The 57,671-nt window shown below is 59.6% G+C and carries 45 protein-coding genes and 1 riboswitch (2 of these 46 cut by a window edge); of the genes, 12 read left to right on the forward strand and 33 right to left on the reverse strand.

The genetic code is table 11. The annotated features are described in order from the left end of the window. The 5 genes from parE to GNF76_RS08930 all read right to left on the reverse strand — a co-directional run. Positions 1-1,460: the 5' portion of a DNA topoisomerase IV subunit B gene (gene parE, locus GNF76_RS08910; RefSeq protein WP_155582811.1), read on the reverse strand. Its footprint begins 445 nt before the window's first position; only the first 1,460 of its 1,905 coding nucleotides appear in the window; it begins with the start codon at positions 1,458-1,460; the stop codon falls past the left edge of the window. 44 nt (positions 1,461-1,504) lie between these two features. After that, positions 1,505-2,113 (reverse strand): YqiA/YcfP family alpha/beta fold hydrolase, encoded by a 609-nt coding sequence (locus tag GNF76_RS08915; protein WP_155582812.1) that lies wholly within the window; start codon positions 2,111-2,113, stop codon positions 1,505-1,507. A gap of 176 nt (positions 2,114-2,289) precedes the next feature. Continuing rightward, on the reverse strand, positions 2,290-3,105 hold the full coding sequence (cpdA, locus tag GNF76_RS08920) for a 3',5'-cyclic-AMP phosphodiesterase (RefSeq protein ID WP_155582977.1): 816 nt from the start codon (positions 3,103-3,105) through the stop codon (positions 2,290-2,292). 100 nt (positions 3,106-3,205) lie between these two features. Next, complete coding sequence (locus tag GNF76_RS08925; protein ID WP_155582813.1) at positions 3,206-3,655, reverse strand: DUF1249 domain-containing protein; 450 nt, start codon at positions 3,653-3,655, stop codon at positions 3,206-3,208. Continuing rightward, complete coding sequence (locus GNF76_RS08930; protein ID WP_155582814.1) at positions 3,646-4,263, reverse strand: NUDIX domain-containing protein; 618 nt, start codon at positions 4,261-4,263, stop codon at positions 3,646-3,648. Before GNF76_RS08930 ends, GNF76_RS08925 begins: the two co-directional genes overlap by 10 nt. Positions 4,264-4,488: 225 nt before the next feature. Between GNF76_RS08930 and GNF76_RS08935 the strand changes: the two genes are divergently transcribed. Further along, positions 4,489-5,235 carry an RsiV family protein gene (locus tag GNF76_RS08935; RefSeq protein WP_155582815.1) on the forward strand — a complete coding sequence of 249 codons (747 nt, stop codon included), beginning with the start codon at positions 4,489-4,491 and terminating at the stop codon, positions 5,233-5,235. Here the strand turns inward: GNF76_RS08935 and cytX are convergent. Together cytX and thiC are read right to left on the reverse strand one after the other, a co-directional pair. Continuing rightward, positions 5,204-6,493, reverse strand: coding sequence for a putative hydroxymethylpyrimidine transporter CytX (cytX, locus tag GNF76_RS08940; protein WP_155582816.1), 1,290 nt, complete (start codon positions 6,491-6,493; stop codon positions 5,204-5,206). The genes GNF76_RS08935 and cytX overlap by 32 nt on opposite strands. A gap of 165 nt (positions 6,494-6,658) precedes the next feature. After that, positions 6,659-8,563, reverse strand: a complete 1,905-nt coding sequence (gene thiC, locus GNF76_RS08945) for a phosphomethylpyrimidine synthase ThiC (protein ID WP_155582817.1) — start codon at positions 8,561-8,563, stop codon at positions 6,659-6,661. Between the two features lie 149 nt (positions 8,564-8,712). Next, a riboswitch (TPP riboswitch) is annotated at positions 8,713-8,818 on the reverse strand. 196 nt (positions 8,819-9,014) lie between these two features. On the opposite strand from thiC, the gene GNF76_RS08950 reads away from it, so the two are divergent. Next, on the forward strand, positions 9,015-10,454 hold the full coding sequence (locus tag GNF76_RS08950; RefSeq protein ID WP_155582818.1) for a TolC family outer membrane protein: 1,440 nt from the start codon (positions 9,015-9,017) through the stop codon (positions 10,452-10,454). Positions 10,455-10,577: 123 nt separating this feature from the next. Here GNF76_RS08950 and waaA read toward each other — a convergent pair whose 3' ends face one another. Together waaA and GNF76_RS08960 are read right to left on the reverse strand one after the other, a co-directional pair. Further along, on the reverse strand, positions 10,578-11,855 hold the full coding sequence (gene waaA, locus GNF76_RS08955) for a lipid IV(A) 3-deoxy-D-manno-octulosonic acid transferase (RefSeq protein WP_155582819.1): 1,278 nt from the start codon (positions 11,853-11,855) through the stop codon (positions 10,578-10,580). A gap of 23 nt (positions 11,856-11,878) precedes the next feature. Continuing rightward, positions 11,879-12,769 carry a LysR family transcriptional regulator gene (locus GNF76_RS08960; RefSeq protein ID WP_155582820.1) on the reverse strand — a complete coding sequence of 297 codons (891 nt, stop codon included), beginning with the start codon at positions 12,767-12,769 and terminating at the stop codon, positions 11,879-11,881. 102 nt (positions 12,770-12,871) lie between these two features. On the opposite strand from GNF76_RS08960, the gene GNF76_RS08965 reads away from it, so the two are divergent. From GNF76_RS08965 to GNF76_RS08980, 4 genes are all read left to right on the forward strand, one after another. Next, on the forward strand, positions 12,872-13,207 hold the full coding sequence (locus tag GNF76_RS08965; RefSeq protein WP_048727637.1) for a DMT family transporter: 336 nt from the start codon (positions 12,872-12,874) through the stop codon (positions 13,205-13,207). Positions 13,208-13,329: 122 nt separating this feature from the next. Continuing rightward, positions 13,330-14,505 carry an NAD(P)/FAD-dependent oxidoreductase gene (locus GNF76_RS08970; RefSeq protein ID WP_155582821.1) on the forward strand — a complete coding sequence of 392 codons (1,176 nt, stop codon included), beginning with the start codon at positions 13,330-13,332 and terminating at the stop codon, positions 14,503-14,505. Then, complete coding sequence (locus GNF76_RS08975) at positions 14,502-15,314, forward strand: aldo/keto reductase (protein WP_155582822.1); 813 nt, start codon at positions 14,502-14,504, stop codon at positions 15,312-15,314. The genes GNF76_RS08970 and GNF76_RS08975 overlap by 4 nt, the downstream gene beginning before the upstream one ends. Before the next feature lie 41 nt (positions 15,315-15,355). Then, entirely contained in the window at positions 15,356-16,321 is a 966-nt protein-coding gene (locus tag GNF76_RS08980; protein WP_155582823.1) for a metal ABC transporter ATPase, read from the forward strand. A 35-nt stretch (positions 16,322-16,356) separates the two neighbouring features. Here the strand turns inward: GNF76_RS08980 and GNF76_RS08985 are convergent, their stop codons facing one another. From GNF76_RS08985 to msbA, 5 genes are all read right to left on the reverse strand, one after another. Next, a complete protein-coding gene (locus tag GNF76_RS08985; RefSeq protein WP_155582824.1) occupies positions 16,357-17,289 on the reverse strand; it encodes an NAD-dependent epimerase/dehydratase family protein in 933 nt (310 codons plus the stop codon). Between the two features lie 14 nt (positions 17,290-17,303). Next, complete coding sequence (gene hldE / locus GNF76_RS08990) at positions 17,304-18,734, reverse strand: bifunctional D-glycero-beta-D-manno-heptose-7-phosphate kinase/D-glycero-beta-D-manno-heptose 1-phosphate adenylyltransferase HldE (RefSeq protein ID WP_155582825.1); 1,431 nt, start codon at positions 18,732-18,734, stop codon at positions 17,304-17,306. Between the two features lie 103 nt (positions 18,735-18,837). Continuing rightward, a complete protein-coding gene (gene cysC, locus GNF76_RS08995) occupies positions 18,838-19,446 on the reverse strand; it encodes an adenylyl-sulfate kinase (RefSeq protein WP_155582826.1) in 609 nt (202 codons plus the stop codon). Further along, positions 19,439-20,143, reverse strand: a complete 705-nt coding sequence (locus GNF76_RS09000; RefSeq protein ID WP_155582827.1) for a sulfotransferase family 2 domain-containing protein — start codon at positions 20,141-20,143, stop codon at positions 19,439-19,441. Before GNF76_RS09000 ends, cysC begins: the two co-directional genes overlap by 8 nt. 184 nt (positions 20,144-20,327) lie before the next feature. Beyond that, complete coding sequence (msbA, locus tag GNF76_RS09005) at positions 20,328-22,133, reverse strand: lipid A export permease/ATP-binding protein MsbA (RefSeq protein ID WP_155582828.1); 1,806 nt, start codon at positions 22,131-22,133, stop codon at positions 20,328-20,330. Positions 22,134-22,288: 155 nt separating this feature from the next. On the opposite strand from msbA, the gene GNF76_RS09010 reads away from it, so the two are divergent. Further along, positions 22,289-24,133 carry a bifunctional O-antigen ligase/aminoglycoside phosphotransferase family protein gene (locus GNF76_RS09010; protein ID WP_155582829.1) on the forward strand — a complete coding sequence of 615 codons (1,845 nt, stop codon included), beginning with the start codon at positions 22,289-22,291 and terminating at the stop codon, positions 24,131-24,133. A gap of 68 nt (positions 24,134-24,201) precedes the next feature. Here GNF76_RS09010 and GNF76_RS09015 read toward each other — a convergent pair whose 3' ends face one another. The 7 genes from GNF76_RS09015 to GNF76_RS09045 all read right to left on the reverse strand — a co-directional run bounded on the left by GNF76_RS09015 (position 24,202) and on the right by GNF76_RS09045 (position 32,035). Further along, entirely contained in the window at positions 24,202-25,086 is an 885-nt protein-coding gene (locus GNF76_RS09015) for a glycosyltransferase (RefSeq protein WP_155582830.1), read from the reverse strand. Continuing rightward, on the reverse strand, positions 25,083-26,237 hold the full coding sequence (locus GNF76_RS09020; protein ID WP_155582831.1) for a glycosyltransferase family 4 protein: 1,155 nt from the start codon (positions 26,235-26,237) through the stop codon (positions 25,083-25,085). The genes GNF76_RS09015 and GNF76_RS09020 overlap by 4 nt, the downstream gene beginning before the upstream one ends. A 114-nt stretch (positions 26,238-26,351) precedes the next feature. Then, positions 26,352-27,776, reverse strand: a complete 1,425-nt coding sequence (locus tag GNF76_RS09025) for a PIG-L deacetylase family protein (protein WP_155582832.1) — start codon at positions 27,774-27,776, stop codon at positions 26,352-26,354. After that, positions 27,773-28,669 (reverse strand): antimicrobial resistance protein Mig-14, encoded by an 897-nt coding sequence (locus tag GNF76_RS09030; RefSeq protein WP_155582833.1) that lies wholly within the window; start codon positions 28,667-28,669, stop codon positions 27,773-27,775. The genes GNF76_RS09025 and GNF76_RS09030 overlap by 4 nt, the downstream gene beginning before the upstream one ends. Continuing rightward, a complete protein-coding gene (locus GNF76_RS09035; protein WP_155582834.1) occupies positions 28,669-29,799 on the reverse strand; it encodes a glycosyltransferase in 1,131 nt (376 codons plus the stop codon). Before GNF76_RS09035 ends, GNF76_RS09030 begins: the two co-directional genes overlap by 1 nt. Beyond that, positions 29,783-31,540 (reverse strand): carbamoyltransferase C-terminal domain-containing protein, encoded by a 1,758-nt coding sequence (locus GNF76_RS09040; RefSeq protein ID WP_178123243.1) that lies wholly within the window; start codon positions 31,538-31,540, stop codon positions 29,783-29,785. The genes GNF76_RS09035 and GNF76_RS09040 overlap by 17 nt, the downstream gene beginning before the upstream one ends. A gap of 153 nt (positions 31,541-31,693) precedes the next feature. Then, positions 31,694-32,035: a YceK/YidQ family lipoprotein gene (locus GNF76_RS09045; RefSeq protein WP_379652613.1), complete on the reverse strand. Its 342-nt coding sequence runs from the start codon at positions 32,033-32,035 to the stop codon at positions 31,694-31,696. A 160-nt stretch (positions 32,036-32,195) separates the two neighbouring features. Between GNF76_RS09045 and GNF76_RS09050 the strand changes: the two genes are divergently transcribed. Then, positions 32,196-34,304, forward strand: coding sequence for a TonB-dependent receptor family protein (locus GNF76_RS09050; protein ID WP_178123244.1), 2,109 nt, complete (start codon positions 32,196-32,198; stop codon positions 34,302-34,304). Positions 34,305-34,358: 54 nt separating this feature from the next. Here the strand turns inward: GNF76_RS09050 and GNF76_RS09055 are convergent, their stop codons facing one another. The 9 genes from GNF76_RS09055 to glnE all read right to left on the reverse strand — a co-directional run bounded on the left by GNF76_RS09055 (position 34,359) and on the right by glnE (position 45,595). Then, on the reverse strand, positions 34,359-35,162 hold the full coding sequence (locus GNF76_RS09055; protein WP_155582835.1) for a hypothetical protein: 804 nt from the start codon (positions 35,160-35,162) through the stop codon (positions 34,359-34,361). Between the two features lie 441 nt (positions 35,163-35,603). After that, positions 35,604-37,055 carry a lipopolysaccharide kinase InaA family protein gene (locus tag GNF76_RS09060; RefSeq protein WP_155582836.1) on the reverse strand — a complete coding sequence of 484 codons (1,452 nt, stop codon included), beginning with the start codon at positions 37,053-37,055 and terminating at the stop codon, positions 35,604-35,606. Next, positions 37,055-37,807, reverse strand: a complete 753-nt coding sequence (locus GNF76_RS09065; RefSeq protein WP_155582837.1) for a lipopolysaccharide kinase InaA family protein — start codon at positions 37,805-37,807, stop codon at positions 37,055-37,057. The genes GNF76_RS09060 and GNF76_RS09065 overlap by 1 nt, the downstream gene beginning before the upstream one ends. Then, the gene (locus GNF76_RS09070; RefSeq protein WP_155582838.1) at positions 37,804-38,538 is read right to left on the reverse strand and encodes a lipopolysaccharide kinase InaA family protein; all 735 of its coding nucleotides are present in this window, start codon (positions 38,536-38,538) and stop codon (positions 37,804-37,806) included. The genes GNF76_RS09065 and GNF76_RS09070 overlap by 4 nt, the downstream gene beginning before the upstream one ends. After that, entirely contained in the window at positions 38,538-39,344 is an 807-nt protein-coding gene (gene rfaP, locus GNF76_RS09075) for a lipopolysaccharide core heptose(I) kinase RfaP (RefSeq protein WP_155582839.1), read from the reverse strand. The genes GNF76_RS09070 and rfaP overlap by 1 nt, the downstream gene beginning before the upstream one ends. After that, complete coding sequence (locus GNF76_RS09080) at positions 39,344-40,465, reverse strand: glycosyltransferase family 4 protein (protein WP_155582840.1); 1,122 nt, start codon at positions 40,463-40,465, stop codon at positions 39,344-39,346. The genes rfaP and GNF76_RS09080 overlap by 1 nt, the downstream gene beginning before the upstream one ends. Next, complete coding sequence (gene waaC, locus GNF76_RS09085) at positions 40,465-41,526, reverse strand: lipopolysaccharide heptosyltransferase I (protein WP_155582841.1); 1,062 nt, start codon at positions 41,524-41,526, stop codon at positions 40,465-40,467. Before waaC ends, GNF76_RS09080 begins: the two co-directional genes overlap by 1 nt. Position 41,527: 1 nt before the next feature. Continuing rightward, positions 41,528-42,562, reverse strand: a complete 1,035-nt coding sequence (gene waaF / locus GNF76_RS09090; RefSeq protein WP_155582842.1) for a lipopolysaccharide heptosyltransferase II — start codon at positions 42,560-42,562, stop codon at positions 41,528-41,530. A gap of 93 nt (positions 42,563-42,655) precedes the next feature. Continuing rightward, positions 42,656-45,595, reverse strand: coding sequence for a bifunctional [glutamate--ammonia ligase]-adenylyl-L-tyrosine phosphorylase/[glutamate--ammonia-ligase] adenylyltransferase (glnE, locus tag GNF76_RS09095; RefSeq protein WP_155582843.1), 2,940 nt, complete (start codon positions 45,593-45,595; stop codon positions 42,656-42,658). A 383-nt stretch (positions 45,596-45,978) separates the two neighbouring features. Between glnE and aceE the strand changes: the two genes are divergently transcribed. The 4 genes from aceE (at position 45,979) to msrA (ending at position 54,094) form a co-directional block, all read left to right on the forward strand. Next, positions 45,979-48,624: a pyruvate dehydrogenase (acetyl-transferring), homodimeric type gene (aceE, locus tag GNF76_RS09100; RefSeq protein WP_155582844.1), complete on the forward strand. Its 2,646-nt coding sequence runs from the start codon at positions 45,979-45,981 to the stop codon at positions 48,622-48,624. An 11-nt stretch (positions 48,625-48,635) separates the two neighbouring features. Further along, positions 48,636-50,279: a dihydrolipoyllysine-residue acetyltransferase gene (gene aceF / locus GNF76_RS09105; RefSeq protein ID WP_178123245.1), complete on the forward strand. Its 1,644-nt coding sequence runs from the start codon at positions 48,636-48,638 to the stop codon at positions 50,277-50,279. 397 nt (positions 50,280-50,676) lie between these two features. Further along, a complete protein-coding gene (locus GNF76_RS09110) occupies positions 50,677-53,370 on the forward strand; it encodes a putative bifunctional diguanylate cyclase/phosphodiesterase (protein WP_155582846.1) in 2,694 nt (897 codons plus the stop codon). 76 nt (positions 53,371-53,446) lie between these two features. Then, positions 53,447-54,094: a peptide-methionine (S)-S-oxide reductase MsrA gene (gene msrA / locus GNF76_RS09115; protein ID WP_155582847.1), complete on the forward strand. Its 648-nt coding sequence runs from the start codon at positions 53,447-53,449 to the stop codon at positions 54,092-54,094. A 183-nt stretch (positions 54,095-54,277) separates the two neighbouring features. Here the strand turns inward: msrA and GNF76_RS09120 are convergent, their stop codons facing one another. The 3 genes in view from GNF76_RS09120 to GNF76_RS09130 are tightly spaced (at most 33 nt apart) and all read right to left on the reverse strand, a layout consistent with a single transcriptional unit that may run on beyond the window. Then, positions 54,278-55,114, reverse strand: coding sequence for a 23S rRNA (adenine(2030)-N(6))-methyltransferase RlmJ (locus tag GNF76_RS09120; RefSeq protein ID WP_155582848.1), 837 nt, complete (start codon positions 55,112-55,114; stop codon positions 54,278-54,280). A 33-nt stretch (positions 55,115-55,147) separates the two neighbouring features. Next, the gene (locus tag GNF76_RS09125; RefSeq protein ID WP_155582849.1) at positions 55,148-55,897 is read right to left on the reverse strand and encodes a DUF4123 domain-containing protein; all 750 of its coding nucleotides are present in this window, start codon (positions 55,895-55,897) and stop codon (positions 55,148-55,150) included. Further along, positions 55,894-57,671: the 3' portion of a type VI secretion system Vgr family protein gene (locus GNF76_RS09130; RefSeq protein WP_155582850.1), read on the reverse strand. It continues 169 nt past the right edge of the window; only the last 1,778 of its 1,947 coding nucleotides appear in the window; the start codon falls outside the window, past its right edge; it ends in the stop codon at positions 55,894-55,896. Before GNF76_RS09130 ends, GNF76_RS09125 begins: the two co-directional genes overlap by 4 nt.

The following is a 57,671-nucleotide window of genomic DNA, read 5'->3' on the forward strand; positions in this document are numbered from 1 at the left end:
CCGTAGCGCAGTTGGCTCATGTCCGCCGCGCCTGGGTCGACACCGATGGCCACGGCGATGTTGTGTACTTCCTGGCTGGCCAGCACTTCGCTGCCGTCGACTTCCCAGGTGTTGAGGATCTTGCCGCGCAACGGCAGGATCGCCTGGAACTCCTTGTCCCGCGCTTGCTTGGCGGAACCACCGGCAGAATCACCTTCCACCAGGAACAGCTCGGAACGCATCGGGTCCTGCCCGGCGCAATCCGCCAGCTTGCCCGGCAGTGCCGGGCCCTGGGTGATGCGCTTGCGTTCAACTTTTTTGCTGGCTTTCAGACGACGGCCAGCGTTGTTGATCGCCAACTCAGCCAGGGCCAGGCCCAGTTCCGGATGCTCATTGAGCCACAGGCTGAAAGCGTCCTTGACCACACCCGAGACAAACGCTGCCGCCTCACGGGACGACAGGCGCTCCTTGGTCTGGCCGGAGAATTGTGGCTCCTGCATTTTCATCGACAGAACGAACGCGATCCGCTCCCAGACGTCTTCCGGCGCCAGCTTCACGCCACGCGGCAACAGGCTGCGGTATTCGCAGAATTCACGCATGGCATCCAGCAAGCCCTGGCGCAAACCGTTGACGTGAGTACCACCCTGGGCTGTCGGGATCAGGTTGACGTAGCTTTCCTGAACACTGTCGCCACCTTCGGGCAGCCACAGCAGGGCCCAGTCCACGGCCTCTTTATTACCGGCCAGGCTGCCACAGAACGGCTCGTTGGGCAGGCGTTCGAATTCGGCGACGGAGTCTTCCAGGTAGGAGCGCAGGCCGTCTTCGTAATGCCACTCGACTTTCTCGCCGGTGCCTTTGTCTTCAAAGCTGACCAGCAGCCCCGGGCACAATACAGCCTTGGCCTTGAGCACGTGCTTGAGGCGGCTGATGGAAAATTTCGGTGAGTCGAAATATTTCGGGTCGGGAGCGAAGTAAACGCTGGTCCCGGTGTTGCGCTTGCCAACGGTGCCGACCACTTCCAGGTCGGTGGCCTTGTAGCCGTCGGCGAAGGTCATCTGGTATTCGTTGCCGTCGCGCTTGACCTTGACCGTGACCTGCGTCGACAGGGCGTTGACCACGGAAATACCCACACCGTGCAAGCCACCGGAGAACTGGTAGTTCTTGTTGGAGAACTTGCCACCGGCGTGCAGCTTGGTGAGGATCAGCTCGACGCCCGACACACCCTCTTCCGGGTGGATGTCCACCGGCATGCCGCGACCATCGTCGCTGACTTCCAGGGAGTGGTCGGCGTGAAGGATGACTTGTACCGACTTGGCGTGCCCGGCCAAGGCTTCGTCGACGCTGTTGTCGATGACTTCCTGGGCAAGGTGGTTCGGCCGACTGGTGTCGGTGTACATGCCGGGGCGTTTGCGCACCGGGTCGAGGCCCGAGAGGACTTCGATGGCGTCGGCGTTATAAGAGCTAGCGCTGGGAGTGGCCATGGGGTCTCGTCGTGAGTCGTTCGATTAAAAAGTAACCTGCGGTTTCACAGTGCTGTGAAATCGAAGGATTGATACTGATCGGCGCCAATGCCGGCAAAACTCAACAGCGCCGGTAGCTGCCGGGCAAACCCCTGATAACCATGATCGCCACCGGCCTGGATGCGCAAGGCACAGGCCCGGTAATACTGCTGGGCGAGACGATAATCCAGTGTTTCATCCCCGGTCTGCAACCACACCTGATAACGCTGTGCGTCCTGGGGCGCCGGGATTTCCAGCTCGGCCAGGGCTGCGACGTGATCATGGGTCAGTTCCCAGGTTTCATCGGTGTAGAGGTTCTTCTGGGTGCCCAGGTAACCGTCGAACATCCGATGGGGGCTGACCGCAGGGTTGACCAGCAAGGCATTGAGGCCATGGCGCTCGGCAAGATGAGTTGCATAGTAGCCGCCGAGTGAGCTGCCGACCAGCAGTGGCCGGCCCATCTCGCTGATGGCCTGTTCCAGCTGGGCTATCGCCTGACGCGGGTGGTGATGCAGGGCCGGCACGCACAATTGATCAGCCAGACCGAGGCTGTCCATCACGGTGATCAGTTGGCGGGCCTTGTTGGAGGCCGGCGCGCTGTTGAAACCGTGGATATACAAGATCGAAGCGGACATTCCGGGTCCTCTGTGGGGCTGCCAAAGAGGCGCAGTTTACAGGGAACAACGGGCTCGGTCTCTCCACGCACCACCAATCACCTGTGGGAGCTGGCTTGCCTGCGATGGCGGTAGGCCAGAATACCCGGCAGCGACTGTCACGCCGCCATCGCAGGCAAGCCAGCTCCCACATTTAATCAGTAGCCATTGCTACCGTAATCCACCTGGAACACGAAGCCTTCGACCCGCTCCACACCGGTTTCCAACCGCCCGTCGGCATGCAGCCGCAGCCAGCGGTAGCCTGGTGCCTCCTCGCTGACCTTGAAATCCTCACTGCCTGGCGCAAATTGAATGCACGTAGAAGGCGACGCCAGCAAGCGCACGCCGTTGCGTTCACGGTCGATTTCCTGATGAACATGCCCCCAGAGCACTGCTTTCACTTGGGGAAAGCGATCCAGCACAGCAAACAGCGCCTCGGGATTGCGCAGGCCGATGGGCTCCATCCAGGCGCAACCGATAGACACCGGATGATGGTGGAAACACACCAGATGATGACGGGTTGGCGCTTCGCTCAAGGATTGCGCGAGCAATTGCAGTTGCCGGTCCTGCAAATACCCCGGCACCGAGCCTGGCACGGCGGAATCCAGCAAGGTGATGCGCCAGTTGCCCACATCCACCACCGGTTCGAGCAACGCGCTGTTGATCGCGGCGTGCGCCATGATCTGGGGTTCATCGTGATTGCCCGGAATCCAGCGCGCTGGCGCCGGGATTTGCCGGGTCATGTCACGAAACGCCTGGTAAGACGCCAGCGTACCGTCCTGGGACAGATCGCCGGTGGCCAGCAGCAAGTCGATTTTCGGCTGCCGGGCCAGTACCCGGTCGATGACCCGTTGCAGGCTGTCGCGGGTATTCATGCCCAGCAGCTGAGTGTCGGCCTCGGCAAACAGGTGGCTGTCGGACAGTTGCACCAGCAACGCCGCAGCGTCAGGGTTCAAAGTGGATACGCTCGGCAAGGCGTTCTCCCAGGGCGTGATCACAGGAATGGACATTAGGCGCAATTATGCTGGGGCAGGACACAAAGAGGAAATCCAAGGAAGCAGACGCAGTTCACATCTATCGAACGACTTCAAACTCGTGGCCCAGTGCCAGGCAATGACTCAACCATTCACCCAGGAACACATTGAGCTGTGCTTTCTCATCGGGCTGGTGCATGAACACATTGGGGTAAGGATAGATGCTGCGAAAGCGTCGCGCATGCTCGGCACTGACCACTTCGGCCATGCGCGCGTCGTGGTACACCTGAACCTCCAACTGCGGCACCGGCAGCCAGGGCAGGCTGTGCTCCTGACGCACCCGTAACGTTGTGGTGTACGGGCAGGCAAGCACGACCTCCAGGGTCAGCACGCCGAGCATCTGGTCCCCGCGGGTCACCGCAATGCGCCGCGCCTCAGGGGTATGGCGCATGTCCGGCAGCAGCCGCATCAGCCGTGCATAGTTGGCCTCGCAGGCTGCTTGCAGCCCGATCAGGTCAACCCGATATCGCTCCCGTGCCTTTACTGCCATAACCCCCTCACTTCCGCGCGATTAAGCGCAAGCCATTGCAGGGCGATAATGCTGGCTGCGTTGGAAATTTTCCCGTCACGTACCGCTTGCAGGGCATCTTCGAAGGCCCAGACGGTGACGCGAATGTCTTCTGCTTCCTCTTCCAGTCCATGGACGCCACCTGCCCCGCTGCTGTCGCAACGCCCCAGGAACAGATGAACAAATTCGGTACTGCCGCCCGGCGAAGGGAAATACTGGGTGATTGGCCACAACGCAGAGAAGGTCAGTCCAGCTTCCTCTTCAGCTTCGCGGTGTGCAACCTCCTCCGGTTGCTCATCCTTGTCGATCAGGCCGGCGACCATTTCGATCAGCCATGGGTTGTCGGTACGCCCCATGGCGCCGACACGGAACTGTTCGATCAACACCACTTCATCGCGCTGCGGATCGTAAGGCAGCACGCACACCGCATCATGGCGGACAAAGACTTCACGATTGAGCTCACGGCTCATGCCGCCGTCAAACTTTTCGTGGCGCAGCTTCAGCCGATCGAGCTTGTAGAAGCCCTTGTAGGCATTCTCGCGCTGAACCACTTCAATCTTGCTCGGCGTCGATTTCGCAATGTCCGTCATACTCAACCTCGTTTATTGCCTGGCGGTGTCGAGGCAGCCCTCGAGATCGCGCCATCCTAACGCGCTCCCGCCCCAGGATGCAGCCCCTTTCCAGTTGCCGGGATGGACGGCGGGCGTCAAACTCACTCTAATCAGCTTAGTGGCGAACTGACGGCCCTGTTGGTAGTCGAAGCTCCACATTTTCACCTTTCCTCCTGATTTCTCTAGAAGGCACGAAGGACGCACATGTCGCTTTTAAAAATCGCCTCCATGGCTTGTATTGCCCTGACCCTCGGCGCTTGCCAGAGCCTGTTCCAGCCCAGCTACCTCAAGCCTTTGGACACCACTTCCGACGCCTCGGAGCAAATCAAGCCTGGCTGCAGCAGCCCGGATTGCCCGCTGGTGAACATCGATACCGTGCATTTCCCCACCGAGCCACAACTCGACACCGTGGTGGAACAACGCCTGCTGCAGATGACCCGCACCTCGCCCAACGCCAGTGTGCCGGCCAGCCTGAACGCCTACCGGGAAAAGTTTTTGCGTGAGTCGCCCAACCGCAACAGCATGTACTTGCAAGCCAAGGTACGTGAGCAGCATGACGGACTGGTGATCATCGAAGTGTCCAGTTACCTGGATACCGGTACCGCCCACGGCGACCCGGGACGCGGCTTTATCAACTACTCACGCCTGCTGCACAAAGAGCTGACCCTGGCCGACATGCTGCTGCCAGGCCAGGAAGATGCCTTCTGGAGAACCGCGAAAGTGGCCCACAACAGCTGGCTGATCAGTTCGCAAATGGACCGTGACCCGGAATTCGTGAAGAACTGGCCCTTCCAGAAAACCCCGAATGTGGCGTTGACCAGCACCGGGGTAGTCCTCAAGTACAACGTCACCACCATTGCACCTTATGCGTTGGGGCTGATCGAAATAACCCTCCCCTACGCGCGGCTCAGCGGTGTAATCAAGCCTGAACTGGTGCCTGCGCACCACTGAAGGCCCGGCCCAGGATAAATTGCAGCAGCCCTGCCAGCACCAGTGCCGGCAGGGTCGCGCCGATATCCGGGTACAGATTGGCCAGCAGGTGATAGGTGCTGATGCCTCCGAGCCAGGCCAGTAACGCCGGCCAGCGCAAGCTCGCCACCACCGTCGAGCCACGGCGGCGCAGGATAAAGTGATCCACCAGCACCACACCGAACAGCGGCGCGAACACCGAACCGATCAACAGCAAGAAATTCTGATACTGCGCCAGCGGTGCCAGACAGGCGATCAGGGTGCAGATGAAACCGATAGCCAACGCCAGGTGCTCGACTTTCAAACGCAACAGAATCCCGCTGGACACCGCTGCCGAGTGAATATCGGCGAATGCGTTTTCTGATTCATCCAGCAAAATCAGCAGCAGCGGAATCCCCAGGCCGGCGCCGGCCAACGCCAGAAGTAGCGCATTCACTTCGCCGCTCGGCGCAAAGGCCAGAGTGTAGGCCACGCCCAGGCTCATCAGCCAGAAATTACCGATAAAGAAGCCCAGCGCTGTACCGCCGAAAACGCTTTTCGCACGCTTGCCGAAACGCGAGTAATCGGCAATCAGTGGCAGCCAGGACAACGGCATGGCGATGGCAATATCAAAGCCTGCGGCAAACGGCATCGAGCCGTCACCACTGCGAGCCCAGAGGGCGGCCAGGTCAGCTTTGGCGAACAGGTTCCAGGTTAGCCACAAGCAGGCGGCGAGCAGCAGCCAGATACCCCATTTGCGCAGGATTTGTCGCACAAAGGTCAGCGGACCGCTGACAGCTAATAAGGTGGCGAGGCCGCCGAAGAACACGGTCCAGAGCAGCGGGCTGGCCAACAGGCTGCCTTCGCTGAACGCCCGTGTACCCAGCAAGCTGGCGGCATCGCGCATCACGATGATTTCGAACGAGCCCCAGCCAATCAGTTGCAGCAGGTTCAGCAGCGCTGGCAGGCTTGCGCCTTTGGAGCCGAGGCTGAGTTTGAGGGCGGCCATGGAGGACAAGCCGGTGTCGCTGCCGATCACCCCGACGGCGGCGAGCAACAGTACGCCCACCAGAGTGCCAAGGAAAATCGCCAGTAACGAGCCGGACAAGCCCAGGCCCGGCGCCAATAACGCGCCGGTTTGCAGGACCATCAGGCCAATGCCGAGGGAGAACCACAGGGAGAAGAGATCGCGGGCGCCGAAGACGCGTTTGTCGGTGGGGACCGCAATGTCTGGAGAATAGGTGCTGGGTTGAATGCTCAAGGGTGTTATCTCAGAGGGGCATTTTTTGTTTGGTAGACCGCTATCGCGGGCAAGCCCGCTCCCACAGGAGGGTCTGCTGTGAACACAGAACCCACTAACAACTCGATCAACTGTGGGAGCGGGCTTGCCCGCGATGGCGGCAGTGCAAGCACCGCCGCCTTTGGATCAGACCTTCTTGTAAAGCTGACTACCTTCCTGCTTGAACCGCTCCGCCTGCTCCGCTAATCCCTTGGCAACGTCCACATCCACCGCCTCAATGCGCTGGTTGGCCGCATACTCACGGACTTCCTGGGTGATCTTCATCGAACAGAATTTCGGCCCGCACATCGAGCAGAAATGCGCGACCTTGGCCGAGTCCTTCGGCAAGGTTTCATCGTGATAGGAGCGCGCGGTATCCGGATCCAGGCCCAGGTTGAACTGGTCTTCCCAGCGGAACTCGAAACGCGCCTTGCTCAGCGCGTTGTCGCGAATCTGCGCCCCCGGATGCCCCTTCGCCAAATCCGCCGCATGGGCCGCGATCTTATAGGTGATAATTCCGGTTTTCACGTCATCCTTGTTCGGCAACCCCAGGTGTTCCTTGGGCGTGACGTAGCAGAGCATGGCGCAACCGAACCAGCCAATCATTGCCGCACCGATGCCGGAGGTGATGTGGTCGTAGCCTGGTGCGATGTCGGTGGTCAGCGGGCCGAGGGTGTAGAACGGCGCCTCGTCGCAGCACTCCAACTGCTTGTCCATGTTCTCCTTGATCAGTTGCATCGGCACGTGGCCGGGGCCTTCGATCATGGTTTGCACGTCGTGCTTCCAGGCAATCTTGGTCAGCTCGCCGAGGGTTTCCAGCTCGCCAAATTGTGCAGCGTCGTTGGCGTCGGCAATCGAGCCCGGACGCAGGCCATCCCCGAGGGAGAAGCTGACGTCGTAAGCCTTCATGATTTCGCAGATTTCGTCGAAATGGGTATAGGTGAAGTTCTCTTTGTGGTGCGCCAGGCACCACTTGGCCATGATCGAACCACCACGGGAAACGATGCCGGTGACGCGCTTGGCGGTCAGCGGTACATAGCGCAGCAGCACGCCGGCGTGGATGGTGAAGTAGTCGACGCCCTGCTCGGCCTGCTCGATCAGCGTGTCGCGGAACAGCTCCCAGGTCAGGTCTTCGGCGGCGCCGCCAACTTTTTCCAGGGCCTGATAAATCGGCACGGTACCGATCGGCACCGGCGAGTTGCGGATGATCCATTCACGGGTTTCGTGGATGTGCTTACCGGTGGACAAATCCATCACCGTGTCCGAACCCCAGCGAATGCCCCAGGTCAGTTTCGCCACTTCTTCTTCAATGGACGAACCCAGCGCACTGTTGCCGATATTGCCGTTGATCTTCACCAGGAAGTTACGGCCGATGATCATCGGTTCCAGTTCGGTGTGGTTGATGTTGGCCGGAATGATCGCGCGGCCACGGGCGATTTCTTCGCGCACAAATTCCGGGGTGATGATTTTCGGCACGCTGGCGCCAAAGCTGTGGCCGGCGTGTTGCTGATCCAGCAGGCCGGCGGCACGGGCCTCTTCCAACTTCATGTTTTCGCGGATGGCGACGTATTCCATCTCGGCGGTGATGATGCCTTTGCGGGCATAGTGCATCTGCGTGACGTTGGCCCCGGCCTTGGCGCGGCGCGGGTTTTTCACATGAGCGAAACGCAGGGCGGTCAGTTCGGCATCGCTCAGGCGCTGTTGGCCGAAGTGGGAGCTGAGGCCGGCCAGGCGCTCGGTGTCGCCACGGGATTCGATCCACGGTGAGCGCACATCGCCCAGGCCTTTGCGCACGTCGATGATGACGTTGGGGTCGGTGTACGGGCCGGAGGTGTCATACACCACCACGGGCGCGTTGATTTCGCCGCCGAAATCAGTGGGGGTCACGTCGAGGCTGACCTCGCGCATCGGTACGCGAATGTCCGGACGAGTGCCCTGGACGTAGATCTTTTGCGAGCGGGTAAACGGCTGCACGGAACCGGAGTCGACCTTGGCCGATTCACTCAAGTGCACGGTGTTTTTCAGTTTTGTACTTTTTAGTTCTGTGCTCATCACGGGCTCTCCAACTATCCAGGCGGCGGATTTTTTGTCGGAGCGAACCTGTAACGGATGGACGCACTGAAATCAGTGCTGTGCTTGGTGCACGAGGGCTGTTCGATTGTCGAACAACATCCCGGACGAAGCACAAGAGGACTCGCCGGGTGACGAGAAATCTTGTTCCCTACGCAGGCGCTAACCTGATCAGGTTCAACGGGATCCGGTATTTACCGATCTCAGCCTCATAGCAAGGCACCCCGACAAGAACGCGGCCAGTCTAGACCATGGAGCAGGCAAATTGCCAATAGCGGTGCATTCAGCGTGATGAATGGCGTAATTACCGGATTGTTGTGCCGTGATGGCGCCACTACACTCGGCTACTGCTCAAGGCCTTGACGCTCCGAATCGCTCGCCGTAGCCTTGGGCGCTAAATTATTGTCGTAATATTCACTCTAGGGATCGCCTCATGCTGCGCAAACTCTCACTGGCTCTTGCCGTGTCTTGTGCGACCAATGGAATGGTCTGGGCAGCTGAAGCGCCCCTGACGACCAAAACCGACCTGGTCAGCGTCTACCAGGAAGCCGTGGATAACAACGCCGACCTGGCTGCCGCCCGCGCCCAGTACGGCGCGCAGAAAGAAGTGGTGCCGCAGGCCCGCGCCGGCTTGCTGCCGAACCTGTCAGCCGGTGCCGACAGTAATAACGTGCGCACCCAAATCTACCAGCCCGCCGCCACCGCCAATCGGGATGCTCACTCCTGGCGGGCGACCTTGAGCCAGCCGCTGTTCCGCATTGATCGCTGGTTCCAGCTGCAGGCCGCCGAAGCGGTCAATGAGCAGGCTGCCCTGCAACTGTCGGCCACCGAACAGAACATGATCCTGCAAAGCGCCGAGAACTACTTCGCGGTGCTGCGGGCCCAGGACAACCTGGCATCGACCAAGGCTGAAGAAGCCGCGTTCAAGCGCCAGCTCGACCAGTCCAATGAGCGTTTCGATGTCGGCCTGTCGGACAAGACCGACGTGCTGCAATCCCAGGCCAGCTACGACACCGCCCGGGCCAATCGGATCCTGGCCCAGCGCCAAGTGGACGACGCCTTCGAAGCGCTGATCACCCTGACCAACCGCCAGTACAACGCGATCCAGGGCATCGTCCACACCCTGCCGGTGTTACCGCCGGCGCCGAACGACGCCAAGGCATGGGTCGAAACCGCAGGCCGGCAGAACTTGAACTTGCTGGCCAGCAACTATGCGGTGACTGCGGCCGAGGAAACCCTCAAGCAACGCAAGGCCGGCCACGCGCCGACCCTGGATGCGGTGGCGCAGTATGAAAAGGGTGACAACGACGCCCTCGGCTTCAGTAACCCGAATAGCCTGCCTATCGCTTACGGCGGTGATGTCTCGCAACGCACCGTCGGCCTGCGCCTGAACATCCCGATCTACAGCGGTGGCCTCACCAGCTCGCAAGTGCGTGAGTCCTATTCCCGCCTGGACCAGACCGAGCAGCAACGCGAAGGCCTGCGCCGCCAAGTGGTGGAAAACACCCGCAACCTGCACCGCGCGGTGAACACCGATGTGGAGCAGGTGCAAGCGCGCCGCCAGTCGATCATCTCCAACCAGAGCGCAGTGGAAGCCACGGAAATCGGTTACCAGGTGGGCACACGCAATATCGTCGACGTGCTCGATGCTCAGCGCCAGCTGTACACCTCGGTGCGCAACTACAACAACAGCCGCTATGACTACATCCTCGACAACCTGCGCTTGAAACAGGCAGCAGGGACATTGAACCCGGGGGATTTGCAGGATTTGGCGCGGTATCTGAAGGCTGATTACAACCCTGATAAAGACTTCCTGCCGCCCGACCTGGCCAAGGCGGCTGCAGAGCAGTTGAAAGCCAACCCCAACTATTAAGCACAACACAAAACAAAAATGTGGGAGCTGGCTTGCCTGCGATGACGGATTTACATTCAACATCACTGTTGACTGTTACACCGATATCGCAGGCAAGCCAGCTCCCACATTGGTTTTGTGTTGTCAGGGATTCAGCAGTTTGCCCAACCCATCCAGCAACCGCTGCAAAGCACCCTGATTGGCCCGCATCACCTTAAGCCCTGCCTCTGCCATCTTCTGCGCATCCTGCGGCAGCTCGAACAAACGTTGCACCGCCACTGCCAGGCCATCGGCATCGTCCACTTCCTGCAACGCGCCGACTTCACGCATCATCGCGGCGATTTCGAGGAAGTTGAACAAATGCGGACCCGCGAGGACTGGCTTGGCCAACGCCGCCGGTTCCAGCAGGTTATGTCCGCCAGTAGGTACCAGGCTGCCGCCGACAAAGGCGCTGTCGGCCAGGGCATACAGAAACAGCAATTCGCCCATGGTGTCGCCCAGCAATACCGAAGTGTCCGCCATAACCGGCTCGCCGCTGGAGCGTCGCACCGTGGCAAACCCTTGCTGCTGGCACAGTTCAAACACCGCGTTGAAGCGTTCAGGATGACGCGGAACCAGGATCAGCAATGCATCGGGATGGCTGGCGAGTAACTGACGATGGGCGGCCAGCACCACTTCATCTTCACCTTCGTGGGTACTGGCGGCGATCCATACCGGACGCTCACCGGCCTGCCATTGCTCGCGCAAAGCGGCTGCGCGCACCAACAACTGAGGATCAATCGTCAGATCGAACTTGATCGAACCGGTGACTTCGACGGTTTCCGGCCGCGCGCCCAGGCTGCGAAAACGCTCAGCCTCGGTTTCGGTCTGCACAGCGAACAGACTCATTTCTGCCAACATCGGCGCAGTCAGTTTGGCGAAACGTCCGTAACCCTTCGCCGAACGCGCTGACAATCGCGCGTTGGCCAGTGCCACCGGAATCTTGCGTTTGGCGCACTGATGGATGTGGTTGGGCCACAGCTCGGTCTCCATGATCACCGCCAGCTTCGGCTGGACCTTATCGAGAAACCGCGCGGCAGCGCAGGGCAAGTCATAGGGCAGATAGCAATGCTGGATCCGCGGCTCATTGGCGAACAACGCCTGGATCCGCTCGGAACCGGTGGGTGTCATGCAGGTGACGGTGATCGGCAACTGTGGATAACGTTGCAACAGGCCACGGATCATCGGCGCGGCAGCGATGCTTTCGCCCACCGACACGGCGTGCACCCAGATCCCGCCGGGTTGCATCGCCGGCAACCCGTAGGAAAAGCGCTCGCCGACGCGCTTGGCATAAGCCGGCGCCTTGCGGGCCCGCAGCCATAGACGTAAAGCCACCAACGGCAGCGCCAGGTAAAACAGACAGCTGTAGAGAGTTCTATTCATGGCGGCGGAGTTTATCGGCTTTTTCAGTCGATCGCCTGCAAGCACTCGGCAAAACGTTCGGCCAGGAAACGTGCAGCCGGGCCCAAGGGCTCATCACGGCGCCATACCATCTCCACCACCAGCGCCGGCGGAGTCCATTCGCTGTCCAGTTCGACCATCTGGCCCTGATAGGTCGGGTACTGCACCACGTGTCGCGGCAGCCAGGCCCAGCCCAACCCCCGCGAGAGCCATTCGGCCAGCACATAGAAGCTGTCGGCACGCCACACCTGCGGGCTGGCGGCTTCGCTGCCGGGATAAACACTGGTTTGGGTGGACATCAGCAATTGGCGAAACTGCGCCAGGTGCTGGCAAAGTACATGTTTCCCCGTTGCCAGCGGATGCCCGACGCCGCACACCGTGACCATTTCCACACTGCCGACCACTCGCCGCTCCAGGGCTTCGGGGATTTGGTCGTGGTAGAACAACAAGCCCAGGTCCGCCTGGCGCTCCACCAGTTTGCGCGCCACATCACCTTGGGCGACGCTGAACAGTTGCACCTCCAGACTGGGGAATTTACCGGCCAGCCCCTCAAGGCTATCGAGTACCGGCTGATAGAGCATCGCTTCGTCCTGGGCCAGGCGCAGGCATGCTTCTTCCCCGCGCATCAAGGACATAGCCCGGCCGTTGAGCCGTTCACACTGACGCAACACCTCCCGCGCCTCTTCCAGCAACACCATGCCCGCTTCGGTCAGGCGGGGCTGGCGGCCGCTGCTACGATCAAACAGGCTCAGCCCCAAATCCGCCTCTAATAAAGCAATGCCATTGCTGACCGCCGACTGCGCCTTGCGCTGCTCCCGCGCCACCGCCGAAAACGAGCGCTGCTCGGCGACGCTGACAAACAGGCGCATCTGCTCCAGGCTCCATTGCACACTCATGGCCAAACCCATCTTTATTTCGGATAGGTAATGACTTTACCCCATCTGTGGAGTCTCTAGAATGCCGACCTTATCAAGCGACCCTACACCGAGGATTACCCCATGAACGCTGCTTACTATTACCTGGCTATCGCCATTTGCTCGGAAGTGATCGCTACCGTTTCCATGAAAGCGATCAAAGGCTTCAGCACGCCGATCCCGTTGCTGTTGGTGATTGTCGGCTACAGCGTGGCCTTCTGGATGCTGACCCTGGTGGTACGTACTGTGCCGGTGGGCGTGGCCTATGCCGTCTGGGCCGGGATGGGGATCGTCATGGTCAGCATTGCTGCACTGTTTATCTATGGGCAGAAACTCGATATACCCGCGATGCTCGGGATGGGCCTGATTGTGTTGGGGGTGGTGGTGATTCAGTTGTTTTCGAAAACGGCAGGGCATTGACCGTTCGCTCAGCACTCAAGTGAGTCCAGAATTCGCAGCCTCGTTTCACTCGACAGCTCCTACAGTGCACATGGCATGAGCCTGTATACTTGGCAGCTTGTCTTGAACACTGAGGTCGCCGCATGCCATCCGTTATTTCCACCGACGTTCTGATTGTCGGCGCCGGGGTTGCCGGCCTCTGGCTCAATGCGCGCCTGCGCAGCCAGGGGTTTTCCACGGTGCTGGTGGAAAGTGCCTCGCTGGGCGGCGGGCAGAGCGTGAAGTCCCAGGGGATCATTCACGGTGGTGCGAAATACGCCTTGCACGGTGCCCTGACCGGCGCCTCCGAAGCCATTGCCGACATGCCCCGCCGCTGGCGCGAAGCATTGGCGGGCAACGGCGAGCTGGACCTGTCCGGCGTGCGCCTACTGTCTCAGGCTCATTATTTGTGGTCCCCGGGCACCCTGGCCGGCAACCTCACCAGCTTTTTCGCCAGCAAGGCCGTGCGCGGCCGGGTGGATCAGGTCAAGGGTGACGACCTGCCGCCTGCCCTGCAAGACCGCCGCTTCAAAGGCAAGGTCTACCGTCTGGCCGAGCTGGTGGTGGACGTGCCAAGCCTGATCGAACGCCTGGCAGAACTGGCCGGGGATGGTTTACTCGCCGGGCAACAGATCGAACCGCTGCTGGAAGACGGCACTCTGGTGGGCCTGAAGGTCGATGGCCGCGAGATTCGCGCGCAGCGCATCGTCCTCAGCGCCGGTGCCGGTACGGCTGACCTGCTGAGCGCATTGGGCTTGAGCCAGCCCGCCATGCAACGCCGTCCGCTGCACATGATCATCGCCAAGGGCCCCGGTCTGAAACCGCTGTACGCCCACTGCCTGGGCGGCGGCACCAAGCCACGCATCACCGTCACCACTCACCCGGCGGCTGATGGCAATTGGGTCTGGTACCTGGGCGGCGACATTGCCGAGGCTGAAGGTGTCGCACGCACGCCAGCAGAACAGATTGCCACGGCACAAAAGGAACTGGCGCAACTGCTGCCGTGGATCGACATGAGCCAGACGCAGTGGGCCACCCTGCGTGTTGATCGCGCCGAACCACTGCAATCAGGCCTGACCCGCCCGGACAATGCCTTTCTCGCGGAGCAGGATCGTCTGCTGGTGGGCTGGCCGACCAAACTGGCCTTGGCACCCGACTTCGCCGATCGGGTGATCAATGCGCTGGAACGTGACGGCATCAAGCCAACATCCACCGAAAAACTGCCCGACCTGCCAAAGCCACCCCTCGCCCAACCCGCCTGGGAGCAACTGTTGCCATGAGCCTGCCGACCCTGCATGACCTTCACCGCCCCCTGGGCAGCACCGGTTTATGGGTCTCCCCGCTGGGACTTGGCACCGTCAAGCTGGGCCGCGACCAAGGGGTGAAATACCCCAGCGGCTTCCAGATCCCAGGAGACGACGAAGCGCGGATGCTCTTGCGCCAGGCCCGTGACCTGGGCATCAACCTGATCGACACTGCCCCCGCCTATGGCCGCAGCGAAGAACGCCTGGGGCCGCTGTTACGCGGCCAGCGCCAGGACTGGGTGATTGTCAGCAAGGTCGGCGAAGAGTTCGTCGATGGCGTGTCCCACCACGATTTCAGTGCTGCCCACACCCGGCTTTCGGTGGAGCGCAGCTTGCAACGATTGGAAACGGATTTTATCGATCTGGTGCTGGTGCACTCCGACGGCAACGACCTGCATATCCTCAATGACTGTGAGGTCTACCAGACCCTGGAGGAGCTCAAGCGCGAGGGCAAGGTCCGAGGTTTCGGCTTCTCCGGCAAAACCGTCGAAGGCGGCGTGAAGGCTCTGGAACGGGGCGATTGTGCCATGGTCACCTACAATCTGAACGAACAGGCCGAGCAGGCCGTGATTGACTATGCTGCCGCCCATGGCAAAGGCATCCTGGTGAAAAAGGCCCTGGCCAGTGGTCATGTGTGCCTGGAGCCCGGAATGGATCCAATTCATGCCAGTTTCATGTTGTTGTTTGCGCAAACTGGCGTCGCCAGTGCTATTGTCGGGACCATTAATCCGCTGCACCTCGCCCATAACGTGGCGACCGCTGCCCAGGTCATCCGCCAACTCTGATGCCGCCGACGCGGCCGACCCCGACGCAAGAAGGAGCCGACATGCCGCGAACGCTCATAAGAAAGAACCCCAGTAACTTTAAGACACTGCCACTGTTCGTCGAAGCCACCCCCGAAGGCCTGAGCTACCAGAGCGTCGGCATGCCGCTCAACTTTGCCCAGACGTTGCAGCGACGCAAACCGGTGACAGTGGCCGATGCCGAACGGTTTTCCCTGGAACTGGCCAATCTCGGCGTTTCAGTGCGCCTGACCCTGCATTGGCAGAATCGCGATTACTGGGTACTGGTGCGCCAACGTCGGCAGGATCGTGGTGACGTGGTGCTCAAGCTGATTTCCGGTTACGTCCCGGCCCACGAACTGAACCTGCCGCTGCACACCGCTATCCAGGAAATCGCCGAAGAGTGTCTGTTGGAAACCCCGGAAGGCTGGCTCGGCGGTCGCTTCAACGACACCTGGCTGCCGGCGCCCTACTCTTCTGCCCTGCATTACCGAGAAGCCTTGCCGTTTCGCCTGAGCCCACTATCAGGTGCCGCCCGCCCGGTACGTTGCGCCACCATGCAACTGATCGAACGCCCACGGGCCTATGTGCATTTGCCCACAGCCTCGCTGCAACTGATCTATGACTTGCGCCTGGAAGTGCCGAGAGAGGCCAAGTCCTTGAGCCTGTTTCATGTCGATGAGCGGTTGGAGGGCGACCAGTTGGTGGCGCGACTGGATCGTCAGCGCCCCGACCTGTACCTGATGCCGCTCAAGGACGGCCAGCCGTGTGCCGAGCTGTATACCTTAAAAAAGGATCAACTCTATCCGGCGAGTACCCGAGGACTGTACCTGGCAGAAAGCTTTGCCCAGCAGGAGGGCTGGCTGGTACGCGATGAACGGATCCGGTGGAAGGACTGGCTCAGACAACAAGGACTGAGCACACCCGAGAAGGAATCGAAGCTGAAACAACTGACCGGCAAGGCGCGGCAGATCTTGCGCAAGATGGTGCCGAAGAAGGCAAGCCGATAGCGGCTGCGCTCATCGTTCGACACCCTGCCCTTGAGTCACAGCTGAAGCAAGCGCGCCAATCCGACTTTCATTGGCGTCGGCTCCGGCAGTTTGAAACTCGCCAACAAACGCTGATTGTTCGCCCGTGAGTGACGAATATCCCCCGACCGCGCTGATGTGTAGCTGACAGCCGGCAAGTCGCCAACCACTTCGACCAATGCCTCCAGCACCTGCTTGAGTGTAGTGGTCTGGTTCCAGCCGACGTTGATCGCACCTGCCGGGACCTCTTCGGCTTCAATGGCTTGCACCAGCAGGTCCACCAGGTCTCCCACATACATGAAATCGCGGGTTTGCTCACCATCGCCAAACACAGTGATAGGCAGGCCTTTTTGCGCGCGCTCACTGAAGATGCTGATCACCCCGGAATAGGGCGAAGAAGGGTCCTGCCGTGGCCCGAAGATATTGAAGAAGCGGAAAATCACCGGCTCCAGACCATGCTGGCGACGATAGAAATCGAAATAGTGCTCGCTGGCCAGTTTGTCCGAGGCATAAGGCGTCAATGGTGCCTTGGACGTCTCCTCATCAATGGAAGCGCCTTCACCATTGTTGCCATACACCGCCGCACTGGAGGCAAACACCACACGCTTGACCCCAGCCTCACGCATCGCCTCGCAGACATTCAGGCTACCGATGAAATTGCTCTGGTGCGTGCTGACCGGGTCATCCACCGACGCCTGTACCGAGGCAACCGCCGCCAGGTGCACCACCGCACAAGCGCCAATGGCCGAGCGAGCAACCAACGCAGCGTCGGCGACATCACCTTCCAGCAACTCCACTCGAGCGTTGTCCATGGGCAGGTTACTGCGCTTGCCGGTCGATAAATCATCGAGGATCCGAACGGCGTAGCCCTTCACGAGCAAGGCATCCACCAGGTGCGAGCCAATAAAACCAGCACCGCCGGTGATCAGAACAAGGGGGGCATCAGCCATATCGGTAAAACCTATTAAGTAACGTCATTGCTGCGGATTTTTTCGACAATCGCCGTGGTCGAGCTGTTTTCCACCAGCCCCAGCACTTTGACCTTGCCGCCATAGGCATTGACGATATCGCCACCGACGACCTGGTCGACGGAGTAATCGCCGCCCTTGACCAGTACGTCCGGCTTGACCTGGGCCAACAGATTTTCCGGAGTTCCCTCGGAGAAGCTGATCACCCAGTCCACTGCGCCCAACCCCGCCAGCACCGCCATACGCCGATCAACACTATTGATCGGCCGACCCGGGCCTTTCAGGCGACTGACCGAAGCGTCGTCGTTGACCGCGACGATCAAGCGATCGCCCTGAGCGCGCGCCTGCTCCAGGTAGGTCACGTGACCGGCATGGAGAATGTCGAAACAGCCGTTGGTGAAAACAATGCTTTCGTTATGGGCACGGGCATCGTCGACCGCCAGCAGCAACTGCTCCAGGCCCAGCACACCTCGCTCCGAACCTTCTTCACGCTGGATCGCGCGGCGCAGCTCTGGGGCACTGATGGCCGCCGTACCCAGCTTGCCGACCACGATACCCGCCGCCAGATTGGCCAGGGCCACGGCATGGGGCAGCTCTTCACCGGCAGCAATCGCAGCCGCCAAGGTGGAAATCACTGTATCGCCAGCACCGGTGACATCAAATACTTCACGAGCCCGCGCAGGCAGGTGCATGGCCGGGTGATCAGGACGCAACAGGGTCATACCGTGTTCACCACGGGTCACCAGCAGGGCGCCCAGGTCGAGATCGGCCATGAGTTTTGCACCCTTGGTCACCAGTTCGTGCTCATCGACACAACCGCCAACAATGGTTTCAAACTCGCTGAGGTTTGGCGTGATCAGGCTGGCGCCCCGATAAATCGAGAAGTCCTTGCCCTTGGGATCGGCCAGCACCGGAATGCCCCGGGCCTTGGCGGCCTGGATCAGCATCTGGTGATTCTTCAAGGCGCCTTTGCCGTAGTCGGACAATACCAGCACCTTGATACCTTCCAACAACTCATCGACCTGGGCAGCAAGGGCCAGGGCGTCAGTCGCGAAGGGCTCTTCAAAATCGATACGCAGCAGTTGCTGGTGACGGCTCATGACCCGCAGCTTGACGATGGTCGGCTGATGGGCAATACGCTGGAACAGCGCACGCACACCGGCACCACGCAGGCTGTTGGCCAGGCTGTCGGCGGCTTCGTCGTCACCCGTCACACCCACCAGGGAGGCGGGGGCGCCGAGAGCGGCAATATTGAGGGCAACGTTGGCAGCGCCGCCTGGGCGGTCTTCGATTTGCTCGACCTTGACTACCGGTACCGGTGCCTCAGGGGAAATCCGTGAGGTACCGCCATGCCAGTAACGGTCGAGCATGACATCGCCGACCACCAAGACAGGGGCTTGATCGAATCGCGGCATGGACAACTTCATGGAGCAACCCACATACAAAATGAACAGGGGCGCGATATTACCACAGGGTGAGCGCTGGCTCGTTCGACAGCTTTACCTGCGATGTATCACGCCCTTTGCCTGATCATTTTTCGAACAGACTGCTCAAGATATGCTGAACGGCATCCGCCAATTCGAACTCGTCGGTATTGACTTCACAATCGGCCTGATGCGGCGCCTCGTACGGGCTGTCCAGACCGGTGAAGTCCTTGATGCGCCCTTGCAAGGCAGCCTGGTACAAGCCTTTCGGGTCGCGCCGCGCACAGATGCTGAACGGCGTACTGACGTAAATTTCGAAAAACTGCCCAGGGCCGAACAGCGCTTTGGCGACAGCCCGATCAACACTGAACGGTGAGATGGCGGAAACAATCACGATCAATCCAGCATCCACCATCAGGCGTGCGACTTCGCCAATACGGCGGATGTTCTCCTTACGTGCCTCATTGCCCATCCCTAGGTCATTGCATAACCCCGTGCGCAAGTTGTCGCCATCGAGCACAAAGGTATGGCGCCCTTGCTCATTGAGCTTCACCTCCAGCGCATTGGCCAGGGTCGATTTTCCGGCTCCGGACAATCCCGTCAGCCACAAGCAGCAGGGCTGCTGATGTTTGATGGCTGCACGAGCGGCCACTGACAGCGACAACGCAAAGGGGCGAATAGAGGCAAAGCCGACTGACGAGGACACATTATTCATAACCCAGGAGCTCGTAATCACGTTGATAGACACGCCTGACCAGGCGTCGCGTGCGCAAGGAGCAAAAATCCCTGACAGGTTCCGGACGACGCTCAATGGAACCATTTAGATGAGGCAGGGCTGACGCAACACCCAGGCGTTCGCACAGGTGCTGGAAATCTCGATCCAGATATTCCTGACGACCGATGAAGTCCATCGCCATGTGCCCCATGGAGTCCACCAGGAAGTCGGTCTGCGGAGCAAAGTGAAGTTGGCGCCGCACGTTTTCCGGGTGCAGCCAGCGCGCGACAAAATCGTCGAAATCCCGATAGCTGGACACCAACACCTGGGCCTGATGGTCACGGGTACCCAGGTGGTTGCCCCGCAAAAAGGCATAGGCAGAGTAGGCACGTTCCAGAGGGTCACGAACGAAGGTGAACTTGAGGCTGCGCGAGTACTGCTCAGGAAACTGCTGCTGGTACCAGTACAGCGGCAAATGCCCCGGCCTCCAGTTATCGAAGAGTGCGGAGCAGACGCTGCTGCCAGCGCACTTGGGGACATGGATGAACACGCATGCATGCCGCCGAAAAGACTCCGGAAACGCTACGCCCGCAGACATGGACTTGTTCACGGCTTGGCGATCAACCACCGACAAGCGTGCCAACAGGAAGGCCCTTTGAGGTTTTGGAAGTAGCTTCCAGAGAATACGTTGCAACATCCCATTACCCACGCGAGAGGGTTAACCCAATCGTTCGTTATCAAGATCGTGGGACCAACATAACAAACGAAGGGCGGGGAATTATTTGGCGTTGGTCAAGTGTGTAAAGATGCGGATACAAAGCCTCAGAGCGCGTTGCGCGTCCTGGAGGATGACGGGGTGATTAGGCTCACCCCGTTTTTTTTCAAACGATATCGACAGCCGTCGGCGCGTCCAGTCCCATGGCGTTCAGGCGCGCGTAGTAGCCGTTCTGTGCCAGCAGCTCTGCATGGGTCCCACGCTCGACAATCTGTCCTTGGTCCATGACCAGGATCAGATCCGCCTTCTCGATAGTCGACAAGCGGTGAGCAATCACCAGGGTCGTGCGGCCTTTCATGACCTTGTCCAATGCGGCTTGAATGTGGCGCTCGGACTCGGTATCCAACGCCGATGTCGCCTCATCGAGGATCAACAACGGGGCGTTTTTCAGCAGGGCACGTGCGATCGCCAGCCTTTGCCGCTGGCCGCCCGACAACAGCACGCCATTCTCGCCAACCTGGGTGTCGAGGCCCTGGGGTAATTGCGCAATGAAGTCCATGGCGAAGGCATCGGTGGCGGCCTTCTCGATATCCTCGCGAGGCGCGTCCGCCAGGTCACCGTAGGCAATATTGTTCGCCACGGTGTCACTGAACAAGGTCACATGCTGAGTAACCTGGGCAATATGCTTGCGCAGGTTCAGCAGGCGGAAGTCTTCCACCTCGGTGCCATCCAGAAGAATTTCACCCTTGTCATGATGGTAGAAACGCGGAATCAGGTTGGCCAATGTGGACTTGCCACTGCCGGAGCGCCCCACCAATGCCACCATCTTTCCAGGCTCGACGCTGAAGCTGATGTCGTTGAGCACTTGGCGCTCGGTGCCTGGGTAGGTGAAGCTCAGGTTACGAATTTCAAGGTGCCCAGTGACAGCGTCCAGCTCAACGGTGCCGCGATCGACCTCTGGCTCTTCGTCCAGCTGTTCGAAAATGCTCTCGGCCCCTGCAACGCCTTTCTGGATGGTCGAGCTGACTTCCGACAACTGCCGGATCGGCTTGGGCAGCAAACCCGCCAAGGTGATGTAGGCGATCATGTCGCCCGCCGAAGCATCGCCACGCAAATAGAGCGCCAGGAACATCAGGACAGCCATCGCGCTGTAAATCACCAGCTGCAACATCGGTGTATAAATCGCACCGGTGCGGGTCATGCGCAATTGCTTGTCGGTATTGCCTTGGCTGGCGTTGAGGAAACGCTTCTGCTCGTAGACTTCACCGCCGAAGCTGCGCACGACGCGGTAACCCTGGATGGTTTCCGAAGCGACGTGGGTCACGTCGCCCATCGCCACCTGGATTTTCTTGCTTTGCTTGCGGAATTTTTTGCTGGCCGTGCTGACCATGACGGCGATCAACGGAAGAATGGCGACCATCACCAGCGTCAGGCGCCAGTTCATGATCAGCAGCGAGGCGAACAGGAATACGACGGTCATGCCCTCACGGATAACGACCTTGATCGCATCCGTCGCCGCCCCGGTGACCATGGTGACGTTGAAGGTAATGCGGGAGATCAAATGCCCCGAGTTGTGCTGGTCAAAGTAACGGTTGGGCAATACCAGCAGGTTGTTGAACAACTGCACCCGCAGGTCATGCACCAGCCCGAGGGACACCTTGGCCAGGAAGTAGTTGCCCAGGAAAGAACCCAGGCCCTGCCAGGCGGCAATCAGCACGATCAACAAAGGCACAGCCTGCAGCAACCGCAAGTCACGCAGGTAAGGCACCGAGGGAAATAGCGCGGCCTGGGGGTTTGACAGGCCATCGACGAAATACTTGAGGATGTATCCAAGCATCGGCTGGGTCGAAGCGAAAATCAGAAACCCGACGATACTGATGATAAACAGCCCCACGTAAGGCCGGACATAGCCGAGCAAACGGAAGTAGATTTTCAAGCTCGATGGGTCGGCGCTGGGACTGGAGTTGGTCATATCACGCGAAAGTCGTTGGAAAGGACGCAGACTTTAGCACAGCTTCCCTGCCGGACCGGCACCAGCGAAGGACGCTAAAGCGCGAACCTGATAAACGACAGTGCACACCCATTACCGTTATGATGGCCACTCATCCCGGCGACGAATTTCAAAGCATGCACCTCAGCGGCCTAAAAAATACCCCTTATCGAGTCTTCGACTTCATTTGCCTCTGGATCCTCCCAGCCGGCTTTTTCATGCTGTTGTGCGGTCTTTTTTTCCTGCCGGACCGTAGTGTTCTGCACAAATTTTATTATGGTCTGTTTAGTATCCCGGCCTTGATTGCCCTGCTGCTACGACCCCGAGATTTCAAAGAACTGCTACGTGAACCTATTTTCATTGCCCTGATTCTGTTTATCGCCTGGGCACTCACGAGCCTGATATGGAGCCCGCAAACCGAGGGTTTCCTGGGTGAGTTAAAACCTCCGCTGCATGGACTGTTTCTCTTTGTCGGTTGTTTTCTGCTGATTCGCCACCGTGAAGACCTGCTGCGTCCGCTGTTGTTTGGAGCGGCTATCGTGGCCCTCGCCTTTACACTCAAAGACCTTTATCTCTTTGCCCGGGGCTTTGTCCCGGTACTGCGAATGGTCGGCGGCGGCGCGTTTGACAACCCCCTCTTGAGCTCCCATCTGTTTGGTTTTTTCTGCGTCTACTGGCTCAGCCTGAGCATGACCTGTCGACGCATGCCTCTACTCTGGCTCAGCCTTCCGGCTGGGGCGATCATGTTTGCAGCAATGCTTGCCACCGGCTCAAGGACCCCTTTGGTAGCCCTGATCCTGGCAGCTCTGTGGATCAGCATGAACTGCTGGAACCGCAGGTCACTGGCACTGGTCAGTACTATGGTTATCGGCGGCATTGCCATTGCCGAGCTGCTCTCGCAAATGTTAATCGAGCGAGGCAGCTCCTATCGCTTTGAAATTTGGCAAATTGCACTGCACAAAATTGCCGAAAGCCCGTGGATTGGCCAGGGCTTCGATGCCCCCTTTGGTGTTTCACCTGACGGCATTGGTTACATCCTCGAGGAGCCCCATAGCTTTGCCCTGGGCGTGCTTTATTACGTGGGTATCATCGGCTTTTTACCGTGGGTGTTCATGCAGTTCAAAGGCTTGCTGACCTGCTGGCAATATCGCGTACACCCCCTGTTTATTCTGGCTTCGACGTGGCTGGCCTACGGTATCGGCGCGGGTCTCACCGAAGGCGGCGGAATTCTTTCACGCCCCAAGGAACACTGGTTTCTCTTGCCAATCCCCTTGGCACTGATCGTAGCACTGTCGATCAGTGCCAAGGCCAAACGACTGCTGACTCAGCCTGTGCAGGCTCTGGACCGTTCAGCCGCTGAAGACATGATGATCGATGCCCAGGTGATCGAAGCCGACGGACTGGGCCCAAAAGTCCTTCAACTGAAGGACGGCAGCTTTCTAAAACTGTTCCGCCGCCGCCGCTTCTACACCTCCGGCAGCTACAACCCTTATTCACAGCGCTTTGCCGCCAATTGCCAGCGCCTTCGCGAACTGGGTATAACGACACCTGAAGTACAGGCCCTTTATGACCTGCACGACGGGAGTAACGCCGTGCAATACCACCCATTGAGTGGCCAGACACTTCGTCACGTACTCGCATCGGCCAGCCCGGCCGAGCGTCAGGAACATGTGAGAAAGTTCGGCGAATTCATGGCCCAGCTACACGAACAAGGCATCTACTTCCGTTCGCTGCACTTGGGCAATGTGCTGGTACTTGAAGGCGGCGGGTTCGGCTTGATTGATCTGGCCGACATGCGGATTTATCCCTCATCGCTGAGCCTCTCCCTGCGCCAGCGCAACCTGCGCCATATGCAGCGCTATGACGAAGACCGCGCCTGGCTCTTCGACGAGCATCTGCAGGCGCTACTTAAGGGCTATGGCATGAAGGCATCGAAGCAAGCAGTTGAATGCCTGCAGAAACAAATCCAGTTGACTCACTAGCGCAGCCAGTCAGCCAGGCGCTTGCAGATGCAGGCGCCGACGAAACCGCCAGCACCCACTCAACAGCCTCAGCTTTTCTCCAGGGGCGAAAAGAACATCCGTGCCAGTCCACGCCACGTCTTGCCATTCCAGGCCTTCAGTGGAAGTTGTGCCAGCAGCTCGCGCGCCAGCTTACGGTCGCGATTGGACGTCTTAAGGAACATCGAGTTGAGAAACTTGCAGCGCACCTGCTCATACAGAGGGTGGTCGCTGAACAACGCATAGGTGCGCAGGATGCTATCAACCATAAAGCGATGATTCTTGTATGAGTTGGTGGCATGTTTGCGATAGCGGGCCATCAACACATTCAACCCATCGATAAAGTACCCGGCATGGGTCACTTTCAACTCGATCAGCAAATCTTCCAGACGAATCTCGGGATCAAAACCTCCGACCTTTTCCAGCGCCTCGCGCCGAATCATCAGCGTCGGCGCGGGCGGGTACGGCTTACGCTCCAGGAACATGTCATCGAAATCCAGGCGCCTGAAAGGCACATCACGCCGCTGGCGCTTTTCAGGAAACAGCTCGCCCTTAGAATCAATCAATTCAATATTGCCGGCGCAGATGCCCACCTCCGGCTTGCCATCCATATGGGCCACCTGCACCGCAATCCGCTCAGGCAGCATAATGTCATCCGAACCAAACGGAACAATCAGCGTCCCCCTGGACCGGGCTATCGCACCGTTGAGCGTATTGGTGAGCCCTTGATTCTGCTGAACCTGGAAATCGAAGGCATGCCCCGCCTGCAGCCGACGAATGCGCTCAACACTGTCATCTGTTGAGCCATCGTCGATCACCAACAGTTCGATATTGGCGTACGTCTGATTCAACACACTCAGAATGCTCTCCTCGATATAGGGAGCATGGTTGTAAGACGCAATGATCACGGTGACCAATGGCTGATGTTCGTTCATACATCCTTCCCACGTGCTTGGCTCAGGCCTGAGTCGATCAAATCCAGATACTCCTGACGGAACACCTCGATGTCGTGCTGTTCCTGAAGGTAGCGATAAGCCTGCTCGCCCTTGGCAGCAAGGTCTTCATTCGAAAGCCCCAGGTAAGTATCCAGCGCCTGCACCAGTGCAGGCACATTCGCCGGCTCTACCGCGAGGCCGCCCGCCCCTTCAATCAGTGGCAGCATGGCCGGCACGCTCGAGGCAATGACGGGCAAACGCCCGCTCATGCCTTCAAGCAGCGCCAGGCCCAGCCCCTCCGCCAGGGAGGGCATGGTCCAGATGTCAAAGGCGCGCACGTACTGCAGGGCATTTTCCTTGAAACCCAACAAATGGACACGTCCACCGAGGCCCAACTGCTGGACTTGCGTCGACAGGTTGGACTCTTCACGACCGGCACCGATGATGGCGAGTTGCACTTGCGGGTATTTATCCTTGAGCGCGGCAAACGCTTGCAGCAAATACGTATGCCCCTTCACCGGAACCAGACGCCCCAGTGCGCCGATCAGGCGAACCGAAGGGTCAATCCCCAACAGTTCCCGCGAGCGCTCGCGGGAATGCTGCAACCCCTCTGCCTGCTCGATGTCGATGGCATTGGTGATTGCATACGTATTGGCGTCGGTGAAACCGCAGCGGCAATCCAGCAGGTACTGTTTCACGGCCGGAGACACACCGACAAAACGCCAGTGTTCATCGATCAGGCGCTGAGCCTGTTTACGCCGATAAAGGCGGTCGTACTCACCGAAGCCGTGGGAAATACCGATGCACAACGGTACTTTCAACCAGCGATTAAGCTGCAACATCATGTTGACCGGCTTGAAGCGGTTGCAGATGACGACGTCGAACTTTTCCTTGCGGCAGAACTGATAGAGCCGCCACATCGCCCGCAGCCTCAGCCCCTTGAGGGACTTGTCGGAGAAGTCGAAGTAGACCGACGTGGCAGCACGACTGACGGGGTCCGCCGGCCCTGGCCGTCCGCGCAGGAAAGCGGCGGTGACTTCATAACGGTCCGCTGGCAAGGCCTTGACGATCTGCTCGGCAAGGTCGGCAAAGTCATGGGATTTAACATTGTAGTCAGGCTGCAATTGCAGGACCTTGAACGGCCGACTCATAACTCTCCTCGATGGAAACCTGTTGCCTCAACGGCCCAGGACAACTCTCTGGCTAACGCGATCACGTCCTGAGGGCCAGGCTCCGCTACCAGAGGTCAACGGCTTGCATTACTTTTACTTGTGTTTGATGAACCAAAACAGCTCATGCCGCCGGACGGCCTTGCGGAAAAACTCGTTTTCACCCCAGGGCGAGATAGCCCGGGCCGCCAGCAAACGCTGGATCAAACGGCGCAGCCTGCGCTTGAAGGGCATCCTCGGCTGCAAGTCATGCATCATCCCCAACGACATGGCCTTGTCACACTGCTGCTGCCCGGACAGGGGCAAACAATAGGGCTGCAAAGTGTACGCGGGATCAAAAGATGGCGGTAAAGCGATACCCGTGCCCGAATCCCCCATCGGCCAGCGATCGTTGTCATGCAGATGGTTGGCGTAACCCAGCAACGTGGTTGGCTGCCACGCCAGCCCCTGCAATGCCTCAAGTACCGCTTCCTGGGCGCAGATATGGTCGGGGTGTGGATCAAGCATCGGATGTGGCAGCACGATGACTTCAGGGCGCGCCTTGAGCAGCAACATGCGCAGGTCGGCCAGCAGATTATTCCAGGTCGGCTGACCATCGGCGTCTGCCGGCAATGGGAACGGGTTCAGTTGGCGAAACGGACGGATATCGGTCAGCTCGGCTTCCCTTGAGGCCACCGCACGCTCCGGCTCGGCCTTCATCGTCGCCAGTTGCAGGCAGAAGTACCCGAGCTGCACACAGTGCTCTTGCGCCACCCCCGCCCAGCGCGGAACCGCGATACTGTCCCAGGCCCGCAGGCGCCCTTTGAGACGCGCCGCTTCAGCTTTTCCAAGCCCCATCTGCTGATAGTGCTCGGCCTCGATCTCACCAGCGGTCAAGGTAACAATCCAGGACTCAGCTGCCTGGCTGTACAAGCCGAAGGCCGCAAGCTCGGCATCATCGGCATGAGGGGCAATGACCATCACTCGCTGACGACGAACATCGGGCTGGCGGAACACCGACAGCACAGGATCACCCTGCATCCGACAGAAACGACCACGCAGTTGCAGTTGTCCATCGGCCAGCGCTTGCGCCTGACCGCTGAGGTTCAGATAGCGCAAGCCATCAACGCCGCGCTCGAACGCCTGGCGATCCAGATGCTCACCCCCTGACAACTCGATAAAAGGATCGATAAAGCGACCCAGCCAGCCGCTTCTGATCCGCAACGCCAGAATCAGTGTTTCGTCGCCTGACAGCTCCAGCGGTTGTTCCAACACCAATCGCCCGTTGTCGAGGCGTACCTTGGGCTGCTCGGTATCGGCCGGGAAGCGGTATTGATAGTCGTCCGCGGGGGAGTAAAACAGATGGTCGGCAAACCAGGCCTCATGGGCGACCCAGGCCAAGACCGCCAGCAGCAACGGCAACCACCAGGCCACCAGCACACCGATACCAATCAACAGCAGCAACCCAACCAGCAGGCCGATACGTTTATTGCGTCGATGACGCTTGAGCAATATCTGCTTGCGGCTCGGGGACTGGCTCATACCTTGAACACCGGCACAGGGTTACACCAACGGTCCTTGTACTCGCGGTCAGCACGGCCAAACGAAAACCGCAGGGGCTTGCCCAGTGCTCGCGCCTGTTCCCAGGCGCTTTGCGTATTGAGGAAACTCAACACGCTGCCGGGGCTGAACTCACGGGTTTCAGGGTCGACACCGCCATTGATGTACTCAATGCTGATCCACTCCGGTGCTTCGACACGATAGACCAACTGAATCGCAATCGGCGCGTCATTGAGGAAAATCACCGAGCCGATCAACAGCTCGCGCAGCAGCTCGATGACCTCAGCCATCCGCTCGGCACCGGTGGCCGGGAAGCCCCAGCGACGCTGGAACAAATCACAATAGATCGCCGCCAGCTCTGTACTGGAAAACTCTCCCACAGCCCGCACGACACCGCCCGCCTCTTCCAGCAAACGCAGTTCGCGACGCTGGTTGTAGCGAAACTTTTTCGAGAGTTCTTCAGGGGTACGCGCCATGGCCAGCTGTTCAGTCTGAGGCTTGAGGCCGGCAAAGCGACCTTCATTCAGCGCCGACAGGTACCGCGCGCGGTGGCGCAACGGGGCCTGGATGTCAGCAGCAGCCGGCAAAATCAGCTCAGCGTTGCCCAAGTCGAACAATCCTTTCTTGCCGTGACGCTTGAGCACATCCTTGGACAAAGCCAAGTCCCGCCCCCAGGTGGCAATAGACGCCTTGAGTTCGCCGCCCTGCTCCCAGGCCAGGTAACGCACCGGAATATTGGCCAACTGCGCCAAGCGCTCGACCACCAGCGGGTGGGTCGCGACACTGCCGCCAAAACGCTGCCAGGCCTCGTTATAAGTAGGCGCGTCAACGACAGACCAGCCACGCTCGCGCCAGCCTTGGAATCGGTTGAGCATCAGGCCCTCGCAGCCAGTTCGGTCACTTGAGGCAAGCTCCAGAAAGTGTCGCGCACGGCCTGGTCCGAGAAACGCTCATGCAAGCGCTCCAGCATCATCTCGGAACATTGCAGGCGCTGGCTACGGTCCATGGCGGCCAGGTGCTGCAGCCCCTTGGCCAGGTGTTCGGCATCACCGAAGGGAAACAAAATCCCCACACCCTCGACCACTTCTCGCGCCCCACCGCAGGCAGTCGCCAGCAACGGCACACCGGCGGCCATGGCCTCCAGCAACACCATGCCGAAAGGTTCGTTATCGGAGCTCAGGGCAAAGGCGTCGAATGCACGGAAATAACGACGCGCATCCGGCACCTGACCCAGAAACAGCACCTGCCCGGCGATATTCAACTCGCGCGCCAGTTCCTTGAGGTCCTGCTCCAGACGCCCGGTACCGAGGATCGCCAGACGGCTCTCGGCTGGCAAATGTGGCAGCGCCAAGGCAAAGCCCTTGAGCAGCGTGGCTTGGTCCTTGTCCGGATGCAGACGGCCGACGTTACCGACCACCCACTCATCCGGCGACAGTCCCAAGGCATCACGCGCCTCGTCGGCGGGCACCTGACTGGCCTGCAAGGCCTCGACATCAATGCGGTTGTACAAGGTTTGAATCCGCGCCGCCGGCCATGCCGGCAAACAGCGGCGCATGTCATCACGCACCGCATCGGATACACCGAGCAGGCTCAAACGCTTGCGGAAAATCGTTGCGAACAGGCGGCGGCTACGACGCTGGTAGTCGCCAAACGCATGGTGCACACCGATCACCGGCAGCTTGGTGCCCAACAAGGCGATGTAGATCGGCTTGAAGCGGTGCGCGATACAGAAACTGAAATTGCGCGACGCGGCAATTTTGTGCAGCTCATTGATGGCCGCCAGCTTGAGGCCACGAATGGCCTTCGAGCTGAACTCCATGAACAACACTTCGTCAGACCCGCAGCCTGCAGCCACTTCAGGATCGGCAACCCCGGTGAGAAACACCGTGGTTACCTTGTAGCCCGAATCCGCGAACAAGCTGGCGTACTGCCGCGCACAGTCCAGGAACGGCCCGTCATAGCCGTGGCAGAACTGCAGGACGTGCCGATCAGCCGACCGAGTCATAAGGGTCCACGCCATCCTTGACCACCAGGATGTCTTCCATGATCAGGTACTGCAGATCCGAGCCGAAGAACATGTTCAGTGCGTCAGTCGGCGAGCAGATCATCGCTTCGCCACGACGGTTGAGCGAGGTGTTCAGGGATACGCCGTTGCCGGTCAGCACTTCCAGCTCTTTCATCATGTCGTAGTAGCGCGGGTTGTATTCACGCTTGAGCACCTGGGCACGGGAAGTACCATCTTCATGAACCACTTCCGGCACGCGGGTCTTCCACTCTTCCGACACTTCAAAGGTGAAGGTCATGAACGGCGCTGGGTGATCGACCTTGATCATCTGCGGCGCGACGGTGTCGAGCATCGACGGGCAGAAAGGCCTCCAGCGCTCGCGGAACTTGATCTGGTGGTTGATCCGGTCAGCCACGCCCGTGGCGCTTGGGCAACCGATGATCGAACGACCGCCCAACGCACGCGGGCCAAACTCCATGCGGCCCTGGAACCAGGCCACCGGGTTGCCATCGACCATGATCTTGGCGATACGCTTCGGGGTGTTTTCGATCTGGCGCCACTTAGGCTTGCTCGGGTGCTTGGCGCAGGCAGCGATCACGTCTTCGTTGCTGTAGGACGGGCCGAGATAGACGTGTTCCATCTTCTCTACCGGTACGCCACGGGCGTGGGACACATAGGCGGCCGCACCCACGGCGGTGCCGGCATCGCCGGACGCCGGCTGGACGAACAGCTCCTTGACGTCATCGCGGGCAATGATCTTCTGGTTCAGCTTGACGTTCAGCGCACAGCCGCCGGCGAAGGCCAGCTTGCCGGTGTCTTTGAGGATGTCGCCCAGGTAATGGTCGATCATCTGCAACGCCAGCTTCTCGAACAGCGCCTGCATGCTGGCCGCGTAGTGGATGTACGGCTCGTCGGCGATGTCGCCTTCGCGCTTGGGACCCAGCCACTCGATCAGTTTTGGCGAGAAATAGAACCCCTTGCCCTTCTCTTTATAGCGGCGCAGGCCGATGACGTTGGCGTAGTCGGTGTTGATCACCAGCTCGCCGTTTTCAAAGGAGGCCAAACGCGAGAAATCGTACTTGCTGGCATCGCCATACGGCGCCATGCCCATGACCTTGAACTCACCGTCGAGCATCTCGAAGCCGAGGAACTCGGTGATCGCACCGTACAGGCCGCCCAGGGAGTCCGGATCGTAGAATTCCTTGATCTTGTGGATCTTGCCGTTTTCGCCGTAGCCGAAGAAGGTGGTGGCGTACTCGCCCTTGCCGTCGATCCCGAGGATCGCGGTCTTCTCCTGGAAGCCCGAGCAGTGGTAAGCGCTGGAAGCGTGGGCCAGGTGGTGTTCAACCGGCTCGATCTTGATTTTCTTCGGATCGAAGCCCAGTTGCTCCAGGCACCAGACGATCTTGTTGCGATAGCGCTTGTAGCGACGGTTACCCATCAGAATCGCGTCAAGGGCGCGGTCCGGGGCGTACCAGTAACGCTTGGCGTAGTGCCAGCGCGCTTCACCGAACAAGCTGATAGGGGCGAACGGGATCGCTACCACATCAACGTCGGAAGGCTTGATACCGGCTTGTTCCAGACAGAACTTCGCCGATTCGTAGGGCATGCGGTTCTTTGCATGTTTGTCGCGTACGAAGCGCTCTTCTTCGGCGGCCGCGATCAGCTTGCCGTCGATATACAAGGCTGCGGAAGGATCATGGCTAAGGGCGCCGGACAGGCCAAGAATCGTCAATGCCACAGGGGTCTAGCCTCTTTTAGTCTGCATGCAGGCGCCTGGCGCCTGAAAAAAGTGTGCTCCCCGCCTGGGCGAGAAACAGCTAAAGGGCGGGATTATAGCGTAAAGACGTCCCGTGATGATCTAGCGTTTATGGCGACCGGTTGTCACTGTGCTCTAACGGAATATCTCGATACTGCCGTCCTTGCTCTGCCGATAGGTCGTGTAAGGCAGCACCAATGTATCCAGGACGCCTGAGGCGACAAAATCAATGGCGACCCAGGGAACCGAGGCGATCTGCTGGTTTTCCATGCTTTTGTTGCTGTTAGGTTCGCCATTGAGGGAGCAGAAGTCATACACCACACCGCTGTAAACACGCGGCACATTCTCACAGTGACTACGCAAGTCCTTAAGGTTCTGGCTCGCCACCGCGTCTTCTCTAAATACCGTATTGAGGGTGCCGCAACCGACCATTGAAAGAGCAATCGCGGCCAGAAGGATGTTCTTTGCAAGATTCACGAGCAGCGCCTTTTGACATAAGGCGAGCAGCTTACCCCAGGGCTGCACAATCCGGGTACGCCGGTAAACGGCTGGAAGATCAGTCGGCAAACACGTGCTGAATCGTTAAACTTGCGCATTTTCCGCGCCAGCGCTGCGCGTTATGGATGTTGGCTTGCTCATGAAAGTTGTAACCCCCACTTGTTTCGCCATGTTGCTTCCCGGCCTTCTGGGGTTGTGCAACGGCGCCCAGGCCGACGAATCCCCACTGGTCCTCGACCCCAGCGTGGTCACCGGGTCGCGCAGCGCCAGCCCCAGCTTCGACCTGCCGTACTCCGTGGACAGCATCAGTCGCGAACAGATCAGCGACGGCCAATTGGGCATCAACGCCTCCGAAGCCCTGTCACGCGTGCCAGGGTTGGTGGTGCAGAATCGCCAGAACTACGCTCAGGACCTGCAAATCTCCTCTCGCGGCTTCGGCGCACGCTCGGCGTTTGGTGTACGCGGCATCAAGTTGATTGCCGATGGTATTCCCGCCAGCACCCCGGACGGCCAGGGCCAGGCCGCCACCTTTAATCTCGACACCGCCGACCGCATCGAAGTCCTTCGCGGCCCGGCCGCCACCTTGTATGGCAGCAATGCCGGCGGGGTGATCCAGATGTTTTCCCGCGACGGCGAAGGCCCACCACGTATCGGCGCCGAAACCCTGATCGGCAGCGATGGCCTGAGCAAGAACCATCTGACTGCCGAAGGCGCAGCGAACGGCGCAGGCTTCGTCCTCGACGCCTCGCGCATGGACACCGATGGCTACCGCGACCACAGCAGCGCCCGCCGCGACCAGACCTTCGCCAAGCTCAACCTCAACCCCGATGACGACAGCAAACTGGCGCTGATCTACAGCAGCCTGGAGCAGAACGGTACCCAGGATCCGCTGGGGCAGACGTGGGCAGCGTACAAGGCCGATCCGCGCTCGGTGAGCGCTAGTGCGCTGACGTACAACACCCGCAAGAGCATTGATCATCAGCAATTGGGGATGAATTACGAGCGCTACTTCGGCGATGCGACCTTGCAGGTCAATGCCTATACCGGGCGGCGGAGTGTGATTCAGTACCTGTCGATTCCAGACAAACTCGCCACTGGAAAAACCAACCCTGCCAACACGCGCGGCGGCGTGGTGAGTTTTGATCGCAAGTTCTACGGCGGCTCAGTCCACTGGCTACAACCCATCGCCAGCGCACCAGGCGACCTGACGATTATCAGCGGCCTGGATTACGACCGCAGCCAGGATGATCGCCAGGGCTACTCAAACACCCTCAATGGCGAACATGGCGTAAAAGGCGCGCTGGGCCGCGACGAAATCGACACCGCCACCAGCCTCGATCCGTTTGTACAGGCCAACTGGCTGCTGGGCGACTGGACCCTGCAAGCGGGCCTGCGCCACAGCACCATGAAGATGGACGTGGATGACCACTTCCTCGGCGACGGCAACGACAGCGGCAGCAAGACCTACCAGAAAAACACACCGTCGGTCAGCGTGATGTACGCGTTTACTCCGGACCTGCATGGCTATGTGAGCGCCGGCAAAGGCTTTGAAACACCCACCCAGGCGGAGTCGGCCTATTCCAGCACCGCAAATGGCTTCAACTTTGCGCTCAAGCCGTCAGTCAGCAAACAATACGAAGTCGGCCTGAAAGCGCGGATCGGCCAGGACACCCGCGTCAACGCGGCGCTATTCCAGATCACCACCGACGACGAGCTAGTGGTGCAACAATCCAGCGGCGGCCGCACCACCTACCAAAACGCCGGCCGCACCTTGCGCCGAGGCTTTGAGCTGGGCATCGAAAGCCAACTGAGCGAGCAGTGGAGCACCAACATCGCCTACACCCGCCTGCAAGCCACCTATGACAGCGACTTCATCAGCGGCGGAAAAACTCCGGTCGACAAGGGCAACTACTTGCCCGGCGTACCGCAAACCACGCTGTTTGCCGAGCTGAACTGGAAACCCCGGGATTGGGTCAGCACCGCCGTCGAGGGCATGTACCGCAGCAAGGTCTACGTCGAAGACACCAACCAGGAACATGCTGCGCCTGGCTACAGCGTGTTCAACTGGCGTGCACAGTTTGAGCAGAAGGTGGAGCACTGGACCTTTCACCAGACCTTGCGTCTGGATAACTTGCTGGATCGCCAGTATGTCGGCTCAGTGATTGTCGCAGATGGCAACGGCCGCTATTACGAGGCCGCACCTGGGCGTTCCTGGTACATGGGAGCCGGTGCGCAATATCAATTTTGAGCCACGGCAGTACAGACTGGAGACGGCTCTCGATGAGAGCCACCTCCATCGATCTTAAATGAATTGCCTGGCTCTCAAAGAGCTCATGCCATTCGGCATTATCGCTGCGGCTTGCGAACGTAGCATCTTCACCTCAGCACTAATACGGGGCTCACCGAGAGTTTGCGTCGGGAGCCTATCGCTTTCTGGTTCCCAGCCTAAACTGAACCCCTCCGCCTCCATATTCACCAAGTGCTTCAGATAATATGTTTCATTCCTGGGCAGGCACTCAAGATCCTTGGCAACTTGAAGCGGCAGCGGGCCAAACTTACCCGCACGCAGATCATCTGTTGAGATACCTTCTTCAGGGTCAACACGCAACTTAGGAAAAAGTGCCTTCAAGTTACGCGAAGCAGTAACCGATGCACTTTCGATACCCCCCAACTCCAAAGTCACTCGCTTCAGCGCTTCAGTTACAAAAGGCGGATCACCAACATCATAGATTTTACCAGAAGGGTCTTCAGGCTCCCACGCCAATTCCTCCTCACCGCTCATCCCCAAGTAACTGCGCAGCGAATAGTTCTGGTCTTTTGGCAAGGACTCCAGATCTTTAGCAATGTGAAGAGGGAGCGGATCAAATTTCCCTGCACGCAAGTCTCGCGCCGACAGTCCAGCCGACGCGTCTATATTATTTGCGTGAGGAAACATCGAATGTAGAACACTGCCAGGCCCATCATCGTCGGGCAGGTCGAATGGGGCTGAGTTGCCACTGCCACCGCTATCCACGAGCGCACTTGAATCGTGTCCGGGACCGTCCATATTTTGCGGGTTGATCCACGCAGAAAAACTTTCCAAAAATGCATTGCCGACTAAAAACATATATACATCCCTCGTATTTTAAAAAACAAGACAAAGCGAACTAGCCGACAACAAAACTACCGCCAAATAGAAAAACAACACACACTGACTTTCCAATAAAATGTATCCATCAAGACAGCAAAAAACGGAAACCTGTCGTCAATAAACAAAACACATACAGAAAAACAAAACAGAAAGAGACAAAAACACCAAGCGTGTTAAGTCACAGAGCCCCCACCCAATCAGGGCGACTCATTTCACCAGCAACAATAATTTAACAACTCGAAATCAACGAGAGAGAAAAAACCAAAAAACCACGGCAATCAAATTCAAAAAACAATGCCTGAGAAGTACAACTTTCCAAACATATCAGCACAATTAAACACGATGGATAACTTCAGCTCGCTGCCTGCACTCGGGGTGAGCACCTATGGTTGAAATGCTCCTCCCCGAAACGCTCAATCAGCTGACAAGCTCGACCTGCCTGGGCAACCGCTGATCAATCAGCCGATACAACGCGCTACTCTCTGGCCAGTTACGCATGAACCGCGCCCGATCCTTGGCGTAGGCCGGGGCGAAGCTACTGACACCGCCGTGCTGACACATCGAGTCCAGATCAATCAGTGTCCAGCGACCCTCGTGCCAGAACAGGTTATGGCCCTTGAAATCACCATGGCTGATGCGCTCGCGAATCAACTCAGCGAACAAATGGTCCAGCGCCAACAGCTCGGCTTCGGGAGCTTCACCGCTTTCAACATACGGCGAAAAACGCTCGATGATGTCCGGACCCGGCAGGTACTCAGTGACCAGGTAGGCCCGACTGCGCAGCCAGAAAAAGCGCTTTTCCAACAATGCCAACGGCTTGGGCGTGGCGATGCCAAGAAACGCCAGGCGGTTGCCCTCACGCCAGGAGTGCCAGGCGCGGCTCGGCCGCCAGAAACGCTTGAGCCAATGGGCGAAACCCTTGATGTTGTAGCGCTTGATCACCAGCGGTCGGCCCGCCACTTCGACCTTGGCCACACTGGCCGCGCCGCCGGTCTTGTACAGATGTCCCTGATCGAGCAAAGCGTCAGCCTGCTCCAGCACCGGCAGCATCGCCGTTTCTTCCTCCCGGCGAATCGCGCGCAAGGCAAAAGGCCCACGCAACACGCTGAACAGCGTGCATTCGCGACCCACCTTGCTCAAGAAATCCCGCAGACGCCAGGCACTGACTTTACGCACCTGCTTTTGCAGGGCTTCCAGCGGCAGCGCGTGTTCGCCGTTGCTCAACAGGTAATGCACCAGCAATTCTTCGGTGTACGGTTCAAGGCTTTTCGGCAACTGGGCGAAAAACACCCCAAGGTTTTCCAGCACCCGGTTGCGTGACAGCGGCTTGCCCGCCTGTTCAACACGGATCCCTGCACCATCGATCAAATACAGCTTGCCGTCCTGGCGCAGCAGGTTGTCCAGGTGCAAGTCTTCCTGCCACAGGCCCTTGGCGTGCATCTGACCAATGGCCGTCAAGGCTTCGGCGAGAACCTCTTGCTGCTCATCCGCCAACGGCGACAAGGATTCGACAGCCTGCCAGGCGTCGGCCAAGCTGTGTGCACCGTCCAGAAACTCGAACAACAGCCAGCCGCCCTCGCCTTCGTTCAGGCCATCGGCCAGCAATTGCGGAGTCGTCAGGCCTTGCTCAGCCAGCAGGCGTACCCCCTGCAATTCACTTTGAAAATGCCGCGCCGCCTTACTACCCACCAACAATTTGGCCAGCACCGGACGCCCGCGCCAGACCGCAGCGCCTACATAGCGCTGCCCCGGCAGTACCCGCAGCAGACTGAGTAGCTGCAATTGGCCAGGGCCGGCGGCATCAGCCAATTCCACGCTCAGGGGCAGGCCGGGAGCGCGACCGGCGCTTTTGAGCTCGGACAAACGCATCAACGCGTCTCCTTTTGACTGCGACGAGCCGCCAGCCGCCGGCTCCAGGCCGCAACCAGTGAGCTGTCTTCAGGCTGATCGATATAAGCCGCCAACAACTGTCGAATCTGCTCGTCAGACCATTGCGGCGCACGCCGCAGCAACGGCTCCAGGTCCTTGATGCGATCCCGCCAGCCAAACATCAGCGGACGCGTCTTTTCCAGGTCGATCAATTGCGCCGCAAAGCCGTCACCCGACGCTTTCAGGAAAATATGCTTGGGATAAAAGCAGCCATGGACCTGACCCACACTGTGTACCTTGCGTGCCAACTGGCCACATGCCCGCAGGATCGCTTGCTGCTCGGCGTCGCTCAGTTGCGGCCATTGTTCCAGCAACGAATCCAAGTCATTCCAACCGTCCAGCGCGCGCGTCAGCAAGATCGCCCGATGTTCATCGCCCACCTTGCGCTCGCCAAAAAACGCCGCCTGCAGCGCCGGAATCGCCAGCCGTCGATAGCGGCTGATATTACGAAACTCGCGAGAAAACGTCGGCTCACCAAAGGGCCGATGCAGGGTACGAGTCAGGTAATTGCTCTGGCGCTTGAGGTAGTAGCCCTGGCCCTCAACCTCCAGCCGGAACACACTGCTCCAGCCATCGCCACTGGTGTTCGGCTCGTCCACGGCCTCAAGCTGTTTAGCCCACAAAGCGTCAAAGGTACCAAGGCCGTTGCGCTCTAATAGAGTGCGGTCTTCGGCCGCCAGGAAGTCACTCATTCGCGCCCCTCGAAAAACTTCACCACATGGCGAATTCGCTGTTTATCCGACGCGCTCAGGTGCGAGCGCTGACGGTATTGCAGGTAGAACCGCAGGCGCTGGGTGGCCGACAAGTGATACTTGGCGACCTTGTCCAGGCAGGCCAGGTCCTTGGTGATGCGGTATTTGAGCCAGAACCCACGCCAGAAATCGCCGTTGGGGCAGTCAATCAAGTACAGGGTTTGCTGCTGATCGACCAGCAGGTTGCGCCACTTCAAATCGTTGTGGGTAAACCGGTGCTCATGCATGGTACGGGTGTATTCGGCGAGCTGGCGGCTGACCTTGTCCACCCACTTGGGATCACGCAATTGTGGGTCCTTGCGCTCGGCCAGGACCGACAGGTCAGTTGTCTTGGGCAGCTCACGCGTAATCATTGCCCCACGGTCGTATGCCAGGCCCTTGCGTTCCAGGCCCCAGGCAATCACTTGCGCGGTGGGAATACCCCACTTGGCGAAGCGCTTGAGGTTCTGCCATTCAGACCTGACCCGAGGCTTGCCCAAGTAACGACGCAAGCCTTTGCCGGCGCCGACGTAACGCTTGACGTAATAATTGACCCCGTCGCGCTCGACACGGATGACTTCGGACAATGGATCGCACGTCAGTTGCTCCCCTTGCAAGGCGAACACCGCTTCGAGGCTACCAAAGTCGTCCGCCAGCGCGGCATAAGCAGGCTCCAGGTTCCAACCCGCCATCAGAGCGCATCCCCGTAGCGCTGCTTGCGGTCATACAGCTTTTCCGCCTTGCCTTGTAACCACGAAAGCAATGCGCTTTCCTGCGCCAGGATCTGGCGCAACGGCTGCTGGAAGTAGCCCTTGAGAAAGCGCAACTTGTCGCGCTGGGTCAGGCCGATGTCCAGTGCGGAAAAATACAACGCCGCCAGGTCCTTGTTGCGCCAGCGCTGGCTGATGGCCGAGCGGGTCTGGGCGCGATGCAGGTCAATTACCGAGAGTTTGAAGTCATCGGCAGTCACGGGTTTATCAGTGTGCAACAGGAAATGGCAGATGTAGCAGTCACGATGATTGACCCCGGCGCGATGCATCATGCCGGTCATACGCGCCACTTCGGCAATCAGCGCACGCTTGAGGCGTGGCTCCGGCGGCTGTTTGAGCCAATCGATGCTGAAGTCTTCCAGACTGACGGTCGGCGCCAGTTCTTCGGTGACGATAAAAGAATGCTGGTCTGCCGGATTGCTGCCACGCTCGCCATAGGCAACTGCAGTCATGGTGGGTACGCCGACTTCTTGCAGGCGTTGAACCGCCTGCCATTCCTGGCCCGCGCCCAACACCGGCAGCTTGGCGGTCAGCAGGTTCTTGAAAATCTCACCCCAGCCGATGCCACGGTGGATTTTCACAAAGTAGCCGCGTCCGTCTACCTCGGTGCGCAAGGTGCGCCGGGCCTCCAGTTCACGGTAAACCTGACCGTCCAACAACTCGACTTCGGCAAACGCATCGCGTCCGGCCCAAAGGGTCTTGAACGGTTCGGCAAGAATCAACTTCATTAGTGTTGCTCCGCCAGAATCACATCAGCAGCGTGCTGCGGCATGCTATAGAGGTCGGCCGTCTCCGCGAAGGCCAGACCATTACGGCTCCAGGCCGCGCGCTGTTGTGGGTCGTTAAGCATCCGTGCCAAGTATTGATTGAGCTGGGCCTGCTCAAAAGGTTCATCCAGCACCAGGCCGCTGTCGGCCTCGGCAATGTAATGGGCATAACCACAGACCGCCGTGACGAGCACCGGCAGCCCGGCCACCAGGGCCTCCAGCAGCACAGTTCCGGTGTTTTCGTTGTAGGCCGGATGAATCAGCAAGTCGGCGCCGAGCAGGAAACGTGGGATATCACTGCGCCCCTTGAGGAACTGCACGTTATCACCGAGCCCCAAGGTAGCACTCTGCAATTGGAATACTTTGGGGTCATCCTGACCAATTACAAACAGGCGCGTACGTTTTTTCAGTTCAGCCGGCAGGGCCGCCAGTGCTTTCAGGCTGCGGTCCACGCCCTTGGTCTTGAAGCCGGAACCGATTTGCACCAGCAGCAAATCATCCTCGCCGAGGTTGAATTCCTCACGGAACCCGGCACGAATCTCGGCCGCGTTGGGCGGTGCCCGACGATCCTGGGCGATACCCGGCGGCAGCAAATGGAAACGCTCCAGCGGCGTGTCGTAATGCTTGATGAACAGCGGCTGCTGAACTTCAGAAATCATCAAGACTTCGGTCTTGGCATCCTTGGCGAATACCGCACGCTCGTATTCGGCAAAGTGCCGGTAGCGGCCAAAGCTGCGGTACAGCGAATGACGCAGGTTTTGCGCCTTGTCTTCAAAGCAGCCGTCGGCGGCGTAGTACACGTCCAGGCCCGGCATCTTGTTGAAGCCGATCAGGCGATCCACCGGGCGCTTGGCCAGGTCAGCCTCCATCCAGGCGCTCAACTTCTCATTGCGCCGATGGTTGAAGAACGCCTTGACCGGCGCCACCAGCACTTCGAAGCCAGGCGGCACGTCACCTTCCCAAATCAGGGTGTAGACCCGGATCTGATGGCCGCGCTGCTGGCACTCCAGCGCAATGCGCATGAAGTCGCGCTGCAGGCCACCAAAGGGGAAATATTTGTACAGCACAAAAGCCAGTTGCATCAGCGCAGCTCCTCAGCCAGTAACAACGTGCTTAATCGGCTCGCGACACGCTCAGGGTTCAGGCGAGTGAAACACAGGGGCCACTCGCGTTTTATGTCAAACCGGCGCTGATCATCAGCGGTCGGTTGATAGGTGCATTTCTTTTGCAGGCACGGCGCGCAAGGGAAGTCGCTGGCCAGGTGAATCTGGCCCTTGCCATAGGCACCGGTCAGGCCGGGATTAGTGGGGCCGAACAGGGAAATGGTCGGCACATCCAGGGCCGCAGCCAGGTGACCGAGGCCGGTATCCACTGCAACACAGGCCTTGGCGCCAGCCAGCACCCGCGCCACACCCGCCAGGTTCAGCTTGGGCAATACTTCGGCGTGACTCAAACCCTGGGCCAGCCGTTCGGCACGGGATTTTTCGGTAGCGTTGCCCCAGGGCAGCTTCACATCGACCCCCAGCCGGTCCATGCGCTCGGCCAACTCGCGCCAGTAGGCTTCCGGCCAGTGCTTGGTGTCCCAGGTGGTGCCGTGGAGCAGCAACACGAAAGGCTTCTTCGGCGGCAACCCCAGCAGTTTATCGACACGCAGACCGTAATCCCCCAGGCCCTTGGGCAAGTCATAACCCAGGGCGACGGCGAACAACTGGCGCAGGCGCTCCACCGCATGTTGTCCACGGGCGACTGCAAGGCGTCGGGAGTAGAAGCGCGCGGCCAGGGGCTCGCGAGCGGACTGTTTATCGAAACCGGCCACCGGGGCACGCACATAACGAGTCAGCCAGGCGCTTTTCAGCAGGCCTTGGGCGTCGATCACCAAGTCGTATTTAGTCGACTGGATACGCTGCTTGAAGCGCCGCCATTCACCACTCTTGATGGTTTGCCAGATGTTCTTGCGCCAGCGGCGGATCGCCACCGGAATCACGTTATCCACAGCAGGATGCCAGGTGGGGATTTCGGCAAAGCCTTCTTCCACCACCCAGTCAAAGCGAATCCCCGGGATCGCCCGCGCCGCGTCGGTCAAGGCCGGCAGGGCGTGGATCACATCACCCAGGGATGAGGTCTTGATTACCAGTACCCGCAACTTAACGAACCTCGACCACGGAGCCCTGCAACCGCTGCAAGGCATCGGCCACCGGTTGCGGCAGCAATTGGCGCAGGCAGTTGTAATGGCCGAAACGGCAGGTGCGATCAAAGCACGGGCTGCAATCGAGGCCCAGGCGCACCACTTCGACCTTGTCGGCCAACGGCGGAGTGAAGCCTGGAGACGTGGAGCCATACACCGCCACCAGTGGGCGATTGAGCGCGGCAGCAACGTGCATCAGGCCGGAGTCGTTGGACACTACCGAATCGGCACACGACAGCAGGTCGATGGCCTCGGCCAGGGACGTGTCGCCGCTGAGATTGACCGCTTCTTCGCGCAGGCCCGGGATCAAGCGCTGGCGAATGTCTTCGCCCACCGAGTGATCATTTTTCGAGCCGAACAACCAGACCTGCCAGCCTTCACGGATCTTCATCTCCGCGACCTTGGCGTAATGCTCCGACGGCCAGCGCTTGGACTCGCCAAACTCGGCACCCGGGCACAGCGCCAGCACGGGTCGATCGAGGGTCAGGCCGAATTTCGCCAAGGCCGCATCGCGGGTGACCGGGTCAATCTGCAGGCTGGGACGCGGATACGGTGTCGGCAACTCGGCGCCTGGCGCGTAGGCCAAAGCCATGAAACGCTCGATCATCAGCGGGTAGCGAGCCTTATCGAGCTTGCGCACATCATTGAGCAGGCCATAGCGAAACTCGCCACGCCAGCCGGTGCGCTTCGGGATGCCGGCAAAAAACGGCACCAGCGCCGACTTCATCGAGTTGGGCAACAGGATCGCCTGATCGTACTGGCCGGCCAGGGACTTACCGATGCGTCGACGGGTCGCCAGTTCGAGGGCGCCGTGACCAAGTGGAAAGCTCAGGGCCTGACGCACTTCGGGCATGCGCTCGAGGATCGGCCGGCTCCACTCGGGGGCGAGCACGTCGATTTCGCAGTCGGGATGACGCTGTTTCAGGCACTGGAACAGTGTCTGCGCCATCACCATGTCACCGACCCAACTAGGCCCAACGATCAGAATATTCATGTAGTTTCCACAAACGATACGGGGAGGCTCATGCCTCCCCGCCTCGATAGTCTGTGCGGGAATGGCATAACCAGTTCCCACCTTAAAGTTGTTTCAGCTTAACCCCAGTTCATGCCAGATTCGCATCACCTGGCGCCGTTCGTCCGCGAACTGGTCGCCAGCTACCACCCCCGCCTCGTTCTGCAAGGCCTGGCGGTGAGCGGCGGAACGGTAGGCCTTATACACCTCGCGCAGCAGGTCGGCATCGGCAGCGGGCATCAGCCCGACCTGCTCCAGGCCTTCCAGGATGCGGATATTGTCGGTGTAGCGCAGCAACGATGGATGTTGCGCAGACCACGCCAAAGCCGCGTATTGCACCATAAATTCAATATCGACGATACCTCCGGCGTCCTGCTTGAGATCGAAGGTGGCCGTGGCTTCAAAGGCATTGGCCGCCGTGCCGGCTGCGGTGGACTTGGTCCCCAGGTTGTCACGCATCTTGGCGCGCATCTCGCTGACCTCCTGGCGCAGCTTCGCCAGGTCCTGGTCCCGGCCCAATACTTTGGCCCGTACTTGCTCGAACGCACGCCCCACATCCTGGCTGCCTACCAACACCCGAGCCCGTACCAACGCCTGATGTTCCCAGGTCCAGGCTTCGTTTTCCTGGTAGCGGGCAAAGGCGCCCAATGAGCTGACCAACAATCCGGAAGCGCCTGACGGCCGCAGGCGCATATCCACCTCGTATAACTGCCCGGAGTTGGTCTGGGTGGTCAGCAGATGAATGATGCGCTGGCCCAGGCGCGTAAAGAACTGCGCGCCGTCGATGGGCTTGGCCCCGTCGGTTTCAGCTTGCGGGTCACCATCATGGATAAATACCAGGTCCAGGTCTGAGCCATGCCCCAGCTCGATCCCGCCGACTTTTCCGTAGCCGACAATAATGAATCCGGGATCGCACAGGGTACCGTCTACCCGTTGCGGCGAGCCGTGGCGGGCAACCGTCTGGCGCCAGGCCAAAGCCAGCACTTGCTCAAGGATGGCTTCGGCCAGCCAGGTCAGGTAGTCACTGACTTTCATCAACGGCAGGCTGCCGGCAATTTCCGAGGCGGCCACCCGCAGACGGTGCGCCAGTTTGAAGTGGCGCAGGGCTTCCATCTGCTGTTCAAGGTCATCTTCAGGAATCCGCGTCAGGCGCTCGCGTAACTCGGCGGCCAGTTCCGGCGCCTGCGGCGGCTTGAACAGGCGACCTTCGTTAAGCAATTCATCCAACAGCAGTGGGAAACGGGTGATCTGCTCGGCAATCCATGGGCTGGCGGCGCACAAGGTCAACAGCCGACGCAGGGCATCGGGGTTTTCCGTCAGCAGTACCAGATAGGCCGAGCGCCGGGCGACCGCTTCCACCAGCGGCAAGACGCGCTCCAGCACCAGGTCGGGGTTGGCATGTTCAACCGCCTGGGCCAGCAAACGCGGAATAAAAGCATCCAGTCGCTCACGCCCCAGTCGTTGCATGGCCCGCAATTGTGGGCTACTGCGCAGCCCGGCCAAGGCTTTTAACGCTTTGGGGGCATCGGTAAAACCGCCTTCCTGCAATTGGCGGCAAGCGGCTTCTTCGTCCTGGGACTCTTCCCACAGCGGCAACCATTCGCCGCCGACCACCAGTTCGCTTTCTTCGCCTTCCTCTTCATCCGGGTCGGCAATCACCTGGCGGAAATGCCAATCCACGCGACCGCGCCAGTACATCAGGCGCTCATGGAACGCAGCCCAGTCCGGGAAGCCCATCATGAAGGCAATCCGCGCCTGATCTTCGGCTCCATCCGGGAGCATTTGCGTCTGCCGGTCGGCAATCGCCTGGATCGCATGCTCGGTGTAGCGCAGGAATTCGTAGCCGTTGCGCAGCTCGGCGATCACCGCCGGCGGCAGATAACCCTGCCCTTCCAGGGTGCCGAGTACCTTTAACAATGGCCGCTGCTGCAGGCTCAGGTCACGCCCGCCGTGGATCAACTGGAACGCCTGGGCGATAAACTCCACTTCGCGAATACCGCCGGAGCCGAGCTTGATGTTCTCGGCCATGCCCTTGCGCCGCACTTCCTGCTGGATCAGTTGCTTCATGGTGCGCAGTGCTTCGATGGCGGAAAAGTCCAGGTAACGCCGGTAGACGAACGGCCTGAGCATGTCGAGCAACTGTGCGCCGGCCACTTGATCGCCCGCCACCACCCGCGCCTTGATCATGGCGTAGCGTTCCCAGTCACGCCCCTGATCCTGGTAGTACTGCTCCAATGCATTGAAGCTGAGCACCAGCGCGCCGGCCGAACCGTAGGGCCGCAGGCGCATGTCGACGCGAAACACAAAACCGTCGACCGTCATTGGATCTAACGCCTTGATCAGTTTTTGACCAAGACGAATGAAAAACTCCTGGTTATCCAGGGAGCGCTTCACACCCATGGTCTCGCCACCTTCGGGGTAGGCAAAGATCAGGTCAATATCCGAAGACAGGTTCAACTCCACAGCGCCGAGCTTGCCCATGCCGAGGATAACCATCTGCTGCGGCTCACCGCTGCGCCGGCCAGTGGGTGTGCCGAACTGCACGCAATGGCGCAGGTACAACCATTGATAGGCTTGATCAATGCAGGCGTCGGCCATGTCCGACAGGTCGCGGCAGGTCTGGACCAGGTCCGCCTGTCGGGTCAGGTCGCGCCAGATGATCCGCACTTGCTGGCGAGTACGCTGGCGACGCAGGACGCGGCCCAGCTCATCTTCTGTTTCAGCTTGTTGCACAGCGGCGGCAATCTGCCCGCACAGCTCATCGGGTGCAAAGCTGCGATCCAACTCGCCCCAGGCCACCAACTCAAGCAACATCAAAGGGTCACGAACACTCTGTTCAATGACGAAATCACTGGCGGCGCACACCCGGGCGAAGTCGGCCCAGCGTTGCGGCGTCCACTCAGAAAGGCCATTATCGCCCTCCAACCTGGCTGCCGCGTCACGAAATGACTGCTCGGCCCGTTTGGCAAATGACAGGAGAACGGCCGGTAGTTCGGCCAGCATTGGAAGGCTCATGGTCTATCCTTGATCGGCGCGTAAATGGCTTGTAGCTGTGAACGCAAGAACCACGCTCGGTGAAGGACTGTCGAACAAAAGTTAGAAATAGCTGAAAATTTATATTTTTTGGCAGGCAACATTAACTCTCTACCTTTTCTTGTTCGCAAAAGATCAACAATAACGATTATGCTCACCAGCCAGACCGAGCCATACGCTCAGTCTTGTGTAGTTTTACTACTCGTATATACATTCGAAAGGCTGAAATGGCCGACGATTTGTAGTAAAACTACAGGACGCCGAAGCAACCTTCGGCCATCCAAGAATTTATGTCGTCTGCCCACAAGGCCAGTCGCAAACTTCAGGCAACCGATTCTGGTAGCCTTTCCGCCCTGGAGCAAGCCATGCAAGACCTCGATCCCGTCGAAACCCAGGAATGGCTGGACGCCCTGGAATCGGTTCTCGACAAAGAAGGCGAAGACCGTGCTCACTACCTGATGACCCGTATGGGCGAACTCGCGACCCGCAGCGGCTCGCAACTGCCCTACGCCATCACTACACCGTACCGCAACACCATCCCTGTTACCCACGAAGCACGCATGCCTGGCGACCTGTTCATGGAACGCCGCATTCGCTCGTTGGTACGCTGGAACGCGATGGCCATGGTTATGCGCACGAACTTGAAAGATTCTGACCTGGGCGGTCACATCTCCAGCTTCGCCTCCAGCGCAACCCTGTATGACATTGGCTTCAACTACTTCTTCCAGGCCCCGACCGAAGAACACGGCGGCGACCTGATCTACTTCCAGGGCCACACCTCGCCAGGCGTCTACGCCCGTGCGTTCATGGAAGGCCGCATCACCGAAGAACAAATGAACAACTTCCGTCAGGAAGTCGACGGCCAGGGCCTGTCGTCCTATCCGCATCCTTGGCTGATGCCTGATTTCTGGCAGTTCCCGACCGTATCCATGGGTCTGGGCCCAATCCAGGCGATCTACCAGGCTCGCTTCATGAAGTACCTGGAAGCCCGTGGTTTCATCCCGGAAGGCAAGCAGAAAGTCTGGTGTTTCCTGGGCGACGGCGAGTGCGACGAACCGGAATCCCTGGGCGCCATCTCCCTGGCCGGCCGCGAGAAGCTGGACAACCTGATCTTCGTCATCAACTGCAACCTGCAGCGCCTCGACGGCCCGGTTCGCGGCAACGGCAAGATCATCCAGGAACTCGAAGGCGTGTTCCGTGGTGCTCAGTGGAACGTGACCAAAGTCATCTGGGGCCGTTTCTGGGACCCACTGCTGGCCAAGGACGTCGACGGCATCCTGCAACGTCGCATGGACGAAGTCATCGACGGCGAGTACCAGAACTACAAGGCCAAAGACGGCGCGTTCGTACGTGAACACTTCTTCAACACGCCAGAACTCAAGGCGATGGTTGCAGACCTGTCCGACGACGAGATCTGGAAGCTCAACCGTGGTGGCCACGACCCGTACAAGGTCTATGCGGCCTATCACGAAGCGGTCAACCACAAAGAACAACCCACCGTCATCCTGGCCAAGACCATCAAGGGTTATGGCACCGGTGCCGGCGAAGCGAAAAACACCGCGCACAACACCAAGAAAGTTGATGTTGAAAGCCTGAAGTTGTTCCGCGACCGCTTCGACATCCCGGTCAAGGACGAGGAGCTGGAAAACCTGCCGTTCTTCAAGCCGGAGCCAAACAGCGCCGAAGCCCGCTACCTCAGCGAGCGTCGCACTGCACTGGGCGGTTTCGTGCCACAGCGCCGCGCCAAGAGCTTCAACATCCCGACGCCACCACTCGATACCCTCAAGGCTATCCTGGACGGCTCGGGCGACCGTGAAATCTCCACCACCATGGCCTTCGTGCGGATCCTCGCGCAACTGGTCAAGGACAAGGAAATCGGCTCGCGTATCGTGCCGATCATCCCGGACGAAGCCCGTACCTTCGGTATGGAAGGCATGTTCCGCCAGTTGGGCATCTACTCCTCCGTCGGCCAGCTCTACGAGCCAGTCGATAAAGACCAGGTGATGTTCTACAAGGAAGACAAGAAGGGCCAGATTCTCGAAGAAGGCATCAACGAAGCAGGCGCCATGAGCTCCTTCATCGCTGCCGGTACTTCGTACTCCAGCCACAACCAGCCGATGCTGCCGTTCTACATTTTCTACTCGATGTTCGGTTTCCAGCGTATCGGTGACCTGGCCTGGGCTGCCGGCGACAGCCGTACCCGTGGCTTCCTGATCGGCGGCACCGCCGGGCGGACCACGCTGAACGGCGAAGGCCTGCAACACGAAGACGGTCACAGCCACATCCTGGCGGGCACCATCCCGAACTGCCGCACCTTTGATCCAACCTATGGCTATGAGCTGGCGGTGATCATCCAGGACGGCATGAAGAAGATGACCGAAGAGCAGCAGGACGTTTTCTACTACATCACCGTGATGAACGAGTCCTACCAGCAGCCAGCCATGCCGGCCGGTGTCGAGGAAGGCATCATCAAGGGCATGTACCTGCTCGAAGAAGACACCAAGGAAGCGGCGCACCACGTACAACTGATGGGCTCCGGCACCATCCTGCGTGAAGTCCGTGAAGCGGCGAAGATCCTGCGTGAAGAGTTCAACGTTGGCGCTGACGTGTGGAGCGTGACCAGCTTCAACGAACTGCGTCGCGATGGCCTGGCCGTGGAGCGCAGCAACCGTCTGCACCCAGGTCAGAAGCCTGCGCTGAGCTACGTCGAAGAGTGCCTGACTGGCCGTAAAGGTCCGGTTATTGCCTCTACCGACTACATGAAACTGTTTGCTGAACAAATTCGTCAGTGGGTCCCGTCCAAGGAGTTCAAAGTCCTGGGCACCGACGGTTTCGGTCGCAGTGACAGCCGCAAGAAGCTGCGTCACTTCTTCGAAGTCGACCGTCATTTCGTGGTGTTGGCAGCCCTGGAAGCCTTGGCTGACCGTGGTGATATCGAACCTAAGGTGGTGGCCGAGGCTATCGTCAAGTTCGGGATCAACCCGGAAAAACGCAACCCACTGGACTGCTGAGGAGATTTTCTGTGAGCGAACTCATTCGCGTACCTGACATCGGCAGCGGTGAAGGTGAAGTAATTGAACTGTTTGTGAAGGTCGGCGACCGCGTCGAAGCCGACCAGAGCATCCTGACCCTGGAGTCGGACAAGGCGAGCATGGAAATCCCTGCTCCCAAGGCCGGCGTGGTCAAAAGCCTGAAAGTGAAGCTGGGCGATCGCCTGAAAGAAGGCGACGAACTGCTGGAGCTGGAAATCGAAGGTGCCGCTGATGCGGCCCCTGCGGCGGCCGCTCCTGCTGCCACCCCGGCTGCAGCTGAAAAGCCTGCCGCTGCTGCCGAGGCCCCTGCGGCCCCGGCTGCTGCACCTGCTGCTGCCGCGACTGTTCAGGACATTCATGTTCCGGACATCGGTTCGTCGGGCAAGGCCAAGATCATCGAGTTGCTGGTCAAGGTCGGCGATACCGTCGAAGCCGACCAATCGCTGATCACCCTGGAATCCGACAAGGCCAGCATGGAAATCCCATCGCCGGCTGCCGGCGTGGTGGAAAGCATTGCCGTGAAGCTGGAAGACGAAGTCGGTACTGGTGACTTCATCCTCAAGCTGAAGGTTGCGGGCGCTGCTGCCCCTGCTGCCGCTCCAGCCGCAGCTGCTCCGGCCGCAAAAGCTGAAGCAGCACCTGCTGCTGCCGCACCTGCGCCTGCTGCAAAAGCCGAGGCCGCACCTGCGCCGGCCGCTGCACCTGCGCCAAGCGGTGCCAAGGTTCATGCCGGCCCTGCCGTGCGCCAGCTGGCCCGTGAATTCGGCGTCGAGCTAAACGCGGTAACGGCCAGCGGTCCTCACGGTCGCGTGCTGAAGGAAGACGTGCAGGTTTACGTCAAATCCATGATGCAGAAAGCCAAGGAAGCTCCGGCTGCCGGCGCAGCTACCGGTGGTGCGGGCATCCCGCCAATCCCGGTCGTGGACTTCAGCCGCTTCGGCGAAACCGAAGAAGTGCCCATGACCCGCCTGATGCAAATCGGCGCGTCGAGCTTGCACCGCAGCTGGCTGAACATTCCGCACGTGACCCAGTTCGACCAGGCTGACATCACCGACCTGGAAGCCTTCCGCGTTGCGCAGAAAGCCGTGGCCGAGAAGGCTGGCGTCAAGCTGACCGTACTGCCACTGCTGCTCAAGGCTTGCGCACACCTGCTCAAGGAACTGCCGGACTTCAACAGTTCGCTGGCGCCTAGCGGCAAGGCAATCATTCGCAAGAAGTACGTACACATCGGCTTCGCGGTTGATACCCCGGACGGCTTGTTGGTACCTGTGATCAAGAACGTTGATCAGAAGAGCTTGCTGCAACTGGCTGCCGAGGCTGCTGCACTGGCTGCCAAGGCCCGCGACAAGAAGCTGACCGCAGACGACATGCAAGGTGCCTGCTTCACCATCTCCAGCCTCGGGCACATTGGCGGTACTGGCTTCACGCCAATCGTCAACGCGCCGGAAGTGGCGATCCTCGGTGTCTCCAAGGCTACTATCCAGCCTGTGTGGGACGGCAAAGCCTTCCAGCCGAAGCTGATGCTGCCGCTGTCGCTGTCCTACGATCACCGTGTGATCAACGGCGCCGCTGCTGCACGCTTCACTCAGCGCCTGAGCAGCTTGCTGAACGACATCCGCACCATCTTGCTGTAAGCCTCAACAGGCCTCCTTTTCACCGAGGAGGCCTGGTTACACCGATTTCCGAGCGCCACGCTCGTACCTCAACCCCGCCAATTTGGCGGGGCTTTTTTTAGGCTTTTTTAACACCCAAATCTCTGTAGCCGCTGCCGAGGCACGAGGCTGCGATGCGGGCCGCAGGACCGCCAGAGTGGGCCGCTATGCAGCCCATCGCAGCCTCGTGCCTCGGCAGCGGCTACAACCACCCATCACCCCGGCTGCAGAAATCGCCTGCGCGGCCGATAACACACTTATAGCACTTAGCCTTCATCCTCACTTGTCAGCCCGTGCCGCATGATGCAACCTTGCCGCAGGCAACAGTAAAGAGGGCGTGAGCCCAGCGCCGTGCGCATTTTTCCAAGCGAGTTTCCCCATGAAAAGCCAACCCGATGTCGCCCGAACGGCGGCCGAGGTAGTGACGCAATTACCGGTGCCTTCGCGCCTCGGCATGCTGCGTTTCGAACGGCTTAATGAGGCAAGCTGGGCCTTGCTTTATCTCGACCCCAATTGCGAACGCCAGTTCGGTCTGCCAGCCGTCGAGCTGTGTGCCCTGATCGGTTCGCCTTACGCCAGCCTGATGGAACCCCAGGCCCGCTACCAGTTGCATGATGCGATTCAACAACAACTGACTATCAGCCCCCATTACCTGGTGCGCTACACCTTGCACACCCACGACGGCCCGCTGAGCCTGCTGGAGCTGGGTGAGGCCTACAAACAACACAACCGTCACCTGCTGCGCGGCTACTTGATGGTGGTTGACGGCCTATTCAGCGGAGCAGCACCGCTAGCGCCGGCAGCCGATCTGGAAAACCAGAACAGCCGCTTGCAGATCGCCCTGGAGCTTAACCAGCGCGCACAACAAGAACAGTTGCTGCACCTGGAACGCGTACGCGCCCAGCAGGAACTGATCCTGGTGCTGGCCCGTCAGCGCTACAGCACCAACAACTCGCTGCAGGAAGCCGCCGAGCTGATCACCCGCAGTGCCTGCGACATCTATCAGATCGATTGCGCCAGCATCTGGAACCTGGAAGATCAGCGCCTGGTGCCGATTTCCGCCTACCAGCGCGCCGAGCAGCAACACCATTTGCCAGAACCCATTGATGCCAGCAACTTCCCGGATTACCTGGAAGCCCTGCATACCAGCCGCGCCATCGACGCCACCAACGCCATGCGCGACCCTCGCACCCGGGAAATGGCCGAAAGCTTGCGAGCCAATAATGTCCACGCCATGCTCGATGCCAGCATCCGCGTCGATGGCCAGGTGGTCGGCGTGCTGTGCCTGGAACAACGGAACAGCACCCGCGCCTGGCAGTCCGATGAAATCGCCTTTGCCGGCGAACTGGCCGACCAATTCGCCCAGGTCATCAATAACCACAACCGACGTACCGCCACCAGTGCCCTGCACCTGTTCCAGCGAGCGGTGGAACAAAGCGCCAACGCTTTTCTGCTGGTCAATTGCGACGGTGTGGTGGAATACGTCAACCCCAGCTTCACTGCGATCACCCAGTACAGCACCGAGGAAGTCCACGGCCACAAACTGTCGGAACTGCCGGCCCTGGAGAATCTCAGCGAACTGTTGTTCGACGCGCCGTCGAGCCTGGCCAAGAGCAACAGCTGGCAAGGCGAATTCAAGAGCCGGCGCAAAAACCTCGAACCCTACTGGGGCCAGTTGTCGATCTCCAAGGTCTATGGCGACAACCGCGAGCTGACCCACTACATCGGCATCTACGAAGACATCACCCAGACCAAGTTGGCCCAGCAACGCATCGAACGCCTGGCCTACACCGATAACCTGACCAACCTGGGTAACCGCCCCGCGTTCATTCGCAATCTCGATGAGCGCTTTGCCCGAGACAGCGATAGCCCCATCAGCCTGCTGCTGGTGGACATCGACAACTTCAAGCGCATCAACGACAGCCTCGGCCACCAGACCGGTGACAAGCTGCTCATCAGCCTGGCCCGACGCCTGCGCAACAGCCTGAGCAGCAGTGGCAGCCTGGCGCGCTTCGCCAGTAACGAGTTCGCGGTACTGCTGGACGACACCGACCTGGAAACCGGCCAACAAGTCGCCAGCCAACTGCTGATGACGCTCGATAAGCCGATGTTCGTCGACAACCAACTGATCAGCGTCACCGGCTCCGTGGGACTGGCCTGCGCGCCGCTGCACGGCCGTGACCCGCAAACCCTGATGCGCAACGCAGGCCTGGCGCTGCACAAGGCCAAGGCCAATGGTAAGCACCAGGTCCAGGTGTTCACCGAAGCGCTGAACGCCGAGGCCAGCTACAAACTGTTTGTCGAGAACAACCTGCGCCGCGCCCTGACCCAGAATGAGCTGGAGGTGTTCTACCAGCCCAAGCTGTGCCTGCGCAGTGGCCGTTTGCTGGGCATGGAAGCGCTGTTGCGCTGGAACCACCCGGAAAAAGGCATGATCCGCCCGGATCAGTTCATCAGCGTGGCCGAAGAAACCGGCCTGATCATCCCCATCGGCAAGTGGATCGCCCGCCAGGCCTGTCGCATGAGCAAACAACTGAGCGCCGCCGGCATGGGCAATCTGCAGGTGGCGATCAACTTGTCTCCCAAACAGTTTTCCGACCCGGACCTGGTGGCCTCGATTGCCACCATCCTCAAGGAAGAGCAACTACCGGCCAACCTGCTGGAGCTGGAGCTGACCGAAGGCCTGCTGCTGGAAGCCACCGAAGACACCCGCCTGCAGTTGGATCAATTGAAGAGCTTCGGCCTGACCCTGGCCATGGACGACTTCGGCACCGGTTACTCGTCGCTCAGCTACTTGAAAAAATTCCCCATCGACATCATCAAGATCGATCGCAGCTTTATCCATGAAATCCCGGACAACCAGGACGACATGGAAATCACCTCGGCCGTAATCGCCATGGCCCACAACCTCAAACTCAAGGTGGTCGCCGAGGGCATCGAGACCGCCGAGCAACTGGCGTTTTTACGCCGGCACCGTTGCGACGTCGGCCAGGGCTACCTGTTCGACCGCCCCATCCCGGGGTCAGAGCTGCTTGAGAAGCTTAAACGCTACCCGCGCGGGCCAATCGCCTGACAGCGCTGTAACACTCGGGCACACTGGCTGTCTGAATTCTTACTGTTAACTCAATCTGACTGAGAGGACTGTCATCATGGTCTTGCGCTCGGAAATTCTGGTGAACAAAAACGTGCTTCCTACTCAAGAACAAGCTTTGCCCGGCCGTGAAACTCCGATGGCCTTGCCCGAAACGCATTCCGTCAATGGCAACCCACTACTGGGCCCGTTCGTCGACAACGTAGAGTTTGCGATCTTCGGCCTGGGTTGTTTCTGGGGCGCGGAACGCAAATTCTGGCAGCGCGACGGCGTGGTCAGTACGGTCGTCGGCTATGCCGGCGGTTACACGCCAAACCCGACTTATGAAGAAGTCTGCTCGGGCCTGACCGGCCATAGCGAAGTGGTGCTGGTGGTGTTTGACCAGGACAAGATCAGCTACGAAGAACTGCTGAAAATGTTCTGGGAATTGCACAACCCAACCCAGGGTATGCGTCAGGGCAATGACATCGGCAGCCAATATCGTTCGGTGATCTACGCGGTCAAACCTGAGCACCTGGAAGCCGCCAAAGCCAGCGCACAAGCCTATCAGCAAGAACTGACCAAGGCCGGCCTGGGCACCATCACCACGGAAATCGAAGAGGCCCCGACGGTCTACTTCGCCGAGGCGTATCACCAGCAATACCTGGCGAAGAATCCGCAGGGGTATTGCGGGATTGGCGGGACAGGCGTGAGCTGCCCGATCTGACGCCAAAAACATCGCGGGCACGTCGAATCGTCGCACCGCCCACTCCCACATGAGACCCCGATCAAATGTGGGAGCGGGCTTGCCCGCGAAGGCGGTGGGTCAGTTGATACACATTTGACTGACACTCCGCTTTCGCGAGCAAGCCCGCTCCCACAGGGGTTCTGCGCTTATGTTTAGACCTGATTATTCAGCAATCAACCAATCCATCTGCCACCCACCCTGGGTCTGCCCAAGCTGCTTGGACAGCCACGGCAGCAGCTCACGCAACTCCTCCTCCAGGCCCCACGGCGGATTGGCAATCGCCAGACCCGAGCCATTCAGGCTGTTGGGCGTGTCCAGCGGGTGCACCAGCAACTCTACACGCAGCAACTTTGGCGCACCGGTACCCGCCAGGTCCTGGTAAAAGCGGCGCAACATGCGCTGGTCCTTCACCGGGTACCAGATAGCGGCCACCGTCTGGCGCATGCGGCTGATAGCTTCCTTGAGCGACGCGGCGCAGCGCTGCATCTCGTCGAGTTTTTCGAACGGCGGATCAATCAACATCAGCGCACGCTTTTCCGGCACCGGCAGCAAGGCCCGTGGCACGTGCCAACCTTCGCCCAGGTGCACTTTTACCCGACGGTCGCCTTTCATGTTGTCCTTGAGCAGCACGCCGTCTTCCGGGTGTTTCTCGTTCAGCAACACACGGTCCTGAGGACGAGTCAGGCGTCGCGCCCACTCAGGCGAGCCCGGGTAGTAGCGCAATTGGCCATCCGGGTTCATCTCGTGCAGCACGCGCATGTAATCCGCCGTCAGCGGCGGCAGGTCAGTTTGCCCCCACAGCCGGGCGATGCCTTCCAGGTACTCACCGGTGCGGTTGGCCTGATCACCCTGGAGGTCATACAGACCAATCCCGGCGTGGGTGTCGAGATAGGCAAACGGCTGCTCCTTGCGCGACATCAAGGCGATGAGACGGGTCAAGGTCAGGTGTTTGAAGACATCGGCGTGGTTGCCGGCGTGAAAGGCGTGACGATAATTCATGATTGCTCCTGCGCAGGAGGCGAAGTTTACCTTTTACACAGGCAAAGGTGCAGGGTCGCGGTCAGAAGGCTTGCCCAGCTCTGAGCTCAGGTAGGCCGCCAACGCTTGATGGCCTTCATTTGGCCCGCCCACGAAGTAGGTGACCTTGTGCCTCAAAGTCGTGAGTGCAAATGCACTGTGCAGGTCCGACCGTTGCTCCTCCAGCCATTGCAGCAGGTTGTCGACAAGCGTAACCGTCGACCGCTCCTCCAGCCGTTTGAGAACCGGCGCAGGCACCTTCCACCATGGGCTTTTGCGCGCGCTCCCCATCACGGCTCCAGTCACCTCATGAGACTGGCCATTGATCCAGTAGCGCCGAAACACGGGGATAACCTCCCCTGCCTGAGGCCCAAGCGCCTGCAAGACAGGCAGCAGACAGGCCCCGTCCCAGAAACGGAAAAATACCGCTTGCCCTTCGGGCAGGAGAACCTTGGTCAGGCTACACAGATGCTCGACAACCGTTTGCAAAGAACAGGACGAGACGGCCAGCCAACCCCAATCGTCGCCCTCGCATGCAGCCACCCAGTCGAGAAAGGCGCTATCGATGGCCACTACCGCGGCATAAGGCATTACCTCTTGCCAGTCCGCATACTCGCTGCCAGCCCAGAGAGGGCTGGGTGAGCCCCCTCCGGCCTGACGCCAGGCCGCCAAGGCCTTACAGTCACTGGCGTTACTCAGCACTGCATACAACTGCTCGTCGACCTGCAAGGGTTCGCACTCAAGCCACTCATGCAGACAAGTCATAGTAAACCTGCGGCCAACAGCACCCCACGATGCTGCAAGGGGTTACACACGCCCTCCTTGCAACGCTCGCACTCCTCACAAAATAGTGCGCTGCGCTTGAGGCTGAAAATTTGCGCCGCACTCAACGGCGCCAATCGTGTTTCCAACCCCACAGGCAGCGAAGTTGAAACCGTCTTGGGCGCACCGCCAATCTGAATAGGCGTGCTGCAAAAAATTCCGGCTCCAGAGATGTTGATCCACTGCCCACCTGCCTGCAGGGTCACACTGGCGCCGGCCTCCACGACAACCTGCTGCCCGGCGCTGAAGCTGATCTGCGGGCCCGCTTGCAGGGAATGGTTGCCACGGATGATGTGTTGTTCCTCGCCTCCCACTTCCACCCGGCGCAAATTGCCCACTTGCACGCGCTGATCGTGCAGCACGTGCTGGGTCCAGTCGCGCTGGGCCCTGAGGTAGATTTCCTCGGCGTCCTTGCGGTCCTCGATACGCAGCTCGTTATAGCCTCCACCGCCGGGGCTGCTCTGGCTGCGCAAGATGCTGCGGGTTTTGTCTGCTGGCAGGTCAAGAGGCACCGGTGTCGCCGTATTGGCCAGGCAGCCGACCACCACGGGCAAGTCGGCATCGCCGTTGACGAAACCGACCAAGACCTCCATGCCGACACGCGGAATCATGGCCGCGCCATAGTGTTCGTGGGCCCAACCACTGGTAACACGCAGCCAGCAACTGGAATGCGCGTTGTATTCCCCAAGGCGGTCCCAGGCCAATTGCACCTTGACCCGCCCGAACTCGTCGCAATGAATTTCACTGTCCGCAGGCCCGGTCACCACGGCGTTCTGATACCCACAGATCAGCGGGCGGGGTGCTGGCAAAGGCGCTCGAAACACTACATCCCAGGGGGTCGCAACGAAATGATTGCGATAACCCTGCTGAAAAGCCTCACCGCCCGTTTCGGTAACAGCCTCCTCCAGCGCCTGAGGTTGCTTGCCTTCGTGGATCACCTGAGTCACCAGCCACAAGTCATTCCACTCCTCGCGTGGATGCCCGCTCAGCGTAAAGAATTGGCCGCTCACCAGCGCCGGCTGATCGCTGCTGCCGTGGGCCTGCCGGTAGTCGCTGCGGTGGCGCTCCAGGGCACGCTGTGCCAAGTGTTTGCCGTGAGGACGATCCGTGAAGTGGCCGGGATAGCCATGATCCTCCAGGGACGGCAACTGCTCGCCGAGGACTGCACTTTCCAGTTGCAGGCCCGGTTTGCGAAAGTCGTAATCCCGCAGGTTCACCCCAGTAGTGCGAGCCTCCAGTCTCACCGTAAAACGCTTGATCGCCGGCGTCTCGGCGACCATCCCGGAGCCGGGCGCATAGCCCGTGGGTTGATCAGCCCTGGCGAACACCACCTGATCATCGCCAAACACCAACCGATGGCCGTCTGTGCTGTGCTGGAAGTGATAGTGAATACCCAGTTCGGCACTCAGCCGCTGGATAAACGCCAGGTCCGTTTCATCGAACTGTACGCAGTACTCACGCTTGGGGTACTCGCCGCCCAGTCGGAACTCGAACGCATCACCCTGAATCCCCTGCCCTTCCAGCACCAGAGCGATAATCTGCGGGACGCTCTTGTGCTGGAAAATACGTTGATGACTGCTGTGTTGCAGATACGCCAGCTGCGGTACCAGGCTGATCTGGTAACGGGTCAAGCGTGCGCCGGAATCGCCTTGGGCGACCCGATAAACCTGACCGTGAATCCCATGGCCCTGAGCATCAAAACCAAGGAACGCCTGGC

Origin of the sequence: Pseudomonas spelaei (assembly GCF_009724245.1) — a bacterium.
In the GTDB taxonomy this organism is placed as follows: domain Bacteria; phylum Pseudomonadota; class Gammaproteobacteria; order Pseudomonadales; family Pseudomonadaceae; genus Aquipseudomonas; species Aquipseudomonas spelaei.

Excerpts from the sequence above, each read along its gene's own strand:
- thiC (WP_155582817.1), bottom strand. The coding sequence starts at position 8,563 with ATGAGCACAGAACTAAAAAGTACAAAACTGAAAAACACCGTGCACTTG.
- GNF76_RS09020 (WP_155582831.1), bottom strand. The coding sequence starts at position 26,237 with ATGAGTCGGCCGTTCAAGGTCCTGCAATTGCAGCCTGACTACAATGTT.
- GNF76_RS09055 (WP_155582835.1), bottom strand. The coding sequence starts at position 35,162 with ATGTTTTTAGTCGGCAATGCATTTTTGGAAAGTTTTTCTGCGTGGATC.
- GNF76_RS09110 (WP_155582846.1), top strand. The coding sequence starts at position 50,677 with ATGAAAAGCCAACCCGATGTCGCCCGAACGGCGGCCGAGGTAGTGACG.
- GNF76_RS08925 (WP_155582813.1), bottom strand. The coding sequence starts at position 3,655 with ATGGCAGTAAAGGCACGGGAGCGATATCGGGTTGACCTGATCGGGCTG.
- GNF76_RS09060 (WP_155582836.1), bottom strand. The coding sequence starts at position 37,055 with ATGCGTTTGTCCGAGCTCAAAAGCGCCGGTCGCGCTCCCGGCCTGCCC.
- GNF76_RS09120 (WP_155582848.1), bottom strand. The coding sequence starts at position 55,114 with ATGAATTATCGTCACGCCTTTCACGCCGGCAACCACGCCGATGTCTTC.
- GNF76_RS09000 (WP_155582827.1), bottom strand. The coding sequence starts at position 20,143 with ATGTTGCAACGTATTCTCTGGAAGCTACTTCCAAAACCTCAAAGGGCC.
- msbA (WP_155582828.1), bottom strand. The coding sequence starts at position 22,133 with ATGACCAACTCCAGTCCCAGCGCCGACCCATCGAGCTTGAAAATCTAC.
- GNF76_RS08980 (WP_155582823.1), top strand. The coding sequence starts at position 15,356 with ATGCCGCGAACGCTCATAAGAAAGAACCCCAGTAACTTTAAGACACTG.
- GNF76_RS09010 (WP_155582829.1), top strand. The coding sequence starts at position 22,289 with ATGCACCTCAGCGGCCTAAAAAATACCCCTTATCGAGTCTTCGACTTC.
- waaF (WP_155582842.1), bottom strand. The coding sequence starts at position 42,562 with ATGAATATTCTGATCGTTGGGCCTAGTTGGGTCGGTGACATGGTGATG.
- aceE (WP_155582844.1), top strand. The coding sequence starts at position 45,979 with ATGCAAGACCTCGATCCCGTCGAAACCCAGGAATGGCTGGACGCCCTG.
- rfaP (WP_155582839.1), bottom strand. The coding sequence starts at position 39,344 with ATGAAGTTGATTCTTGCCGAACCGTTCAAGACCCTTTGGGCCGGACGC.
- GNF76_RS08975 (WP_155582822.1), top strand. The coding sequence starts at position 14,502 with ATGAGCCTGCCGACCCTGCATGACCTTCACCGCCCCCTGGGCAGCACC.
- GNF76_RS09030 (WP_155582833.1), bottom strand. The coding sequence starts at position 28,669 with ATGCTCAACCGATTCCAAGGCTGGCGCGAGCGTGGCTGGTCTGTCGTT.
- GNF76_RS08915 (WP_155582812.1), bottom strand. The coding sequence starts at position 2,113 with ATGTCCGCTTCGATCTTGTATATCCACGGTTTCAACAGCGCGCCGGCC.
- GNF76_RS09070 (WP_155582838.1), bottom strand. The coding sequence starts at position 38,538 with ATGGCGGGTTGGAACCTGGAGCCTGCTTATGCCGCGCTGGCGGACGAC.
- GNF76_RS08950 (WP_155582818.1), top strand. The coding sequence starts at position 9,015 with ATGCTGCGCAAACTCTCACTGGCTCTTGCCGTGTCTTGTGCGACCAAT.
- GNF76_RS09065 (WP_155582837.1), bottom strand. The coding sequence starts at position 37,807 with ATGAGTGACTTCCTGGCGGCCGAAGACCGCACTCTATTAGAGCGCAAC.
- GNF76_RS08965 (WP_048727637.1), top strand. The coding sequence starts at position 12,872 with ATGAACGCTGCTTACTATTACCTGGCTATCGCCATTTGCTCGGAAGTG.
- GNF76_RS08935 (WP_155582815.1), top strand. The coding sequence starts at position 4,489 with ATGTCGCTTTTAAAAATCGCCTCCATGGCTTGTATTGCCCTGACCCTC.
- cysC (WP_155582826.1), bottom strand. The coding sequence starts at position 19,446 with ATGAATAATGTGTCCTCGTCAGTCGGCTTTGCCTCTATTCGCCCCTTT.
- waaA (WP_155582819.1), bottom strand. The coding sequence starts at position 11,855 with ATGAATAGAACTCTCTACAGCTGTCTGTTTTACCTGGCGCTGCCGTTG.
- GNF76_RS09080 (WP_155582840.1), bottom strand. The coding sequence starts at position 40,465 with ATGCAACTGGCTTTTGTGCTGTACAAATATTTCCCCTTTGGTGGCCTG.
- GNF76_RS09015 (WP_155582830.1), bottom strand. The coding sequence starts at position 25,086 with ATGAACGAACATCAGCCATTGGTCACCGTGATCATTGCGTCTTACAAC.
- GNF76_RS08970 (WP_155582821.1), top strand. The coding sequence starts at position 13,330 with ATGCCATCCGTTATTTCCACCGACGTTCTGATTGTCGGCGCCGGGGTT.
- GNF76_RS09050 (WP_178123244.1), top strand. The coding sequence starts at position 32,196 with ATGAAAGTTGTAACCCCCACTTGTTTCGCCATGTTGCTTCCCGGCCTT.
- GNF76_RS08985 (WP_155582824.1), bottom strand. The coding sequence starts at position 17,289 with ATGGCTGATGCCCCCCTTGTTCTGATCACCGGCGGTGCTGGTTTTATT.
- GNF76_RS09125 (WP_155582849.1), bottom strand. The coding sequence starts at position 55,897 with ATGACTTGTCTGCATGAGTGGCTTGAGTGCGAACCCTTGCAGGTCGAC.
- hldE (WP_155582825.1), bottom strand. The coding sequence starts at position 18,734 with ATGAAGTTGTCCATGCCGCGATTCGATCAAGCCCCTGTCTTGGTGGTC.
- glnE (WP_155582843.1), bottom strand. The coding sequence starts at position 45,595 with ATGAGCCTTCCAATGCTGGCCGAACTACCGGCCGTTCTCCTGTCATTT.
- msrA (WP_155582847.1), top strand. The coding sequence starts at position 53,447 with ATGGTCTTGCGCTCGGAAATTCTGGTGAACAAAAACGTGCTTCCTACT.
- GNF76_RS08930 (WP_155582814.1), bottom strand. The coding sequence starts at position 4,263 with ATGACGGACATTGCGAAATCGACGCCGAGCAAGATTGAAGTGGTTCAG.
- GNF76_RS08960 (WP_155582820.1), bottom strand. The coding sequence starts at position 12,769 with ATGAGTGTGCAATGGAGCCTGGAGCAGATGCGCCTGTTTGTCAGCGTC.
- GNF76_RS09035 (WP_155582834.1), bottom strand. The coding sequence starts at position 29,799 with ATGACTCGGTCGGCTGATCGGCACGTCCTGCAGTTCTGCCACGGCTAT.
- GNF76_RS09025 (WP_155582832.1), bottom strand. The coding sequence starts at position 27,776 with ATGAGCCAGTCCCCGAGCCGCAAGCAGATATTGCTCAAGCGTCATCGA.